The organism is Stenotrophomonas maltophilia, assembly GCF_900186865.1.
Taxonomy (GTDB): domain Bacteria; phylum Pseudomonadota; class Gammaproteobacteria; order Xanthomonadales; family Xanthomonadaceae; genus Stenotrophomonas; species Stenotrophomonas maltophilia.
This window is the reverse complement of sequence record NZ_LT906480.1, coordinates 280,519-334,709: the sequence shown is the minus strand read 5'-3', so window position 1 is coordinate 334,709 and position 54,191 is coordinate 280,519. Positions and strand designations below refer to the sequence as shown.

The window sequence follows — 54,191 nt, the reverse complement described above, 5'->3', positions numbered from 1 at the left end:
ACCGTTGGTCGGCACGCCGTCCCCGGAAATTCTGACGAAAAATTGAATTTCGGCCCCGGCCGGGTTCTGCGAGGATGTGTGGGTCGACCACCCACACGCTCCGTGAAGGCAGGACTCCGACCATGTCGCTCTTCCGCTACACCCGCGCTGGCCAGACGCCGGGCGCGCCACGCAAGCATTCCCCCCTGCTCTGGATCGCACTGATCGCACTCATTCTGGGTGCCGTCGCGCTGGCCTTCGCCTGGCTGGCCGGCTGGATTGGCGACCGCCTGACCGCGCAGCGCTTCACCGACACCATCGAAGCCACCGGCCCGGCACATCCCGGGTTCCGCCGGGCGCACAGCAAGGGCATCTGCGTGAGCGGCTGGTTCGAACCCAGTGCACAGGCCCCTACCCTGTCCAGTGCACGGGTGTTCTCGCAGCGCCGCGTGCCGGTGATGGGCCGCCTGTCGATCGGCGGCGGTGATCCCTACGGCGCCGACAACACCGCGCGCGTACGCAGCCTGGCGGTGCAGATGGTCGGCGATGACGGCCAGGAATGGCGGATGGCAATGAACAGCTTCCCGTTCTTCGCGGTGCCCGATGCCGAGGCGTTCTACGAGCAGACGCGCGCCTCCATTCCCGACCCGGCCACCGGCAAGCCCGACCCGCAGAAGATGGCCGCGGTGCTGGCGAAATACCCCAGTGCACAGGCGTTCCAGCAGTGGGCCAGGACGGCACCGTGGACCAGCAGCTGGGCCGACACCACCTTCAACAGCGTCAACAGCTTCTGGTTCACCAACGCGCAGGGCCAGAAGCGCGCGGTGCGCTGGCGCTGGCAGCCGCAGGCGCCGGTGGTGGAGATGGATGCGGAAACGCGGAAGCAGGCCGGCGTCGATTTCCTCAGCCAGGAACTGCAACAGCGCATGGCCAGCGGCCCGGTGCGCTGGAACCTGGTCGTCACCACCGCCGAGCCCGGTGATGCCATTGATGATCCGTCGGTGCCGTGGCCCGAGTCGCGTGATCAGGTGGTGGCCGGCGTACTCAGCCTGGACCGCATGCAGTCGCAGGAAAAAGGCGCGTGCGGCCAGATCAACTTCGATCCGCTGATCCTGCCCAGTGGCGTGCGCGGCAGTGATGATCCGATCCTGGCCGCACGCTCTGCGGTGTACTCGCAGTCATTCAACCGCCGTGAGCGCGAGCGCGCCAGCGGCAACGTCGAGCAACCGAAGGAGGCCGCGCGATGAGCACCCATAACGGCCACTTCAACCTGCTGGCGCGGGTGCTGCACTGGACCATGGCGCTGATGATCATCGCCATGCTGTTCATCGGCGTGACCATGGTCGCCTCGCTGCACCTGCGGCCGATGCTGATCGACCTGCACCGACCACTGGGCATCGCGATCCTGCTGCTGGTGCTGCTGCGCCTGTACAACCGCCTGCGCCACCGCCCGCCGCCACTGCCGGCCGACCTGCCGGTGTGGCAGGTGATGGCGGCCAAGGCCTCGCACTGGATGCTGTATGCACTGATGCTGGCGATGCCATTGATCGGCTGGGCGATGCTGTCGGCCGGCGGTTACCCGATCGTGCTGTGGGGTAGCCTGCACCTGCCGCCGATCGTGCCGCACACCCCGGCGCTGTATGCCGCGTTGCGTAATGCGCACAGCCTGCTGGCCTATGTGTTGTTCGCCACGGTGCTGATGCACGTGGGTGCGGCGCTGTTCCATTTGTGGGTGCGGCGGGATGGCGTGTTCCAGGCGATGGCGCGCGGGAAGGATTGATGGGGTTCGCCGGGTGTTCCCGGCGGATTGTTTTCCGCGACCGCGGGGGGGTGTCACTTTTCTTTTCGCGCGAAAAGAAAAGTAACCAAAAGAAACGCGCCGCCAGAGCGCGAGCCGGTGCTGCGCACCGGTACCCTGTGCTTCTCGGTGAATCAGGGGACGGCGCCGAACTCGCTACGCTCAAACACCGGCGCCTCTTCGCCCCTGATTCCCCTGCGATGCTCGGCTCGCTCAAGGCGGACCCAACATCAAGAGCGACAGCTGCGCCCAGTAGATCCACGCCATGCGTGGATGCTGTTGCCGTTGATCTTGACCTTCCAGTCCGCCTTGAGCGAGCCGAGCACCGCAGGTCCGGCGAGGGCGAAGAGGTGCGGGTGTCTGAGCGCAGCGAGTTCCCGCGCCGTCCCTCGACGGACCGAGGAGCGCAGGGCACCGGCGTGCGAAGCACGCCGGCTCGCGGCCGGCGGAGCGTTTCTTTGGTTACTTTCTTGATGGCGCACATCCATGTGCGCCACCCTACGGGCCGGCTACGCCGTTCCACGCTGCTCCTGCAGCGTGGTGCACGCGCAAAGAAAGTGACACCCCCTCCGCGGTCGCGGAAACAATCCGCCGGGCAGCGCCCGGCGCTACCAGTGCGTCGGCGCACGCCCCTACAACCATCCCTTCTGCCGCGCCAGCCGGTACGCCTCGATCCGGTTGGCCACGCCCAGCTTGCCGATGCACTCGGACAGGTAATTGCGCACCGTGCCATGCGACAACCCCAGCTGCTCGGCAATCTCGCTGGCGGTGCGGCCCTCGCCCGCCAGCCGCAGCACGCGGCGCTCGCGGTCGGTCAGCGGGTCGGCCTGCGACCACGCATCCAGCGCCAGCTGCGGGTCGATCGCGCGGATGCCCTGCTTCACCTTGCGCAGGGCATCGGCCAGGTTCTCGGCTGGTGCGTCCTTCAGCAGGTAGCCCAGCACGCCCGCTTCCAGCGCGCGGCGCAGGAAGCCGGCACGGGCGAAGGTGGTCACGATCACGACCTTGATCGGCAACTCGTGGCGGGCGATGCGCTGGGCCAGTTCCAGCCCGGACAGGCCAGGCATTTCGATGTCAGTGACCAGAATGTCCGGCTGCAGCTGCTGCAGCATGCGCCACGCCGCCTCGCCGTCAGCAGCGCTGCCCAGCACCTCGATGTCCGGCTCCAGGCCCAGCAGCGCCGACAATGCACCGCGCACCATCGCCTGGTCTTCGGCCAGCAGGATGCGGATCATGCGGCACCATCCTGCGCCAGTGACGCTGGCGACAGCGGCGTGGTCGCGGCCACCAGTGGCACGCGCACGGTCACTACCGTGCCTTCGCCGCGCGGCGACTGCAGTGACAACTGGCCGCCCAGCGCCATCGCCCGTTCGCGCATGCCACACAATCCGTTGCCCTCGGCCTGTACGCCACCGCGGCCGTCATCGCGTATCTGCATCACCAACTGTCGTTCCTCAAGCATGAAATCCACCTGCACCCGGGTCGCCTGCGCGTGGCGCACGATGTTGGTCGCAGCCTCGCGCAGCACCAGCGCCAGCCCACGTTCCACGTCGACCGGCATCGGCGGCGGCGGTGTGTACTGCAGGTGTACCTGCTGGCATTCCAGCAGCAGGCGCGCCGAGGCCAGCTCGCCAGCCAGGTCGCTGGCGCGGATGCCGGTCACCGCACTGCGCACCTGGGCCAGCGCCTCGCGGGCGATCGCCTCGGCTTCGCCGATCTCCTGTCGCGCGCGCGCGTCATCACGGTCGTACAGCTTGCGCGCCAGTTCCAGCTTCAGCGTGATCAGCGACAGCGTGTGGCCCAGCAGGTCATGCAGATCGCGGCCGATACGCTCGCGCTCGGCGGTGGTGGCCAGCCGCCGCACCTCGTCCTGGGACAGCTGCAGGGCAACGTCCCGTTGATGGCTCAAGGCCTCCACGTTAACCACCAGGCCGACGATGAACGACACGGCCGGCATCCACACCATGGCTTGCCACGGATAACCGACGTAGAGTGCAGCGCCGCAGAACAACAGGTTCAGGCCGGTGAGCTGCAACAGGTACACCCACCAGCCGCCACGGCTGCTCATGCGGATCATCACGCAACCGAACACGAAGTAGCTCAGTCCCGACGGATACCACGGCAGCAGCACCAGGGCCATCAGGATCATGCCCAGCGCATAGCGCCATGCGTGGTGCCGTGGCGCCAGCATCACCTTCGCATAGAGCAGCAGGAACAGCGGATAGCTGGCCACGGTCAGCAGCAGCCAGCGCACCGTGAAGCCATTGCCGAGCACCGGGGTGAGGAAGATCCAGACCGACCACAGCAGGTGGATCGCACCGCTCCAGGGCGACTTGCCACGCCGCAGCAGGTCGGCCACCGCCGAGTCCGGCGCGGGGCGCAGCAGGGACGCAAGCCAGCTCGACGACACGGAAGAATCCAGGCGGGAATGATCGCTGCCGATCATGCCAGTTCAGCCGATCCGGCGCAGGCGGCGGCGCGCCAGCAGCAGCGCCACCACCGTGACCGCCAGCAGCACCAGCAGGTGGCCAGCCATGCTGCCCACCGACGGCAGCCCGACCACCGGCAGCGCCAGCTGCGCCAGATGCCAGGTTGGCCACAGCGGTGCCATCATCGAGAACACCTTGGGCAGCGCCGACAACGGCAGCCACAGGCCCGACAGCAGGGCCAGCGGCAGGTAGACCAGGTTGACCATCGCCGGCGCCGCGCTGGCACTGACATGACTGCCGATCAGCAGGCCGATCGCCCCCAGCGGCAGCGCTGCCAGGCCCGCCACCGCCAGCAGCTGCAGCATCTGCACTGCCTGCAGCTGCACGCCACCCAGCGCGCGCGCCACCCCGATCAACAGGGCGGCTACCAGCAACGCGAACATCACGGCCATCGCCAGTCGCGCCAGCAACGGTGCCGCCGCCGGCATCGGCAGCGCTCGCTTGAGGGTCAGCAGGCCGCTTTCTCGGTCCAGCGCCAGCTGCACGCCGAAGCCGAACAGGGCCGGGGCCATCGCACCGAACACGCAGTAGGTGGCCAGCAGGTAGAGCGGTGCATGGCCGCGGCCCAACACCACGCCGAACAACAGGTAGAACAGCACCGGGAACAGCAGCGAAGGCACCGCGAAGGCGGGTGTACGCCAGGCGCGGCGCAGCTCGGCCACCAGTTCAGCGCCGTACGGGCGCAAGGCCTGACGCCACGCCGATACCGGCGCGGGTGTAGTGCCGGTACGGGTCATCGTGTTCATGCGGCCTCCCGGGTCATGTCGAGGAAAGCGTCGGCCAGTGCCGCGCCCTGTACTTCCAGCTCACGCAGCTGTGCATCGGCGGCCAGCAGGCGCGCCACCACCGGCTCGGCCGGGCTCGCCAGCAACTGCAGATGCTCGCCGTCACGCTGCACCTGCTGCACACCCGGCCATTGCTGTACGTCTTCAACAGTCAGCACGCTGCGGCAGCGGATGCGGCGCGGCCGATCGGCCAGGCGCAGCTCGCTCAACGGTGCATCGGCCAGCACCCTGCCCTGCTCCAGCACCAGCACCTGCTGCGCCAGCGCTTCGGCCTCTTCCAGATAGTGGGTGGTCAGCAGCACGCCGCAGCCTTCGGCCACCAGCTGCCGGATCGCCTGCCACATCGCCTGCCGCGCCTGGATGTCCAGACCGGTGGTGGGCTCGTCCAGGAACAGCACGCGCGGGCGGCCACACAGCGCGATGGCGAACTGCACCGCGCGCTGCTGGCCACCGGACAGCTGACCGTAGCGACGGCCTGCCAGTGCCTGCAGGCCTGCGCGCTGCAGCACCTCCTGCAGCGGCATCGGGTCCGGATAGCAGGCGCTGGCTTGCGCCACCAGTTCGTCCACCTGCAGCATCCGCGGCAGGCTGGTGCTCTGCAGCATCACGCCCAGGCCGAGGCGGCTGCTGCGCTGCTGCGGGTCGCCACCGAGCAGCTCGACCTGGCCGGCATCGGCGCGGCGCAGGCCCAACAGCACGCTGATCGCGGTACTCTTGCCGGCACCGTTGCGGCCCAGCAATGCCAGCACCTGGCCAGCGCGGACCTGCAGGTCGATGCCCTGCAGGGCGGTATGGTCGCGGTAGCGCACCTGCACCTGCTGCAGGCGGGCCAGCGACGGGGCGATCGGATCCATGGGCGGTACCGGTAGCGGGGACGTTGCCATCCTGTGCCGCCGTGGTCACATTTCGCAGTTGCCGCCGTCAGTGTCATCGGATGACAGCTGTCACTGCCGTCATCGCTGTGCCTGCCTTCATGCTGTGCCGCACGCTCCACCGCCGGAACCGCCGCCGTCCGCGCTTCCGGCCATACCCGCCCGAACGCCTGTGATGGAACGAATGAACGCTTCTGCCGAGCTGTTGAAGGAACTCCGTATCGACCGCAAGTCGCCGCCGCCCGCCTCCGGTGGTGGCAGCAATGGCGGTAGCCGTCGTTGGCTGTGGATCGCGATCATCGTGGTCGTGCTGCTGATCGCCGCTGCCGTGGCCTTCCTGTTCGGCCGCGCGCCGGCCGTGGAAGTGGAAACCGCGCCCGCAGTGGCCATCCAGCAGGGCAGCGCCAGCAGTTCGGTGCTCGATGCCAGTGGCTACGTGGTCGCCCGGCGCATGGCCACGGTCTCGGCCAAGATCACCGGCAAGGTGCGCGAGGTGATGATCGAGGAAGGCATGCGGGTCGAAGCCGGCCAGGTGATGGCCACCTTGGATCCGATCGATGCCGATGCGCAGCGCAGCCTGTATGCCTCGCAGTTGCAGGCCGCGCGCAGCCAGGTGGCCGGGCTGGAGGCACAGCAGAAGCAGGCCGCCGCCGAAGCCAGCCGCCTGCAGGCGCTGGTCGGCCAGCAACTGGTGTCACGTTCGCAGTACGACCAGGCCGTGGCCCAGCGTGACAGCCTGCGTGCGCAGCTGGAAACGGCCCAGCGCAACGTCAAGGTCGCCAACGACCAGCTGGCCATTGCCGATCTGGGCGTGGACAACAACATCGTGCGCGCGCCGTTCTCCGGCGTGGTCACCGCCAAGGCCGCGCAGCCGGGCGAAATCGTTTCGCCGCTGTCGGCGGGCGGTGGTTTCACCCGTACCGGCATCGGCACCATCGTCGACATGGACTCGCTGGAGATCGAAGTCGAGGTCGGCGAGGCCTTCATCGGCCGCGTGCAACCGAAGATGCCGGTGGAAGCCACGCTCAACGCTTATCCGGAGTGGAAGATTCCGGGCGAGGTCATCGCCATCATCCCCACTGCCGACCGCGGCAAGGCCACGGTGAAGGTGCGCGTGGCGCTGAAGGTGAAGGACCCGCGCATCGTGCCGGAGATGGGCGTGCGGGTCAGCTTCCTGGAGCAGGCGCAGCCGCAGGCGGCCGCCAAACCGCAGGGCGTGCGCGTGCCGGCTGGCGCGGTGATCCAGCGCGAGGGCGCCTCGGTGACCTTCGTACTGGGCGACCAGAGCCGCGTGCAGCAGCGCACGGTCGAGGCCGGCCAGGCGATGGGCAAGGACCGCCAGATCCTCAAGGGCGTCAGCGCGGGTGAGTCGGTGGTGGTGAACCCGCCGGACACCCTGCGCGATGGCGCCAAGGTGCAACAGAAACAAGCGCAGTAACGGCCTGGCGCCCATGGGCGCCGCCGGCAACACCGCTCGACGCACGCCTGCGGCCACCGCAGGTGCGCTTCCCCGTTTCCCGCCTTCCGTGGAGAACCACCCATGTCGACCCTGGTTTCACTGCGCAACATCACCAAGACCTACCAGCGTGGCCCCGAGAAAGTGCAGGTGCTGCACGGCATCGACCTGGACATCGCCAGCGGCGACTTCGTCGCGCTGATGGGCCCGTCCGGCTCGGGCAAGACCACCCTGCTCAACCTGATCGGCGGCCTGGACAACCCCAGCGGCGGCGAGATCAGCATCGAAGGCGAGCGCATCGACCAGATGAGCGGCGGCCAGCTGTCGACCTGGCGCAGCCACCACGTCGGCTTCGTGTTCCAGTTCTACAACCTGATGCCGATGCTGACCGCGCAGAAGAACGTGGAGCTGCCGCTGCTGCTGACCCATCTCAATGCCGCGCAGCGCCGCCGCAATGCCGAGATCGCGCTGACCCTGGTCGGCCTGGCCGACCGCCGCAGCCATCGCCCCAATGAACTGTCCGGCGGCCAGCAGCAGCGCGTGGCGATCGCGCGGGCGATCGTCTCCGACCCGACCTTCCTGATCTGCGACGAACCCACCGGCGACCTCGACCGCCAGTCCGCCGAGGAGATCCTCGGCCTGCTGCAGCAGCTCAACCGCGAACACGGCAAGACCATCATCATGGTCACCCATGACCCGAAGGCCGCCGAGTACGCCACGCACACGGTGCACCTGGACAAGGGCGAGCTGGCCGACGCGCCGCTGGCCCACTGACGGAGGCCACGGCGATGAAATACTTCTCGTTGGTGTGGGCGCAGCTGTTCCGCAGCCGCACGCGCACCCTGTTGACCCTGCTGTCGGTGGTGGCCGCGTTCCTGCTGTTCGGCATGCTCGACTCGGTGCGCGTGGCGTTCTCGTCCGGCGGCAGCGTGGAAGGCGCCAATCGCCTGGTGGTGGCCTCGCGGCTGTCGATCACCCAGTCGCTGCCGATCCGCCTGGAAACCCAGATCCGCCAGGTGGCCGGCGTGCGCGACGTGGCCTACGGCATGTGGTTCGGCGGCATCTACCAGGATCCAAAGAACTTCTTCCCGAACTTCTCGGTGTCGCCCAACTACTTCGATGTCTACCGCGAACTGCAGATCGATCCGGCACAGCTGGAGGACTGGAAGCAGACCCGCACCGGCGCCATCGTGGGCGAGACCCTGGCCAAGCAGTTCGGCTGGAAGATCGGCGACACCATCCCGTTGCAGGCCACGATCTTCCCGCGCGGCGGCAGCAACGACTGGCCGCTGGAACTGAAGGGCATCTACCGTTCCAAGGACCGAGCGCTGGCGGCCAACGAAGAACGCCAGTTGATGATGAACTGGAAGTACTTCGATGAATCCAACGACTACATCAAGAACCAGGTGAGCTGGTACACGGTGACGCTGGACAACCCGGATCATTCCTCGCGGGTAGCGCAGGCCATTGATGCAATCTCGGCCAACTCCGACCACGAGACCAAGACCCAGACCGAGTCGGCGTTCCAGCAGGCCTTCGTCAAGCAGTTCGCCGACATCGGCATGATCGTCACTTCAATCATGGGCGCGGTGTTCTTCACCCTGCTGCTGCTGACCGGCAACACCATGGCGCAGGCGGTGCGCGAACGCGTGCCGGAGCTGGCCACGCTGAAGACGCTGGGCTTCAAGGACAGCACCGTGCTGACCCTGGTGATGGTGGAGTCGGTGCTGCTGATCGGCCTGGGCGGCCTGATCGGCATGGGCCTGGCCGCACTGATCCTGCCGGCGATCGGCCCGAAGAGCATGGGCATGCTGCCGCCGCACGTACCGACGCCGACCTGGCTTATGGGGCTGGGCCTGATCGTGGTGATCGGCATCATCGTCGGGTTGTTGCCGGCGCTGCGTGCCAAGCGCCTGAAGATCGTCGACGCACTGGCCGGCCGCTGAGGAGGACACCGACATGTTCAAGAGCAAACTCAAGAAATGGCTGGGCAACGGCCTGACGGTGCTGCTGCTGGTGATCGGCCTGGTGCTGTGGATCAGCCTGCCGTGGTTCGGCGTGCTGGCCGTGGCCGTGCTGGTGGCACTGTGGCTGCTGCTGACCCGTGGCGGACGGTTGGCGCTGGCCGCCACCCGCATCGGCGTGGCCAGCCTGCCGCAGCGCTGGGGCGCGTCCTCGGTGATCGTGGTCGGCATCGCCGGCGTGGTCGGCGTGCTGGTGGCGATGCTGGCGATGGGCGAAGGCTTCCAGGCCACGCTCAACAACACCGGCGACGACACCACCGCCATCGTGCTGCGCGGCGGCTCGCAGGCCGAGACCAACTCGGTGATCACCCGCGAGCAGGTGCCGACGTTGTCCACCCTGCCCGGCATCAGCCGCGATGGCGAAGGCCGGCCGCTGCTGTCGCCGGAGCTGTCGCAGGTGGTCAACCTGGTATCGAAGTCCGACGGCACCGACGTCAACGCGCAGTTCCGCGGCGTTGGTCCGCAGGCCTGGGCCGTGCATGACAAGGTCAAGATCATCGAAGGCCGCAAGTTCGCAGCCGGCCTGCGCGAGATCGTGGTCGGCCAGGGTGCCAAGGGCCAGTTCCGCGACATGGACGTGGGCAGGATGCTGACCCTGGGCAACCAGACCTGGACCGTGGTCGGCGTGTTCGCCACCGGCGATGCGCACGATTCGGAGCTGTGGACCGACGCCGATACGCTGGCCACCACCTACCAGCGCAGCGCCTGGCAGTCGATCAGCGTGCGTACCGATGGCAAGGCCGGCTTCGAGCAGTTCAAGGCAGCGGTCGCCGCCGACCCGCGCCTGAAACTGGACGTGGAAACCACCCGTGTCTACTACAGCAAGCAGGGCGGCGGGCTGACCAAGCTGATCGACATCCTCGGCAAGGTGATCGGCACGATCATGGCGGTGGGTGCAGTGTTCGGCGCACTCAACACCATGTATGCGGCCGTGGCCACCCGTGCGCGCGAGATCGCCACCATGCGCGCGATCGGCTTCCGCGGCCTGCCGGTGGTGACGGCGGTGATGCTGGAGACCATGCTGCTGGCGTTGCTGGGTGGCCTTCTGGGGTGTGCGGTGGCGTGGCTGCTGTTCAATGGCTACAGCGTGTCCACCATAGGCAGCAACTTCAGCGCGGTGGTGTTCAAGTTCCATGTGTCGCCGGAACTGCTGTGGACCGGACTGAAATGGGCGCTGGGCATCGGCCTGGTCGGCGGCCTGTTCCCGGCGCTGCGCGCGGCCCGTTTGCCGATCACCACGGCGTTGCGAGAAACCTGAGCATCACGCAGCGGTGGACTGCGCATCACGCAGGGGACGGAGCGAAGGCTCCGTCCCTTTTATTTTGCGCGTCATCCACGCTTGGTGGTGAGCCAGGACGTCCAGTAGATCCACGCCATGCGTGGATGGATGCCGGCGCACGCGCACGGCTACAGATTGCGGGAAATACGCCGCTATCGATGCCTCTGCCCATCGAAAGCGCAACGCGCGTGACGTTGCGCACATCCCATCTGTGGATTGTTGGTTGCGATTCATTTTCGCGCACATCCGCGGCGCAGAGGCAAACAGTTACGAATGGAAACATTCTAGAATCGCCCCCCCACGTTGGTTTGCAGCACCCCACGCGTCCATAGAACGGGCGCTTGTTTTTCCTGAAACACGAGATTTCACGGATGTCCCTGAAAACCAATCCGCTGCGCAACGCGATCGTCATCGCGCTGGCCGCCAGCTGCACCACCCCCGCCTTCGCACAGAGCGCCGGCGATACCCCGACCAACCTCGATCGCATCGAAATCACCGGCTCGCGCATCCGCCAGGCCAGTGTCGAGACCGCACAGCCGGTCGTCGCGCTCAGCCGCGCCGAGATCGAGAAGAAGGGTTACATCAACGTCGCCGACATCCTGCAGGACGTCACCGCCGCCGGCGCACCGAGCCTGAGCCGCTCGTCGTCGCTGAGTTCTTCGCGCGACTTCGGCGGCACGTACGTCAGCCTGCGCAACCTCGGCCCGGAGCGCAGCCTGGTGCTGATCGACGGCCGCCGCATGGGCGTCAGCGCCGGTGGCTACTCCGACCTGGCTTCGATTCCCTCCGCGATTGTCGAGCGGGTGGAAGTGCTCACCGATGGCGCGTCCGCGCTGTACGGCTCGGACGCCATCGCCGGTGTGGTCAACATCATCACCCGCAAGAACTTCGACGGTGGCGAAGCCAGCGTCTACGTCGGCCAGTACGGTGAAGGTGACGGCCAGAAGCGCTCCTACAGCGCCACCTTCGGCAAGACCTTCGACCGCGGCTGGTTCAGCGTTGGGGCCGAGCGCACCAAGGAAGACGAGATCCTCGGCAGCGAGCGCGAGTTCAGCCGTTACCCGGGTGGCCCGCGCCATCCCGACGACGTCAAGGCACTGAACCAGACCACGCAGTGGGGCAGCGTCACTGTCGACGGCAAGTCGCTGACCGTGGGCCCGGGCGGCGACCCGAGCCAGAAGGGCAATTTCCACACGCCCAATCCGGCCGATGGTGCCAACACCAAGACCAACATGAGCCTGCTGAGCGGCCTGGAGCGCACTTCGGTGTTCGCCAACGGTGGCTTCTCGATCACCGATGACCTGCGCATCGTGGCCGACGCGCTGTACAGCAAGCGCGAGTCGACCAAGCACCTGGCCGGCTACCCCTACTCGGTGTCCACCGCACAGGCGCGCAACGGTTCCCGTGCTGCCCTGTCCAAGGACAGTGCGTTCAACCACTGGGGCCAGGACGTGCTGTTCTCGCACCGCACCGAAGAAATGCCGCGTGCGACCGAGAACAACCTGGACACCAAGCGCGCCAGCATCGGCCTGGAAGGCAGCTTCGAAACCGGTTCGCGTTACTGGGACTGGAACGTCAGCTACATGTACAACCGCAATGAAGGCGAGCGCATCGGTACCGGCAGCATGTACCAGCCGCATGTCGACCTGGCGGTCGGCCCATCCTTCATGGATGGCAGCGTGGCACGCTGCGGCAGCCCGGGTGCAGTGATCGCCGGCTGCGTGCCGTGGAACCCGGCCGCGCCGATGGGCTATGCAGGCCCGGGCTCGCTGAGCAACCAGGACGTGCAGGACTACCTGTTCACCCGCTTCGTCGACAAGATGAAGAGCACCACGAAGGTCGCCAGCGCCAACATCTCCGGTTCGGTGTTCACCCTGCCGGCCGGCGACGTGATGGCCGCGATGGGCTTCGAGCACCGCAACGAAGAAGCCAGCTACACCCCGGACCTGATGGTGCAGAAGGGCCAGATTGCCGGCACCACCGGCCAGCCGACCCGTGGCGACTACTCGCTCAACGAGGTCTACCTGGAGCTGCAGGTGCCGCTGCTGGCCGACATGCCGTTCGCGCGTGAACTGTCGCTGGACCTGGCCGGCCGCTACACCGACTACAACACCTTCGGTTCGACCACCAACAGCAAGTTCGGCCTGAAGTGGAAGCCGATCGACAGCCTGCTGGTGCGCGCGACCTATGGCACCGGCTTCCGTGCGCCGACCGTGGACGACCTGTACGGCGGTGCGGTGAAGAGCCGTGATTCGTTCACCGATCCGTGCGATACCTCGTTCGGCATCGCTGCCAGCAGCGCGACCGTGGCCGCACGTTGCCAGGCGCTGAAGGTGCCGGCGGACTTCCGCCAGCAGACCGCGTCGGAAGGCAACGTCGCCAACCGTCCGGGCCAGCAGGGCATCGCCGATTTCGACTCCGGTTCCAATGCGAACCTGAAGCCGGAAACCGCCAAGACCTGGACCGTGGGCCTGGTGTACAGCCCCGAGTTCGTGCCGGGCCTGGACGTCAGCCTGGACTGGTGGAAGATCCGCATCGACAACGCGATCGTGGGTGAGTCGGCCACCGACATCCTCAACCAGTGCTACGTGCAGGGCGTGGATTCGGCGTGCGGCCGCTTCACCCGTTCCACCAGCGCCAAGACGCTGGGTCAGGTGACGTCGCTGGACCGCTCGCTGGTCAATGCGGGCTACCGCGAAACCGCCGGCTACGACTTCAGCCTGCGTTACCGCCTGCCGGAAACCGCGTTCGGCCGCTTTGCCGCCACCTGGAACACCACCTACACCGACTACCTGGAGCAGCGCAACGACAGCGCCGCCACCACGCCGGTGGAGCAGAAGACCGGCTGGCAGGGCAACTTCCGCGTGCGTTCGACCTTCAACCTGGATTGGCAGTACGGCGACCTGGGCATCGGTTGGACCGCCCGCTACTACTCGGGCATGAAGGAAGCCTGCTCGTATGACCTGGCCGGTGGCCCGGACTGCAACATGGCCGGCTTCGTCTCGCCGTACACCGATGCGCAGCCGAGCCGCAAGGTGGGCTCCAACACCTTCCACGACCTGCAGGTGCGTTACAGCCTGCCGTGGGACGGCACCGTGTCGCTGGGCGTGAACAACGTCTTCGACCACCAGGGTCCGATCATGTACAGCCAGCCGAACAGCAGCTTCACCTACTACGGTGGCTTCGACATCGGTCGTTTCATGTACATGAAGTACCAGCAGCGCTTCTAAGCCTGCAACCGCGTTCCCGCCACCGCCATCTCTCTCTCCTGGCGGTGGATGGAAGCAGAACGGCGCCCTTCGGGGCGCCGTTCTTTTTTGGGTGGAAGCGGGTCGGATCCCTTCGCCCTGCGAAGGGCTCTGACCCCACGCGACGGATAGAACAGGGTCAGAGCCCTCCGCGTTGCGGAGGGATCCGACCCCGCAGCCCCGCCGGCGCTAGCGCTTGGCGCGCATCGTGCGGATGTTGTCACCGACGAACAGGATCAGGCCGGCCCAGATCGCGGCGAAGCCGATCGCCTTGGCAGTATCGAACGCTTCGTGGAAGAAGAACACGCCCAGCAGCAGCTGCAGGCTCGGCGCGATGTACTGCAGGATGCCGACCAGCGACAGCGGGATGCGCTTCACGCCGTAGGCGAAACCGATCAGCGGCACTGCGGTCACTGCGCCACCGAAGACCAGCAGCAGGTCATTGCGCCAGCCCCAGCCATGGAAGAACGCGCCGCCATGGCCGTTTTCCGCCCAGATCGCGAAGGCCAGCGCCGGCAGGAACAGGTACATGCTCTCCACGCCCAGGCCGGCCACCGGATCGACCGAGACCAGCTTGCGCAGCAGGCCATACAGGCCGAACGAACAGGCCAGGCCCAGCGCGATCCACGGCGGCGTACCCGCGTCGATGGTCAGCCAGGCCACGCCCACCGCCGCCATCGCCACCGCCACCCACTGCAGGCGCCGCAGCCGCTCCTTCAGCACCAGCACGCCCAGCAGCACGTTCACCAGCGGGTTGATGAAGTAGCCCAGGCTGGTCTCGATCACATGGCCGGCGTTGACCGCCCAGATGTACAGGCCCCAGTTGAAGGCGATGGTCAGGCTCGACACCAGCAGGATCGGCAGCGCGCGCGGCTGCGCGGCGATCTTCTGCCACCAGCCCAGGCGCGAGCTGATCAAGAGCCAGCCCAGCACCATCACGGTGCTCCAGATGATGCGGTGGGCGATGATCTGGAACGAGGGTACCTCGTTGAGCAGGTGCCAATAGACCGGCACCAGGCCCCAGATCACGAAGGTGGATGCGGTGACCAGCAGGCCCCGGCGTTGTTCTTTCTCTTCCATGCTCACTTCTTTCTCGTCCTTGCCATTGTCAGCACCACCACACCCAGGAGAATCACCGCCATCGCCAGCAGGTCGCGCCAGCCGAAGCGCTCGCCGTTGAGCAGCGCGCCCAGCAGCACCGCGATCACCGGATTGACGTACGCATAGCTGCCGGCCAGCGCCGGCCGCACGTTCTGCAGCAGCCAGACGTAGGCGGTGAAGGCAACGATGGAACCGAACACGCACAGGTAGGCCATCGCCAGCAGGCCACCGGTATCGGGCAGCGTGGTCGGGCGCTCGCCGACCGCCAGGCCGATCAGCACCAGCAGCACGCCACCGCAGATCATCTGCCCGGCGGCGGTCATGAACGGGCCCGGCAGGTCCAGGCCGCGCGCCCACACCGAACCGAAGGCCCAGCCGATCGGCGCGATCAGCAGCAGCACCAGCCCGGTCGGCGAGGCCGTCAGGCTGCTGCCGGCGTTGAGCCAGACTACGCCGAGGAAGCCGATGGCGATGCCCAGCCACTCACCGCGGCTGGCATGCTGCCCGCGCAGCGCCGAGAACAGCGCCATCCACAGCGGCACCGAGGCCACCGCTGTCGCGGCCAGGCCCGAGGACACCTCACGCTCGGCCAGCACCACCATGCCGTTGCCCAGCACCAGCATGGTCACGCCCATCACCACCAGGTTGCGCCACTGCCGCAGGGTCGGGTTCGGCATCTTCCAGAACAGGCGCAAGGCCAGGAACATCAGGCCACCGGCAATGATGAACCGGCTGCCGGAAACCATCGTCAGCGGCAGCGCGCCGCCGTGCAGGGCCTTGGCGATGCCCAGGTAGGTCGAGCCCCAGACCACGTAGACCAGCAGCAATGCCAGCGCGACAAGGCCACCCCGGGGGGCAGCCGCAAAGGGAACAGGGGAAGCCGACATGACGCACCAGCGGGCGGGGAAAAACGGATTCTAGATCGTTCGGCTGACGGAAATAACCCCGGTTCCGGGCACGCTGATTTGCACCTACAAAGGCGCCGGGTTTTCCCTCGACAGGGTTGAGACAAACCCCGACGTCTGTTGCGCCGCCAGGCGGGTGGCAGTGTCATCCAAGCTGACGTATCGCACCCCGCCGAACACAAGTGAGATGCCGATCAAGGAAAGGATTGCTCCGATCACTGAGAACGGACTTGCCCAGCAGGTGTTGGGCCAATGACCTGAACAGGAGAACCACCATGACCTGCATACCGCCTCCACTCGCAATGCCGGTGGGAGTTGCTGGTGCTTCATTGCTGTGCTCACCCATTGAACCGGTCCTGATTGCCGTTGCAATCGTCATTGCCGTCCTGCCCATCTGAGGAGCATCCCGTGGAACCGAAAGCACTACCCAAGCAGGCCAGATCGGTAGGGATGCACGGTTCGTGCATCTTGATTGAGACAACCGGAGCAGGCTGCGCAGCTGTCGGCATCGTTGTCGGCATTCTCATCAACCGGGGCATCCATCCGAAGTGATATCCCACTCGGGTGGGTCGGATCATCCGACCCACCCTCCGGAGACAATATGAAAGATCCAGCTCGAATGTTGGAACTCGCGGATGATCCTGCAGAACTGTCTGCACTGACGGAGATATTCGGAAGGAGATCGTCGCTCTTGGGCGTGCTCGAGGCCACTGGACGTGCGGCACGTATTCGCCAATGGGGATCGCTGATCAATGGAAGTGGGGACACCTCGACAAACCGTCAATCCATGCTTTCGATATGCCGTGAGTTCGATCAGGTAATCCTGCGCGACTTCTTCCACGATGAGTGCCGGAGCCACATGGGCAGTCCACTGTATGCGACGCCGGGGAAATTCTTCGTCAAGCCTCCACTGGCGGGAATGGTCATATACAAGGACGAGTTCGTGGACGTGCACTACATGCAGAGCTCGCCACTTCAGGCAGCTGCAGCATTCCAGGCCGGTGTCGAAACCGGAATCACCATCAACGGCACGGACTCACTGGTGTTCTTCACGGATACGCCCGGCGTCGAGTATCAGGTATACCCGGTCCACACCGGTGACGAATCCGACCCGCGGCTGGGCCCGCCTAGTCGAGGGCAGTCGGCTTCTGGTGACCATCTGTTCCTTGAGGGCGGCAGGCAGGGAATGCACCTTCTACATGGCTCCAGTCCGACGTCGATGATTGTCTGCCTCTCGTCCAGATCAAGGTCCGAGGTCACTCAGCACTTCTCCCTGCAGTCCGGAAAGCTCGTCGGCTGCACGGCGACAAGCGTAACCGACTCCCGGCTCCAGATCATCGCGACAGCATTGTCCTACCTGCGGGGGAGCGACAACACCGGAGCCTTGCTGGACATGTCGCGCCATCCGACGACATTCGTTCGCTGGAACGCGCTGAGATCGCTCTACCGCGTTGACCCGGCAGCGGCATCCGAGCGACTCAAGGAAATGAGGGAGAACGATGTGAACGAAGAGATCAGGAAGCTTGCGACCCGCTCACTGGAACAAGGATGAGCAACCATGCCAATCCGCATTGAAGACACGTCCCAGGATTCGATCGGCCTGATGGAACTCGTGGACTACCTACACGATTCGGCGTTCGATCCCCGCGACCAAGAGTCGATGATCTCAGTGGCCCCCGTGCTGAGGAAGCTGGGCAACAACCAGACATTCCTGAGCGAGATCATCTGCAAGGAACTCAAGGATTCGAAAAGCATTCAGGTCGATAACGACTACACACCCCAGGTCCTGATGCTCCATGCCCCACAGGTCTCGGGCCAGAGCTACTTCATCCGCGCATGCTTCTGGCCTGGCCATGAGGACGAGATCCTTGCTGCAAGTGGGCACAGCACGTTTTTCTATGGCATTCCGCACGACCACAACTTCAATTTCCTGACCATCGGATATCAGGGACCGGGGTACATAAGTGACTACTTCGAGTACGACTACGCGTCTGTTTGCGGAATTCCCGGAGAAAGTGTCGATCTCAGGTTCATGGAACGATCCCAGCTCAACAAGGGAAGCATGCTGCTGTACAGGGCATTCCAGGATGTCCACCAACAAATGGCACCAGAAAGCTTCTCGGTAAGCATCAACATCATGGAGCACTCACTGAGAAGTGTAACCATGGACCAGTACGAGTTCGAACCTGGAACCGGCACGATTTCGCAGATCATCAACCGCTCCAGCGCTGCGGCCATTTTCATGATCGCGGCTGCGACGGAAGATGGGGATTCGCAGCAACTGCTTCGCGATATTTTCAGGAGCCACCCGATGGACCGAGTGCGCATGGCTGCACTGGAAGCCCTGATTGCGAACTCGCCAACCCCCGAAGCCGCCCTTCAGTTGACCACCATGGTCCAGTCCAGGCACAGCCTGTTCATGCGATCCAGAGCCCGCCAATTGGCTGACGGTTTTGAAGAGAGGTCCCGCCATGCTTCTCGCTGAGCAGGTCTGCAAGCGGTTTGGCGAGAGGGTCGTGCTGCGGGACCTCGATCTTTGCGTACCTCCAGGGGAGATCGTTGGCATCATCGGTGCCAATGGCGTTGGCAAGACGACGCTCTTCCGTATCCTCTGCCATCTCATTCCTGCCGATTCCGGAACCGTAGCTTTTGGAACCGAAGCCGACACCGCCAGCGTACCGTACGTGGATATTGGCTATCTGCCCGAATCGCGCAGTCTCTTCTCCGAAGTCACCGTTGGAAGGACGCTGGAGTTCTGGGCGCGACTGAGAGGGATGTCAGGAAAGCAGGCGGTGAAGGCACGCGATGTGTGGCTTGAAGAAATAGGGCTGCTGGCGCGCGCCTCAAATCGAGTATCCAGCCTCTCCAAGGGCAACCTGCAGAAGCTGCAGCTCGCCGCCTGCATGCTTCACGACCCGGGCGTCCTGATCCTTGATGAGCCGTTCTCGGGACTGGACCCTGTAAACCAGATTGCCGTTGCCGACCTCATCAATCGTGCGGCACGCCAAGGTACAGCCGTTGTGCTTTCCGCCCACCACATTGAGTTGCTTCAGCGCCTCGCCAGAAGGATTCTCATGCTGAGGGATGGACAGCTTCATCCCGCCACGTCGCAGGACCTTCACCCTACCCGCATCGTGGCGCTCTCTCATCCTCTGCATTGCGAGTCCTCCCCGCATGACCTTCGACCGGAGAAAAGCTTATGCGAGTGAGCCCGTTCTTCATGATCAGCCTGTTCGAATTCAGACGGCACCTGGACATTCGTGGCGAAGTTGCAGGTCTTCTATTGCTCGCAGTGATCGCATTGGTGAAGTTGGGTGGAGACGCCATTCTTGCTCGGGAATCTGCAGCCGTCGTCCACTTGGATGCGCGAGGCACTCCAGTAGCGGGCCTGAGCGAGGGGCGCTTCCACTTCAGTGACGCGCTGGGAGATGGGGTCTCAGGCGATCCACCAATTCTGTCCTCGGTGGCCGGAGACTATATTCTCCACACCGAGCAGCCGCCGGGCTGGCTTGGGGAACTGCAACGCAGCCTGGACACGCTCCACCGTCAACATTCTCTATCACTGCTCGGTGTAACCCGTGACCAGCTTCGGAAGGTGGACTCACCAGTCTCGCTACGCGTCATTGACTCTCGGGGCACCGCGGTCTTCGCGGACACATCCTTGACCGCTGTTTCAATCGCAATGGTGGTACTGACGACACTCGCCATACTTGGCTGCCTTGGCATGATTTTTCAGGGCCTGCTGGGAGAGCGCTTTGGTCATGCTACAGAAATGATCCTGAGTGCAGCGCCACCTGGGCTCTGGCTCGACTGCAAAGTTGCCGCGTCCATCCTTCATGGATTGAAGACGGTGGCAGTGTATGGGGTCTACGGTGCAATCGGTTGGACGCTGATGTCCGGTTCGGCGAGTGGGGATGCAACCTTTGCCGAAGGCAGTTGGAAGGTGATGCTCGGCCTGCTCGTGTTCTGCCTTCTGGGGCTCATGCTGTGGAACTGGTTTTTCGCCGCGTGCGCTACCGCCATTCGATCACCGCATTCAGCTTTCCGCAACACGCTCCCGGCTTTCCCACTGACGATGATCATGATTGGATTTGCTGGCCTGCGGACGCCCGACGGTGCATTCATGCACGTAATGTCCCTTTTTCCTTTCACGTCAATGGCTGCAATGCCGGTTCGGCTTCTGTACGTGAATGTGCCGATCTGGGAGATCGCGCTGTCCCTGTCGCTTCTGGCCTTCACGGCAGCACTTTTGCGGAAGTGGGCCCGCAGCAACTTCAGGACTGCCATCGTTTCCCCGGTTGAACCAACGCATACATCGTCTGATTGAGGCTACCGAGAAGGGCTGCAGCGGCTCTCCTTACGACGTATTAGCTATGGTCCCTGCCCCCCTGCGCTGTCACCCTGTGCGGTCCCATGCCCTGCCCCGCCCCTCCGGCACCCGGCGTTGACGTGGGATGCAGTACCTAGGAGGCTGGCCGTCAGCGCCCCGCGCGCGGCTGGCACCGATCTTTCCCGCACGGAAGCGCCGCATCGAGGATTCCCACCCGGATGAGCACCACGTCCCAATCCGCTGTCACCCGCACCGACGGCGCCGCGCTGCGCCGGTCGATCTCCAATACCCTCAAAGGCTCCGCCGGCAACCTGGTGGAGTGGTATGACGTCTACGTGTACTCGGTGTTCGCCGTGTACTTCGAATCGCAGTTCTTCTCGCCGGACGACAAGAACTCCACGATGTACGTGTGGGCGATCTTCGCCGCCACGTTCCTGATGCGCCCGATCGGTGCCTGGTTCTTCGGCCGCTTCGCCGACCGCCACGGCCGTCGGTTGGCGCTGACTGTCTCGGTCACGCTGATGGCGCTGTGCTCGTTCCTGATCGCCATCACCCCCACCGCCGCCAGCATCGGCATCTGGGCCGCAGTCATCCTGCTGTTCGCGCGCCTGCTGCAGGGCTTCGCCACCGGCGGCGAGTACGGCGCCAGCGCCACCTACATGTCCGAGGCCGCCATTCCCGGCCGTCGCGGCTTCCTGTCCTCCTTCCACTACGTCACCCTGGTTGGCGGCCATGTCCTGGCCCAGCTGACCCTGCTGCTGATGCTGACCTTCTGGGGCAAGCCGGAGATCTCCGAGTGGGGCTGGCGCATCGCCTTCGGCATCGGAGGCATCGCCGCGGTGGTGGTGTTCTGGCTGCGCCGCGGCATGGACGAATCGCTGTCGGAGTCGTCGATCGAAGCTGCGCGCGAGGGCAAGGCGCAGAAGTCCGGCTCCATGTACGAGCTGTTCGTGCACCAGTGGCGGCCGCTGCTGCTGTGCTTCCTGATCACCGCCGGTGGCACCGTGGCCTTCTACACCTACTCGGTGAACGGCCCGAAAATGATCCAGAGCGCATTCGCGGGCAACGACCCGATGACCGGCACCCTGATCAACCTGGGCGTGCTGGCGTTCCTGATGGTGCTGCAGCCGGTCGGCGGCTGGCTGTCGGACATCATCGGCCGCAAGACCCTGCTGGTGTTCTTCGGTGTGGGCGGTGTGCTGTACAGCTGGTACCTGGTCACCCAGCTGCCGCACCAGCACGACGCCACCCTGGCCTTCCTGACCCTGGCACTGGCCTTCGTCATCCTCACCGGCTACACCTCGATCAATGCCGTGGTGAAGGCCGAGCTGTTCCCCACCCACGTGCGTGCGCTGGGCGTAGGCCTGGGTTATGCGCTGGCCAACTCGCTGTTCGGCGGCACCGCCCCGCTGCTGTACCAGGGCGCGCTGAAGACCGGCCACGTCGACTGGTTCGCCATCTACGTGACCGCAACGATCGCGGTATCGTTGGTGGTCTATGTGTTCTTCCTCACCAACAAGGGCCCGAACTGGCTCGACGGCACCCGCAAGTAAGCGCGTTGCCCTGATCGCGTCCACCGGTTCACTGCCGGTGGCCGCTGCGTCTCCCGCCACGCCACTGATGTGGATCGCGGCGACGCTGGCCGCAGCCACGGCACTGGCCTGGCTGCTGCGCCGCCCCAACGCACAGGTCGCGTGGCCGCGCATCGGCTTCGGAATGGCCCTGCTGGTGTTCTGCGCCGCGCTGGCGCTGCAGCTGGCGGTGGACCTGGGCAGCGGCCACAGCTCGCTGCAACTGCGCCTGCATCGCGGCATCAATGCAGGGTCGCCGGTTGGCCTGCGTACGATGGTGGCGTGCTATCTGGCAGCGCTCGCGGCCGCCGGCTGGGGCGCATGGACGCTGCTGCGCCGGCGCAGGTAGTGCCGGCCGCTGGCCGGCAATGGAAATCCGCAATCCGCAATCCGCAATCCGCAATCGGTAGAGTCGACTGTTGGTCGACTGCTCTCTCTGTCGGCACCGAAAAACCCGCGCTGCGCGCGATAGTCGACTGGCAGTCGACTCTACCCCCGGCGGAATGACATGACACCCCGCCGGTCCCGAGCCTCAGCGGCGGGCCGCTTCGCTCTTGTCGCGCGCGCCGCGGAACTCCGATTCCTTCTCCCACGTCGGCCAGCGGCGGCTGTTGGCCAGCTCGGCACCCAGGTCGTAGACCAGCAGAGTGTCAGCCGCGTGGCCGCTCGGATCCCAGCTCGGGGTCCAGGCATCGCAGGCCTGGTGGTAGCAGTCGGCGAAGTACTTCTCGCGCAGCGCGCGGCCGGCTTCAACGCCGCCGTCCAGCTTGTCCAGGCCCGGGCCGATGGTAATCGCCGGCACGCCCAGGCGGGCAAAGGCGAAGTGGTCGGCGCGGTAGAAGAAGCCGGCCTCCAGGTTCGGGTCCGGGCTGTAGCTGCGACCGCGGGCCTTGGCCACGCGTTCCAGGTCGCCTTCCAGCGACACCCGGCCCTTGCCCCACGAAGCGATGTCGCGGGTCGCGCCATCCGGGCTGAACATCTCGATGTTCAGCACTGCAGCGGTCTTGTCCAGCGGCGCCAGCGGATGCGCGGCGTAGTAGCTGGCGCCCAGCAGGCCCTTCTCTTCGGCGGTGAGGGCCACGAAGTACAGCGTGCGCTGCGGCTGCGGGCCGGCGGCGAACACGCGGCCCAGTTCCAGCACCGTGGCCACGCCGGTGGCGTTGTCGATCGCACCACGGCGGATGCGGTCGCCCTTGGCGTCGGCTTGGCCGATACCGAACGCATCCCAGTGCGCGGAGAAGATCACGGCCTCGTCGGCGTGTTCACCACCGGGCAGCTTGGCCACCACGTTGCGGGTCACCACCTGCTCGCGCTTGAGCGCGAAATCCACGCTCAGCTTCGCGTTGTCCAGTGCCACCGGGCGGAAGTCCGCACGCATCGCCTTGCGCTTCTCGGCATCGAAGTCCAAGCCGGCGTCAGCGAAGATCGCCTCGGCAAGTTCGCGCTGCATCCAGCCACGCAGCGGCGTGTGCTGCGCCATCGCCTCGGCCTGGCCGCGTTCGATGTCGAACAGCGGCGAGGTGCTCGAGCTCTTCACAGTGGCCCAGCCATAGGCGGCCGGCGCGGTCTCGTGCACGATCAGCACACCCTCGGCACCACGGCGCGCGGCTTCCTCGAACTTGTAGGTCCAGCGGCCGTAGTAGGTCACCGCCTTGCCATCGAACGCGCCCGGCGCATCGGCTTCGAAATCGGCGTCGTTGATCAGCACCACGGCGATCTTGCCGTGCAGGTCCACGTCCTTGTAGTCGTTCCAGTGGCGTTCCGGTGCGTCGATGCCATAGCCGACGAACACCAGTGGCGCGTCCTTGATCTGCACGCGCTTGCGCGGCTGCAGGCTCTGCAGGGTCACGTCCACGCCGTTGGCCAGCGCGCGCTTGCCCTGCTTCAGCGACAGGCTGGCCTTGGCCGGCCCGTCCAGCTGCGCGCGCACCAGCGGCACCGGCTGCACCCAGCTGCCATCCACGCCACCCGGCTGCAGGCCGTAGCTGCGGAACTGCTCGATCAGGTACTGCACCGTGCGCTCTTCGCCCTCGGTGGCCGGCGCGCGACCCTCGAATTCATCCGACGCCAGCACACGCACGTGGCGCGACAGAGCCTGCGGATCGATGCCGCCACCCGGCAGGTCGTTGGCCGCATGGGCCAGGCCACCGACAAACAGGCAGGACGACAGCAGCAACACGCGCATCGGATTCACGGCAGTACCACGGCTAGCTTGGAAGTCACCAGAGTGTAACGTGGTCGTGACATCACGGCGCAGCCTGGGCCCACGTCATCCACGCATGGCGTGGGTCTACCTGCTGATGCGGTCCAGCCAGCAGGCCAGGCCCTGCGCGTTGAGTTCGATGTCCATCGCCAGAACAGCGATCACCGCCGCATCGTCCAGCGCACAGCCATGCAGCTGTGCACGTTCCAGGTACAGCGCCTGCAGCGCGGCCAGCAGGCAGCGGTGGCGGTCCGGCCGGCCATCGCACTGGCGGCCGATGGTGGCCATCGCATCGATCTGTTCGAACAGGTCGTTGGCCAGTTTCTGCACCTGTTCCACACGTCCGTAGTGGGTCAGGTACATCGCCTGCGGGCCATAGCCCAGCATGCGCTGGATCGAGGCCTTCATCGCTTCCGGGTCGAACTGCACCGGCGACGAGGTCGGGAAGATGAAGGCCCCCTGCGCGCTGTCCAGCTCGCGGTAGGAAATGCCGAAGGTATCGCCGGTGAACCAGCTGCGGCTGCGCGCATCCCACACGCAGTAATGGTGCAGTGCGTGGCCCGGGGTGTGCAGCAGCACCAGCTCGCGGCCGGCCAGGTCGATACGGTGGCCGTCCTCGGCCACCACCACACGATGTTCGGGAATGGCCTCGATACGACCATAGCTGCGCGCGATTTCCTCGGCACCGTACACCGCCGTGGCACCGGCAATCAGCCGGGTCGGGTCGATCATGTGCGGCGCACCGCGCGGGTGCAGCACTGCCTTTGCGTTGGGCAGCTGCTGCATCAGCAGGCCGGCGCCGCCGGCGTGGTCCAGGTGCACGTGCGTGAGCAGCAGCCAGTCCACCGCGTCAACGGCCAGACCCGCGTTGGCCAGCGCCTGCAGCATGGCCGGCACCGACAGCCCCGTGCCACAGTCGACGAACGCGGCGCGGTCGTTTTCAACGATCAGATAGGCCGCGTCGAAGTCGGGACGCTGGAAGCCGGTATCGATGGTGTGGATGCTGGGGTCGGCGATCATCGGCACGCACCTGGCAGGATCGGGAACAGACGCCCATGGTAGGCGCGCGGGCGGTCCGGGTTCGATGCGGCTTTGGTCGGGTGGTGCCGGGTTGTGGCCGGGTAGAGTCGACTGTCAGTCGACTGTCGCGCGCAGCGCGGGCTTCCAGAGGAGCAGTAGACTCACAGTCGACTCTACCAAGGGCAAGCGCAGGCAAGCGCAGGCCAACCAACCGCAGGTCCATCGGGTGCGCAAGGGCCAGGTTCAGCGCAATGCGAACCGCGGCCGCAGCAGCAGGGCCAGCACCAGCACCGCCAGGAATGCGCCGTAGGCGTACAGCACCGCCAGTACCTGCGGCCAGATCGGGCCGGCGCCGGGCTGTGCCATGCCAAGTCGATACCCCCACAGCATCGAGGCGATGCTCAGGGCGAAGGCCAGCAGCAGGGTGGAGCCATCGAACAGGCGCCGCCGCGGGGTGCGCGGCTGGCGCGGGAACAGCCAGTACAGGCTGCCCAGCAGCAGGAACCAGGGCAGGAACAGCAGCAGCGACAACCAGGCCATCGCAGACTCCATGTCATCGCGCCGGAGGCGCGCGGACATCATGCCATGACCTTCGTTCGCGGGTAGTGCCGGCCGCTGGCCGGCGTTTTCCTACGCAGTGCCGTGGTAGTGCCGGCCGCTGGCCGGCATTTCCTATGCAGTTGCCGGCCAGCGGCCGGCACTACCCCTTACGCTTCGCGCAGCATGGCCAGGGCCGCCAGCACGGCGTCCACTTCGGCTTCCAGCTTGAACAGTTCGCTCTGCAGCTGGTCACCCTGCTCCGCCTGCTTGATCACGGCAATCAACTGCCCCGCATCGCGCGGCGAATCGAAGCCTTCGCTCTGGATCAGCAGCGTGCCGTCACCGGCGGTCAGCTTGAAGTAGAAGCGGCCGTCCTTCTCGCGGTACTGCTTGAACAGTGGCGGTGCCACGCGGGCCACGCCGGCGTCCTCGCTGGCGATATCGCCTGCGGTGGACAGGTCACGCAGGCCCACGGCGTGGCGCAGCTCGTCCAGCAGCGGTGCCGCCAGCTGCTCGCGCAGCTGCTGGCCACGGCGCTTGAGCAGCGCCTCGATCTTCTCCGGCTCGGCCATCAGCGCGTTGTAGCGTTCGCGCAACGGCGACAGCTCGCTGTCGATGCGCTCGAACAGCTGCTGCTTGGCGTCACCCCAGCTGATGCCGGCGGCGAACGCCCTGGCGAATTCGGCGGTCTGTTCCGGGGTGGCGAAGGCCTGGTACATCTGGAACAGCGCAGAGCCCTCGGTGTCCTTCGGCTCGCCAGGTACGCGCGAGTCGGTCAGGATCGAGAACACCAGCTTCTTCAGCTCCTCGCGCGGCACGAACAGCGGAATGGTGTTGTGGTAGCTCTTGCTCATCTTGCGGCCATCCAGGCCCGCCAGCGTCGCCACCTGCTCGTCGATCACCACGTCCGGCAGCGGGAAGTACTCCTTGCCATACACGTGGTTGAAGCGCTGGGCGAAGTCGCGCGCCATCTCGATGTGCTGGATCTGGTCACGGCCCACCGGTACCTGGTTGGCCTTGAAGATCAGAATGTCGGCGGCCATCAGCACCGGGTACATGAACAGGCCGGCGCTGACGCCTGCGTCCTCGTCCACGCCTTCCTCGCGGTTCTTGTCCACCGCCGCCTTGTAGGCGTGCGCGCGGTTGAGGATGCCCTTGCTGGCGATCGCGGTCAGGAACCACATCAGCTCGGTGGTCTCGCGGATGTCGCTCTGGCGGTAGAACCACACGTGTTCCGGGTCCAGGCCACAGGCCAGCCAGCTGGCCGCGATCTCCAGGGTCGCGCGCTGGGTGCGCTGCGGGTCCTGCGACTTGATCAGGCTGTGCAGGTCGGCCAGGAAGAAGAAGCTCTCGATCCCCGGGGCGCGGCTGGCCGCGATGGCCGGACGGATGGCGCCAACGTAGTTGCCCAGGTGGGGCGTGCCGGAGGGGGTGATGCCGGTAAGGACTCGGGTGGTCATGACTGCGTGGGGTAACCTTCGATGAACGGGGCCAGTTTACCTTGCACGCCACCAACCCCGTCAGGGCCGGCGGCGCGTTCATTCACGCAACCCCGCTGGAGACGCCCGATGAAACGCCTGCTGCCCCTGCTGTTGATCCTGCCCCTGGCCGGCTTCCGCCCCGCCCCGATGCCGCCGCCGGCCTACGAGGGCGGCCCCGTGCGCATGTCTCTGGTCGACCGCGACCGCGGCACCGAATTGCGCAGCTACCCCGCCGAGGGCCAGCGCTGGGTGGCCGGCGAGCGCGGCCACCGCTACGCCGTGCGCCTGTACAACGACAGCCCGCGCCGGGTGCTGGTGGTGCTGTCGGTAGACGGCGTCAACGCCATCTCCGGCGAGGATGCCGATCCGTCGCAGACCGGCTACGTGCTCAACCCCGGCCAGCGCGCCGACATCACCGGCTGGCGCAAGAGCCAGGATGAAGTGGCGCAGTTCGTGTTCAGCAGCCCCAGCGGCAGCTATGCCAGCCGCACCGGTCGCCCGGACAACATCGGCGTGGTCGGCGTGGCGGTGTTCGAGGAAGCGCGCCGCTGGCGTCCGGATCCGATCCTGCGCCGCAGCCTGCCGCTGCCGGCACCGGCCCCGACGGCCGAAGCGGCGGCCGATGCCAGCGCCAGCAACAGCCGCATCGAGGGCTATGCCAGCAAGTCGCAGGCCCCTGCGCTGGGCACCGGCCACGGCGCACGCGAGCAGTCGTCGGTACGCGATACCGACTTCGAACGCGCCAGCCGCAGCCCGGCGCAGGTTCTGCAGCTGCGCTACGACAGCGCCCGCAATCTGCGCGCGCGCAGCATCCTGGTCGATACACCGCCGTCGCGCCTGCCGCGCGAACCGCAGGCGTTCCCCAACCGCTATGTGCCGGACCCGCCGGCGCGTTGATCGGCCGCCCAGACAGCACAACGCCCGCAACCTCTCGGTGCGGGCGTTGTGCCGTGGGGGAAAACCGTAGCGCTTACTTGTAGTCCGGGTAGTCCTTGCTCACGGCATCCTGGAACTCACGGACTTCCTTCTCAGCGCGATCCTTGGCCCAGCCATAACGTTCCTGCAGGCGGCCGGCCAGATACTCGGCATTGCCTTCAGCCACATCGAAGTCGTCGTTGGTCAGATCGCCCCACTTGGCCTGGGCCTTGCCCTTCAGCTGCGACCACTTGCCGGAAATGATGTCTTTGTTCATTGCTGGGAGTCCTTGGTTGCAACGGCGTTCTTACCGTGGCTACAGCTTCGCGCAGCGGCTGTTGAGTGCCGGTCAACCGACCATGAAAGCACTGCTCACCTGCTTGAATGGTTCACTACGCTTCGACACGTACGCTGCAGAAGAACGCGCAAGAAAAAAGGCCGGGGAGGTCCCCCCGGCCTTTTTGCTTTCCGTTCCACTTCAGGCTCAACGGCCCTTGGCGGCATCCTCAACCTTTTCGCCAGCCTTCTGCACGTCCTTGCCGGCACCGGCAACGGTGTTGCAACCGGCCAGCAGGGCCACCGAGAACATCGACAACAGCATCAGGGCAACTACGCGCTTCATGGGCTTCTCCTTGGGTTCGCCGCTATACCGCTTCATTCGCGGATGGGGTTCGGTCGCTCGGCGGAAGGAGCCAATGCCACTGCCGCCGCGTGATGTGCAATCTGGCGGCAGGGGCGTGGAGCGGGTGTGAACGGATCATCGATCCGTTCAGGCGGAGAGCTCAGTCGCGCATCAGGGTGGACTTGCCGAACAGGCTTTCGACCAGGTCCACGGCCAGTTCGGCGGTGGCATTCTGCTTGTCCAGCAAGGGGTTGAGCTCGACGATGTCCAGCGAACCCATGCGCCCGGTGTCGGCAATCATCTCCATCACCAGCTGCGCCTCGCGGTAGTTCACCCCGCCCGGCACGGTGGTGCCGACGCCCGGTGCGATGCTCGGGTCGAGGAAATCCACATCGAAGCTGACATGCAGGTGGGTGTTCTCGTCGATGCCCGCCAGTGCTGCCTCGACCGCGCGCTTCATGCCGTTCTCGTCGATGTAGCGCATGTCGTAGACATCCACCTTGTGGGTCTTGATCAGGCGCTTCTCTTCCGGGTCCACCGAACGGATGCCGATCTGGTGCACCTGGATGGGGGTGATCGCCGGTGCGCTGCCGCCGAGGTGGGTCAGCGCCTTCGGGCCGAGGCCGCACAGGCAGGCCACCGGCATGCCGTGGATGTTGCCCGATGGAGTGACATCGCTGGTGTTGAAGTCCGAATGCGCATCCAGCCACAGCACGCGCAGAGTCTTGCCCTGCTCGCGGCACCAGCGTGCCACGGCAGTGATCGAACCGATGCCCAGGCAGTGGTCGCCGCCGAGCATGATCGGCATGCGGCCGGCCTGCAGTTCGGCATAGCTGGCTTCCATCAGCGCGTGGTTCCACGCCACCACTTCATCCAGGTGGCGGTAGCCTTCCACCGGCGCGGTCCACGGATTGCGCGGACCATCCAGGTTGCCCAGGTCGCGCACATCCACGCCGCGCGCCTCGAGCGCTTCCGGCAGCCCAGCCACGCGCAGCGCTTCCGGCCCCAGCCGTGCACCGCGATGGCCCGCACCCACATCGGTGGGAACGCCAATCAGCGATACGGAAATGGGATGGGCCATGGGTGCCTCCTGCGGGGGAAAAAGAAGCACAGTCTAGCCAGAGCTGTGTGACACCACTCGCGGCGGTGCAGCAGGGCCATTGCATGGCATGATGCCGCGCGGTCCCGACCACCTTTCATGGAAGATTGCGATGTCGCCCTTCATCAACACCGCCTGGCCACGCTTCTTCATGGGCGCGCTGCCCGTCGCCGCTTTTGCGGTTCTGTTGAGCAGCTCGATCGATGCATCGCCGTACCGCTGGCTGATGCAGGCGACGCTCCTGCTGGTGCCGCTCTCGACCCTGGTATTCCTCGGGTTGGGTTGGCAGCGTCTGCGCAAAGCACACGCCGAACACCCGATTCTGAAAAGCGAGCTGCCCCGTGTGGCGACGGCATTGATCGGCAACGTGAAGCTGGCGGCGCTATGGTTCGGCCTGACCTTCGTTGGCATGTTCACCCTGATGCTGGCGTGGGTGTTGCTGTATAAGTCCTGCGGCTGAAGCCTGCCCCAACCCGCTGCGCGCTCAGCGTCCGCGGCGGCGAACCGGCGTCAGGCTCTGCACCTGGCCGTTGTTGCGCATCATGCACAGGAAGCGGCCGTCGGGATAATCGATGATCAGTTCCTGGTAATCGCTGCCCACCGGCATCTGGGTGACCAGGGCGCCCTGCGCGCCCTTGCGCACATTGCAGGCCCCCAGTGCGGTATCGCCTGACGGCGCCGGGGTGGTCACCGAAGACACATTGCGGAACACCGCGCGGCAGCCGCCATTGACCCACACCGAGTGCCGCGACAGGCCCCAGTTCTTGCCTTCCTCGCAGCGGGTGCGGCTGAGCTGGCGCACGATCTCCACATTGCCACGGGTATTCAGATCGCACGACACCTGCTGCTGGCCGGTGGATTCGCAAGTGACTTCGCGCGGTAGCGCGGCATCCCCGGTGGCAGCGTCGCCAGGGCGGGCGCTGTTTGTGGCGGGCGCGGGCGCACCACGGCTGCTGACCTGGCAGATGCCAGTGGCGCCGCCTCGGCCGGTGTAGCTGACCTGCGGCGAGCCGTCATCGTTACGGCTGATCGACAGGGTGATGCCGCTGTTGGCATCGCGTGCTTCGAAATAGCGGTCGTTGAAACGTTTCAACGCCGTCTCGCGGCCTTGCACGTAGACCGGACCGCCTTCGTCGGCGTGCACATCGATGCCGCCCGGGCAGCTGGCGTTGAAGAACGGTACCGCGGCCATGGCTGGGACCACGAAGGCGGTGGATACCAGTGCGACGGTGAGCGACAGGGCATGGCGACGCATGTGCGGATCCCGAAGGGGCCCAGGATGGGCGTGTGGCGGCAGTATGCGGTGGAGCGCTGCGGGCTGTCCGTGAGGAATATCAATTTCCGGGTAGCGCGCGTGGGGATTCATGTCTGGTAAGGTGTTCTGGAAGCCCTGCCGGGGAAGTTAAGCCAGCTTTACTTCCTGGGCCATGAAAGGCCCTGCGACAGCAATGACGCACCAGGATTCATCGTTGGTTGCAGCCCCGCGCGAAATGTCGCTTCTGGCATTGCAATGCTCGAAACGGGCCAAACGCGATAATTCATTTTTCCTTTCAGATCACCCGATGCCATCGAAACAAACGACTGGCAGGCGGTGATTTCACGTGCGCATGATGAATCGCCACCTGCGAGGGTGGCCGGGACTTCCAAGCCCGTGTTGTCAACGATGTATACGCTTGCCAGCCGGCGTCGTCCTCCCAAGTACGGCGCCGGCTGGCAATCCGTTAGCCGATCGACGGCGGGCGGTGCGTGGGGGCCTCGTGCCCGCCGATTCGTTGACCCGGTCTTGGAAGCCACGCATCGCCCGCCACCCTCCTCGGGTGGCACCTCTGTTCCCGACGAGGATGCCCGCATGCCCAAGGCCCATCACCCGTACCTGACCGCCACCCTGGGCGAGGCTGCCCTGCGCCTGCCGCCCGAACTGGCGCAGCCGTTGGAAGCCGCTTTCGCCGCCGCCAACGAGGCCCCTGCGCCGATCAACCTGCCCGGATGCCTGCAGCGCATCCGCGCCGGTGATGCCGCCGACGGACAGCCGTGGACGGGGCCCGCCAGCACACCCGGCCAGGCCGTGGCCGCCGCACGCCGGGATCGCGCCGCAGTCGGCCTGGTATCGTTGTTGGAGCTGTATCACGCCGCAGAGCGCGTGCGCGTGGACGGGCAAGAGAAGGACGATATCGGCGATGGCACGCGCGAAGGGCTGATGCTGGCCTGTCGGGGGCTGGCGGAGTATGTGGCGTTGCAGGTGGGCGGGGCTCAATAATGCGGAACATTGGCGTCTCCAACGCACAGATTCAACACGCCGCAACCCCGACGAACGAATCAGGCAGACCCGCTGCTGGAATGAGCACACCCTACCCAAACCTGAAACCTGTCCTCGTTGAGCTGCGGCTGGACGAAGTGGATTCGCGCGGCGGCGCTGTTGCCGAGATGATCGCCTCCACCGCGCGCCCCATGGCGCTGTCCATAAGCCCTGAACTCATGTGGTACAGCTTCGTGCTGAATGACAGAGCCATCGCCCGGATCCGTCCTGGAACGCGGGCGAATTGCACAATCTCATTCATCAATTACGAAGGTGCGAAGGAGGTGTTCACTTGTGGCACGTTGGCCGCCTTCGGAGACGGATCACCAACAAAGGGTTGATCCGCATCATCCGGTTTGATTGAACCTGTTCGCGCCGAATGCCTTGATCTGGCAACGGCAGACGCGTGAGGCATCAATGCGCAGCGTGGCACACAAGCTGCTTCGAGCCAGAATGGCCAAACGACTCCTCCTTTGCCGCGTCATTGAGTTGACTCACCGGCTTGGGACGAAAAAACCGCCGAAAGGCGGTTTTTTCATGCTTTTCCGTGCGCTTTACGTCCAGCGACGTGCCAACGCATCAAGGTCCGCACGTACGCTCATGCAGCGCTGGCATGCAGGCGCACACCCAGGGCACGAGTCACCTTCAGGATGGTCGAGAAATCAGGGCTGCGCTCGCCAGACAGGGCACGATACAGACTCTCCCGCGACAGGCCCGCCGCACGTGCGACCTTGCTCATCCCTTGGGCACGCGCGATATCGCCCAGCGCCTTGGCGATGAATGCCGAATCGCCGTCGCTTTCTTCGATGCATGCATCGAGATAGGCCGCCATTTCCTTCGGTGTATGAAGGTGTTCGGCCACATCAAATGCTTCGAGTTCAACTTTCTTCTTGATAGCCATGATGGGACAGCTCCAGTACTTCGGTATTGAGTCGTTTCGCCTACAACCAGTTCGATGCTCGCAGGGCACGCGCAATCTCCTTGGCCTTCTCTATATCGCGCTGTTGCGAACCCTTGTCGCCTCCGACCAGAAGAATCACCAACTGCCTGCCCCGCTGGGTGTAGTACACGCGGTAACCGGGTCCTGCATCGATACGCAATTCAGAAACGCCATCCGCCAGATAGCGGTGATCACCAGGATGGCCTTCAGCGAGCCGACCGATACGGGCCAGGATGCGAGCGCGTGCGGTTACGTCCTTGAGAGCGTCAATCCATGTCGCGAACTGACGGGTACGCTGGATCTTCATGGAGAAATGTAGCCTACTGGCTACATACTTTCAACAATCAGGTTCAACAATCAGGATCGCGCGCAGGGAAGTGCAGAGCGACGCATCACACGCCGCGAGGGAGAACAGCGGAGAAGGAAGGAGGGGGGGCGGGATCGGCGCCCGACTGGCCAACGCGCAGCCGCTGCAAAAAGAGATTGGCAGATGCCCATTGGTGCCGCTTATCCGAATCGAACGGATGACCTACTGTTTACAAGACAGTTGCTCTACCAACTGAGCTAAAGCGGCATGGGTGGATCACCGGCGGCAGCGCCGCGGTCCGGGGATTCTAGCGCAACCTTGCGCATTCCAGCGACCGGCTCTGTGCCGCCCCGCTGCGCTGCTGGGCCTGGGCCGGTTGCGTGCCTGCCGCCAGCTGCCCTTCCAGCCACCACTGCCCGGCGTCGCCGCTGGCGACAAGGCGCGGCTGGAAGCCGGCGGCCTGCACCGCCGCCATGCGCCGCTCGGCGCCTTCGCGGTTGCGGTACTGGCCCAGCGCCACGGCGTTGGCCTCCTCGCCTTGGCTGATGATGTAGTAGTCGCTCAGGCCAGCGGCGACGATGCGTTTCACGGTGGCCTGGGCTTCTTCGCGGTTGGCGGCGGCCGGCAGCATCACCCGGTAACGGGCACTGCCGCTGGCAGCAGGCTGTTCGCGCAGGCGCACCTGGCTGAGCAGCGTGCTGGCCTTGCCCTGCGCACTGGTAGCGGCGGCGCGGTCGGCGAACGGGCCCAGCGCGACGCAGCGCGGCGGCTCGGCGGCCGCGGGCGGGGTTGCGGGCTTCTCCGGTGCCGGGGTCGGGGTCGGTGCAGGCGGTGTTGCCGGCTTGGCAGCGGCAGCAACCGGCGTAGCCTCAGCCGCCTGCGGCTTGGCAATCTCCGGCTTGGCCGGGGCGGCGGGCGCCGGCGTTACAGCCACGGCCGTCTTCTCCGCCGGTTCGCGCTCCATCAACGGCGCGGTCGGCGCGGCAGCCGTGGCTTCGGCGGCCGCAGCGGCATCCACGCCACCGGGCACCCAGCGCAGCTCGGCCACGCCGGCGGGTTGCGGCGGCGGCGCAGGCTTCTGCGGCGCATCGCGCAGCAGCCACCAGCAGGCGACGCCAAGATTGAGGATGGCCAGTACGACGATCAGGGCACGGGTCAGCATGCGCGGATACTAGCCTGCGGGCTGGTGCACCGCCCAGCGGGCGAGGCCATCCAGCACCAGCGAGGGGTGGTAATCCGCGCCGGGCAGCAACGGCATCAGCGCCGGTGCGCCGCCACCATGCACCAGCAGCGACGGTGCGACGCCCAGCAGCGTGTGCGCCTGCTGTGCGCTGCGTTCGATCAGTGCCACGGCCGCACCATCGCAGCCGGAGGCGAGCGCGTCGGCGGTGTCGTTGGCGAACTCACTGTAGTCACCACCCGTGGCCGGCAGCTGCACGGCACGGGCGTGCAACGCTTCGCGCATGGTGGTGGGCGATGCTGAAATGCGGCCACCGTGGTGCTGGCCGTCGGCGTCGAGCAGATCGATCGTCAATGCGGTACCCACGCCGACCACCAGCACCGGGCGCTGTGCCTTTGCGGCAGCCAGCAGGGCCAGGAAGCGGTCCACACCGAATTTTTCCGGCTTGGCATAGGCAATGCGCACACCGGCGCATTCGGCGCTGGTACGCACCACGTGCACGTGCTCGAAGCGACGCTGCAGCTGGTCCAGCATCGCGCTGGTCAGCGACGGTGCGGCCACGCTGGCCACGAACGCGGTGGTGCCGCTGGGCAGGCTGTGCGGCGGCTGTCCGGCCATGCCTTCGGCGCCATGCGCCCAGGCCTGCACGTCACCGGCACGGTCACCCTGCAACGGCGCGAACTTGAAGCGCGAGTTGCCGAGGTCGAACAACCAATCGCTCATGCCGCCCTCACGCTGACTTCGCCGGCGTGCAGCAGGCGCTCACGGCCATCGATGCGCACGCGCAAGGCGCCGTCATCAGCCAGGCCGAGTGCGGTGCCATGCTGCCACTGCCCTTCCAGTTCCACCCGTACTTCGCGACCGGCCAGCATGTCGAACGCGGCGTAGCGCGGCAGGAAGGGAGCGAGGCCTTCGCGATCGAATTCTTCCAGTGCCGGCAGCAGGCGCGCCAGCACGGCAGCAACCACCACGTTGCGGTCCACCGGCTTGCCGGCCAGCGTGTCCAGGTCCACCCACGGCTGGGTGATCTGCTCGGCGAAGGACGGCGGCATGTGCGTGTTGATGCCGATGCCGATCACCGCGCGCGCCGGGCCGGCGTATTCGCCACCGCCTTCTGCGAGCAGGCCGACCAGCTTGCGGCCATCGACCAGCAGGTCGTTCGGCCACTTCAGCTGCGCCTGGGTGTAGCCCAGGTCGTGCAGCGCTTCGGCCACGGCGATGCCGGCCACCAGGCTCAGCCCGGCCAGGCGACCGAGGCCACCGGAAAACAGCCGCAGCACCGAAAGGTAGATATGCGCGGCCAGCGGCGACGCCCACGTACGGCCGCGACGGCCGCGGCCGCCGGTCTGGCGCTCGGCCAGCAGGACGCTCACCCCGCGCTGGGGCGCGCTGCAACGCAGCAATTCGGCGTTGGTCGAGTCCACTGTCCAAGCGACCTGCAGGTCGTGCAGCAGGGCCTGGACGTCGGCGGGCAGGCCGGCACGGATCGCATCCGGGTCCAGCAGGTCGACCGGGCGGGTCAGGCCATAGCCCTCGCCAGCGCGGCCCTCGATGTCTACACCGGCGGCTCTAAGTCCTTGAATACGCTTCCAAATGGCCGCCCGGGTCTGGCCCAGCTCACGGGCCAGGGCGTCGCCGGAGAGGCGACCGGCAGCGAGTTTGGCCAGCAATTGGCGGTCGTCCACGGCAGCTTCCACGAAGTCAGGAAGGAATTATGCGGGAAAGCCGCCAGCGGCGCCCGCCACGCTGGGTTCCGCGGGGGCTTCCAACGGGGCGCCGGGTTCGGGCTAGAATCGGGAACTCACCTTCCCTTAACGTGGATGTCGTCAATGCGCCGTTATGCCCATTGCCTGATCCTGCTGACGATGCCCTTCGCGGCGTCTGCGACGGCAGCGCTGGACGACAGCCGCGGCGCCTGCGTGTCCTCCAACGGCGATGCCGCTTCGCAGCGTGCACCGACCGCGACCGCTTCGGCCGCCACCACCAAGCCGGCACCGGTCCGCCCGGCAGCCAACACCAGCACGGGCGGCGGTGGCAGCGATGACGACGTGCTGCAGCGCATCCGCGCACCGAAGTGGCACAGCTACCTGCCGGGAATGTTCCGCTGATCAAGTCGTTGCTGCAGTGGCTGCGGCCTGCGCCGCGGCCGATCGACGATGTACTGTGGAATGAGGCCTGCCGCCGCGCCGCCTGGCTGCACGGTCTGGACGACGAACGCCGCGCGCGATTGCGCCTGCTGGCCACGCGCTTCCTGCACGAGAAGACCATTACTCCGATCGGCGAGCTGCAGCTGGAGGCCGGCGATGGCGTGCTGCTGGCGGCACTGTGCTGCCTGCCGCTGCTGGAGTTCGGCGAGGTGGGTCTGGAAGGCTGGTCGCAGCTGATCGTCTACCCCGATGCATTCCGCGTACATCGCAGCCACATGGATGCGGCCGGCGTACTGCATGAGTGGGATGACGAACTGATTGGCGAGTCGTGGGACAGCGGTCCGTTGATCCTGTCGTGGGCCGATGTGCAGGCCGACCTGGCGACGCCGCACGAGGGCTACTGCGTGGCGGTGCACGAGATGGTGCACAAGCTGGATGCGCTGGATGGCGCGATGGACGGCACGCCGCCACTGCCGCGCGAGTGGCAGCGCGAGTGGGCAGCCACCTTCCAGCGTTCCTACGACGCCTTCTGCGCGCAGGTGGATGCCGGCGAGGAGACGTTGATCGACCCGTACGCGGCCGAGGCGCCGGAAGAGTTCTTCGCGGTGGCCAGCGAGTATCACTTCTCGGCACCGGATCTGCTGCAGCAGGCGTTGCCGGAGGTGGCCGCGCAGCTGCAGCGGTTCTACGGCGAGCCGCCAAAGTTCGAAACACGGTAGTGCCGGCCGCTGGCCGGCAACCCGGTAATGCCACCGAAGATCATGAGGGTGCCGGCCAGCGGCCGGCACTACCGGATTGCGCACGCGCTGTTGCGTCAGGCGATGCCCGGCGGACGGGAACGCGCAGCTGCAGCGGTTCTACGGCGAGCCGCCGAATATCGAAACACGGTAGTGCCGGCCGCTGGCCGGCAACCTGGCAATGCCACCGAAGATCATGAGGTTGCCGGCCAGCGGCCGGCACTACCGGACTACGCACGCGTTGTTGCGCCAGGCGATGTCCGGCGGACGGGAACGCGTGGCTGCGGCGGTTCCACGGCGAGCCGCCGACGATCGAAACACGGTAGTGCCGGCCGCTGGCCGGCACCCTGGCAATGCCACCGAAGATCATGAGGTTGCCGGCCAGCGGCCGGCACTACCGGAACACCCTGCGTTGTTGCGCCAGGCGATGCCCGGCGGACGGGCGGGAACGCGCGGCTGCGGCGGTTCCATGGCGAGCCGCCGACGATCGAAACACGGTAGTGCCCGCCGCTGGCCGGCAACCCGGTAATGCCACCGAAGATCATGAAGTTGCCGGCCAGCGGCCGGCACTACCGGAACACCACGCGCTGTTGCGTCAGGCGATGCCCGGCGGACGGGAACGCGTGGCTGCAGCGGTTCTACGGCGAGCCGCCAAAGATCGAAACACGGTAGTGCCGGCCGCTGGCCGGCAACCCGGTAATGCCACCGAAGATCATGAAGTTGCCGGCCAGCGGCCGGCACTACCGATTGCGAAGGTTTACGGCCCCGGCGGCAAACGCACTTCGAAACGGGCGCCGCCCAGTTCGCTGGAACGGCCGACGACCAGTTCGCCGCGGTAATCCTTGATCAGGTCCTGCACGATCGACAGGCCGATGCCGTGGCCCTGCACGCGCTCGTCGCCACGCACGCCACGCTGCAGCACCTTGCCGATGTCGTCCGGGGCAATGCCCGGGCCATCGTCGTCCACCGCCAGCAGCAGACCAGCGCGGCGCGCGTTCGGTGCCGACAGCGGCTGCGCGGTCAGCAGCACGCGGCGGTTGGCCCACTTGAAGGCGTTTTCCAGCAGGTTGCCAAGCAGTTCCTGCAGGTCGCCCGGCTCGCCGTGGAAGCGTGCGGCCGGATCGATATCGAACTCGCACAGCACGCCCTTGGAGGCGTAGACCTTCTCCAGGCCACGTACGATTTCCTCAGCGTTGGACTCGATCGGCAGCGGCGCGGAGAACAGCTTGTGGCCCGACGACGCAGCACGTGCCAGCTGGTACGAAACCAGGTTGTTCATGCGCTGCAGCTGCACGTCCAGCTCCTCGCGCAGCGCGCCATCGCCCGCGCCGCTGTCCATCTGCGTGCGCAGCACCGCAATGGGCGTCTTCAGGCTGTGTGCCAGGTCGGCCAGGGTGTTGCGCTGGCGCTCGAGGTTCTCGCGCTCGCTTTCAATGAAGGCGTTGATGCTGTCGGTCAGCGGTTCCAGCTCGCGCGGGTGGCGCTCGCTCATGCGCTCGGTCTCGCCGCGCTGCACCTTGGTCAGCTCGGTGATCACCCGACGCAGCGGACGCAGGCTCCACTGCAGGATGACGGTCTGCAGCAGCAGCAGGATCAGGCCGATGCCGCCCAGGTAGAACCAGACACGGCCGCGGAACACGCGCAGCTGCGCGCCCAGCGCGCGCGAGTCTTCCATCACATAGATGGTGTACGGGAATTCGGTGGCCGGGTCGGCGTCGGCGTCCCACACCAGGCCCAGGCCATAGCGGTACACCGAGCCCTGGCTGCCGTCGATCTGGATCATCGGCAGCGGGCCTTCGAACACTTCCTGGCGCGGTGCCAGCAGGCCGCCGCCGACGGTGGGCAGCATCGGGCCTTCGGCGGACATCGAATTGCCCTTGCCGTGCGGCATCACCACCTGCAGGTACAGGCCACTGCCCGGCACGTCGAAGCGCGAATCCGGCGGCTGCTCGCGGATGTACAGCGAGCGGTCGCGGGTGAAGTCGATGCCGGCCGCGTACGCGGTGGCGTAGTTCTTCAGGCGCTCACGCAGGTTCGCCTTCGCCGTATCGGCGAAGGCGGCGTCGAGTGCGTAACCGGCCAGGGCCAGGAACGCGACCAGGCCCACGGACGCGGCAAGCATCTGGCGCGCCTGCAGGGAGCGCGGCCGCCAGCGTCGGAAGAACCACAGACGGCCGGACATCATGGTCTCGCCAGGCTGAGCCGGCTCAGCCCTCGTTGCGCGGAATCGCGAAACGGTAGCCGCGGCCGCGCACGGTCTCGATCGGCTTCAGTTCGCCATCCGGGTCCAGCTTCTTGCGCAGGCGGCCGATGAAGACCTCCAGCACGTTCGAGTCGCGGTCGAAGTCCTGCTGGTAGATGTGCTCGGTGAGGTCGGCCTTGGAGACCAGTTCACCGGCGTGCATCATCAGGTACTCCAGCACCTTGTATTCGTAGCTGGTCAGGTCGACATTGCTGCCGGCCACGCTGACGGTCTGCGCAGCCAGGTCCAGAGCGACCGGGCCGCATTCCAGGGTCGGCTTGCTCCAGCCGGCGGCGCGGCGCAGCAGCGCGTTGACGCGGGCCAGCAGCTCTTCGACGTGGAACGGCTTGACCAGGTAGTCGTCGGCGCCCTGCTTCAGGCCTTCGACCTTGTCCTGCCAGCTCGAACGCGCGGTCAGGATCAGCACCGGGAACTTCTTGCCTTCGTCACGCAGGGCCTTGATCAGCTCCATGCCCGACATCTTGGGCAGGCCGAGGTCGATGATGCCGACATCGAACGGAACTTCGCGCCCCATGTAGAGGCCTTCCTCGCCGTCCTGCGCAGCATCGACGGCAAAGCCTTCGCGCTTGAGCCGGGCTGCCAGGGTCTCACGCAGCGGGGCTTCGTCTTCGACCAGAAGGATACGCATGAACTCTCCCTAGTGTCCTGGGTGTGGCCCGGAGGCCTGTGGGGTACGGGTTGATAGCGACAACTATCCCTGTTCAGGGGTTATCGCCGCGTAGTGATGACATATCCGACCGCGGCGTGCGCGGCTGTGAACGCGACGGTGCGGGGTCGTCCATGTAGCGGACCCGGCCCCGGTCGTCCATGTACTTCACCCGGTTGATGTCACGCCCATCGAACGGCACGCGCTCGGCGCCGAGGATGTGGCCGCCGGTGGTGCGCTGCACGCGGCGCACGGCATCGGACAGCGAGCGCTCGTCGCCACGGCCACCGCGCTCGCCCCGCTCCATCATCTCCGCGCGCCCCTGATCGCCACGCGGCGGCTGTTGCGCCAGCGCCGAAGACAGCGGCGCAGCCGCCAGCACCACGCAGGTGGCCAGGGCAATGCGGCGATGGAAGGGAGCGGAAGACATCGATGCGATCCTAGCCGAGCACGGCGATTCGTTCAAAAGTCGTAAATCCGGGAGCTGGGTTCGGGACCCGGCGCTTTACAAATCCTTTGCAAATTCTTGGTTTGGGGCAGTGAATCCGGTCTGAACTTTTCCGGCCCTGCGCTCGCGTCGTTCATCTAGGTGAACATTCGGGACGAATCGCCGCCCCTTGTCAAGTCAGGACTGTGACCGACGTCACGCCGCGGTGCGATCAGCTTCGCGTTCGGTGACCGCCAAGGCCTGTTCGATCAGGCTCCAGCCGGCGCCCGGGCGGTGTGCGCCCTCGCTCAGCACCTGGCGAAATGCGCGACCACCGGGCTGGCCATGGAACAGGCCGAGCAGGTGGCGGGTGATGTGCTTCAGCGCCAGGCCTTCGCCCAGCCGCGCCTCGATGTAGGGGCGCATCGCGCGCAGCAGGTCACCGCGTGCCTGTAGCGGGGCGCCGGTGTGCAGCGCCTCCAGCTGATGCAGCAGATAGGGGTCGTGATAGGCCGCCCGGCCCAGCATCACGCCATCGACGTGCGCGGCCTGCGCCTGTACCGCCTCGATGCTGGCCAGGCCACCGTTGATCACCACCGGCAGTGCCGGGCGCTCCTGCTTCAGGCGGTAGGCCCAGTCGTACTTCAGCGGCGGAACCTCGCGGTTCTCCTTCGGCGACAGGCCCTTCAGCCACGCGTTGCGCGCATGCACCACCACCATCGCCGCACCAGCGGCGACCTGGCGGTCGACGAAGCTGGCAAACACGTCGTAGTCGTTGTCCTCGTCCACGCCCAGGCGGCACTTCACCGTTACCGGGATGTCGACCGCATCGACCATGGCCGCCACGCACTCGGCCACCAGTACCGGCTCGCGCATCAGGCAGGCGCCGAAACGCCCGGCCTGCACGCGGTCGGACGGGCAGCCGCAGTTGAGGTTGACCTCGTCGTATCCCCACTCGGCAGCAATGCGCGCAGCCTGCGCCAGCAGGGCCGGATCGCTGCCGCCCAGCTGCAGCGCCAGCGGCTGTTCGCTGCGATCGAAGCCGAGCAGGCGCTCGCGGTCGCCGTGGATGACCGCGTTGGCGTGCACCATCTCCGTGTACAGGCGTGCACCCGGCGCCAGCACGCGATGGAACACGCGGCAATGGCGGTCGGTCCAGTCCATCATGGGCGCCACGGACAGCCGAACATCCTCAGTTTTCAATCTTTTCATGTAGTTAGCACCATATACGGGTACACAGAAGTACCCGATTTTTCCCAATTATTCCCGGTTATTCCCATTCATATGTACCATCCGCGTACCAAGAAAAAAGTGGTACACCGGGAGCTGGTACATCGATGGCAACGCTACAACCGCGCAACGGCCGCTGGCGCGCCATTGTGCGCCGCAAGGGTCACGCAACACAGAGCAAGACCTTCCCGACCAAGACAGCCGCCAAGACCTGGGCCGACCGGATCGAACGCGAACTGGCAGACTACGAGGCCCGTGGCGGTACACCCGGCGAGGATCTGACCATCGATCAGTTGATCGATTGGCGTATCGATGACCTGGCCGCTGTGAAGGCGGCTGGCACGACCCAGACGGGCAACCTCAGCCGCTTACGCGAAAGCCTGGGCAGCATCGTGGCCACAAGCCTCACCGCAAACGACGTGATCGACCACGCCCGCCGGCGGGTCCACGGCGACCACATGAACGCCAAGGGCCACATTATCCCCCCTTGCTCGGCCGCCACCATGAACGTCGAGCTGGGCTTCCTGTCCGAGCTGCTGAAACTGGCTGGACCAATGAAGGGAGTGAAGCTTGCCAGTGACCCAGTTGCCGACGCTCGGCCTGTACTGCGGCTGTTGAAGCTGGTAGCCAAATCCAAGAAGCGCGACCGACGCCCGACCGACGAAGAACTGCAGCGCCTGCATGCGTACTACGCAGCCGCGGCCTGGCGCTCAACAATCCCTATGAGCGATATCGTCACCTTCGCCATCCTCACGGCCAAGCGGGAAAGCGAAATCACCCGGCTGCTGTGGTCAGATCTGGACAGCGTGAAGCGGACGGCGATGCTCAGGGACGCAAAGCCCCCCCGCGCCAAGATCGGCAACCATAGGACGTTCCCTCTGCTGGGCGAAGCCTGGGACTTGGTGCAGCGACAACCGCAGATCGCCGGCGAGAACCGGATCTTCCCCTACAACTCGAAATCCGTAGGCACGTCCTTTACCCGCGCCTGCAGCGCGCTCGGGATTGAGGATCTGTGTTTCCACGACCTGCGGCACGAAGCCACGTCGCGGCTGTTCGAGCAGGGCTACGATATCCCCGAGGTCGCTGCCGTGACCCTTCACACGTCATGGAACGAGTTGAAGCGCTACACGCAGCTCCGTCCCGAATCGTTGCATCGCAATCAAATGGATCAGGCAGATGAAACTCTATCGCGGAATGAGCAGCCCTGAATTTGAATCCCGGCAGGGACTTCGCCGAAAAAGTGATCGCGCTATTGCCGAGCACTTTACTACCGATGATGGCTACACCAGCGACACACAGAGCAATGCTGGAACTGGGGCTTCTTTGGCCTCCGCCCAACTGCTGCACACCTACTGCAGCACGAAGAACAAGGGTGCATTCCTCTCATTCACTGAGTCCTTCGACGTAGCGGCGTGGTACTCACTAAGCAGTCGCTGGCGAACTGGGGTCAAAGGTATCGTGATCGAGACCAATACCACCCTCCTTCGGGATGTTGGAATCACCCTAGGCCCCAACCAAGGCGCATTTCCTTGGGAAAGAGAGGCAACTCTGATACTGGACAAGCATGTCACTCTCCCCGATGCAGCTATTGAAAATGAGCATGAGGTTGATCTAAACACGCTCCGAAAATGTGCTGCGTCGCTTAGCACACTATGGCCAGAAATCAGTTGCCCGTTCTTCTTGGAAGTGTTCGATTTGGAAATTTGATCGGCCAGAAATGCTCAACCGCGCTTCGTCTCTCCCAAGCCAGAGCAGGAAGTGATGCGCCAGGTAAGTAGCCGCCCACTTTCCGCTACGACTCTCTAAGCTTCCCAGCTGAAGGGTGGCGGGGTGTGCAGCTTGGCAAGCCTGTTCGCGCGCACCGCCTCCTGATACGCGTTGATCTTGGCCACGTCCTCGCGCAGGCGGGCCTCATGCCTGGCCACCCACATCTCGGCGCCGGCGCGGCCCTGCTCGTAGCTACTGCAGCGGCGGGATGGCCCACCGGGCCCATGCCGGTGCCGATCAAGGCTGGCGATCCAGGTGTCGTCGTCAACGCGCTGCGTCATGGACACCACCCACACCCCGTCGCAAGCGATCACGGTCAGCGGTTCGCTTGGCCAGCTGGCTGAGCGTGTCGTCCAGTAGAAGTCGGGGGGCAGCGGCATGGGCGGCAGGATACGGCTGGCCGTCGCAAAGGCTGCGACAACGCGACGTGCGTCTAGTGAGAGTGCATGTGCGGTAGCGGGGATGCCAAGGCAACCTTCCGGCCCTTTAGTTGCAAAAAATCATTCGGCCATCGGGAACTAGCAATTTCTGCAATCGACGTTCTGACCGACTATAAATTACTTATAAATCAATTATTTATCTATCTATATCAATGGCAATAATAGGGCAACCTTCGAGCAACCACATTGCCTTTTGAGGGGGCAACTTCGACACGATTTTTTCCCTTAAAAATCAATGACATTACATTTTTGATTCTTGGAAATTGCTCCGAATTAACATCTTTTGCAATCTTCCATAGCCATATCTATCAATGACTTACAGGGATAAACGATGGCCGATTGCAGATGTTGCCTCTTTCCGGACACCCCCCTCCCCCCTAAACGGACACGCCGACGGCGTTCGCCACTCAGGGCACGTAGAGAGGCCCCCTTGCGCGCAGGGAACCGCAGGGTCGGCGGTGACCCGCACACCCCGGAGAAAGCCATACAGGGCCTCGCCGGGTGGCTGCTGTAGGGGGTGCAGGAAAAACACCCTATGAAGTGCGCAGGCGTGGCGGGGAGACGAGTGCGCGCGCCGGGGTACAGACGGCATGAACCTACGCACACGGCCAATCGGGTATGGTCGGGGCCGATCCTCGCCCGTCGCGCTGAATCTGTCTTACGCTGCTGCCCCTGGCGGCCCCGCTGGGCCTCGGTCGCGCTGAATCTGTCTTGCTGGCCTTGGGCCGGGCGCCCCGGCCGGGCATCGGCCGCGCTGAATCTGTCTTGCTGCGCCCTTGGGCCGGCAGCCCCGGCCGGGCGTCGGCCGCGCTGAATCTGTCTTGCACCCCTGTGCCGGGCGCCGCAACCGGGATCGAGTCGGTTCCCTAGTTGAGATATCATCCTGGCCGCTGTCGTACCCCGCTGCTGCCGTTACGCCATTGTTCCACCCCCGTTACGGTAGCGTTCCATATTTGGAATAGGGATTGTGTGGGATTCCATGCATATCCGGATATACAATCCTGCTCACCACTCCTCCTTCGCCGTCGTCATTCAGTTGGCTAAACGGCTTGGGACGAAAAAACCGCCGAAAGGCGGTTTTTTCACATCTGCAGGAAGCAAAGATGGCCATTCCAACAGCGGTGTACGTAGACGGGTACAACTTCTACTACGGCCGAATCCGCAGCACGGAGTTCAAATGGATCGACGTCGTGCATCTGTTTGAGATCCTTCTGCGGGATCAAGATCCAGCGAACGACCTTCGGCATGTGAGCTACTTCACAGCAATGGCGTTAGGGCGCTTTGCCACGCACGGAGCCGCGTCCGTTGCCGCTCAAGAGAGCTACCTGCGTGCACTGGAACATCTGCATCCAACGCGTTTCTCAAAGACGCTGGGCAAGCACAGCATGGATAAGAAGGGAACGCTGATCCCCGCTTTCGTCCCTGACAAGCCCTACGATCGCACGCACCGCGTACGCGTGTGGAAGATCGAAGAAAAGCAAACCGATGTGAACCTTGCGCTAGCCATGTACCGGGATGCTGCGTCCGGGCGCTACGAGCAATTGGTGGTCTGCTCGAACGACAGTGATGTCGAGCCAGTACTGAAAGCCATACGGTGCGATTTCCCCAATGTGAGATTGGGTGTGGTGACCCCACGACACCCGCCTGATAAGCACAAGCCGACAGGACGCGCAGTAAGTTCTTCCCTCGATCAACATGCAGATTGGACAAGGCAGTATCTTCTTGATGAAGAACTGCAGAGAGCGCTGCTGCCCGCCCGGATACACACAGGGAAGAAGCCAATAAACAAGCCGCCGCACTGGTAGCGTTTCGCACTAACTCCCAGTAAGCCGCCCGAAGGCGGCTTGTGTTGAGCTGAGATGTGCGCGCGTTACGTAGTGTGCAGGCGCGCCCTGGCCACATCGAAGTAGTGCGCGGTCATCTCGATTCCGGTCCAGCTGTAACCCTCGGCATCCGCGGCCACCAGGGTGGTGCCAGAGCCTGCGAATGGGTCGAGGATGCGGCCACCCTGCTCGCAAATGCGCACAAGCTGGCGCATGAGATCGGTCGGCTTGCCCGTCAGGTGGTGCTTGTCCGCCCTACGCACCGCCTCGCGGAACACGCCCGGCAGCGTGGGCGCCGCCCGGCCCAGCGGCATCCCGCCCTTGCTGCCCCACACAACGTACTCGGCCTGATTGGAGAAGCGGCCACGCTGCGGCCGCACGCCGCCCGTCTTGTCCCACACCGCCACACCGCGCCAAGTGAAGCCAGCACACTGCAGCGCGTCAGTGGTCAGCGGCAGCTGCCGCCAGTCCGTGAACAGCAACACCGGCGCGCCGTCCCGCAAGACGCGGTGGCATTGCGCCAGCCACAGGTGCATCCATGCCAGATGTGATCGCTGGTCGCGCTCGTCGCTGGGGAAGTCGGCATGCAGGTGCGGACCACCGCTCTGCATGTACTTCTCGTTCGGGCTGCGCTGGCGGGCGGAGGCGTGCGTGCCGCCGCTGGCGTATGGCGGGTCAGTGATGAGCGCGTCGAAGCTGTTGGCCGGCAGGGTCGGCAGGACGGTCAGCGCATCGCCGTGGATCAGTTCGTTCTTCATGGGTAGAGCCTTCTTCGTGGTGTCGCTCGCGGCGATCCGTGGAGAGGCTCTGGGCCTTCATGTGGTTCATGTCCCCACACCGGGGGCACTTCATCTGTAGGTCGTAGTCGCCAGCTGCTTTGGCCAGCAGGCGCGCACAGGCGCCGCAGCGCAGGTTCTGTCGTGCTTGATTCATGCCGCTGCCGCTCCCAGCTCGAAGGCGTCGAAGCGGATCACCTCCTGCCCCAGCCACTCGTTGATCGCGGTCATGCGCGTCTGCAGTGGGGCAAGCTCCATAGCCGCCCACACCGCCGCCGCGTCCCGGATCGAGCCAAAGCCGCCGCTGTTCTGCGGGACGATGCCGAGCAGCTGCGGCGGCACCCGCAGCGCGGCCAGCATGTCATCACGGGTCACGCTCTTGATGCCGGTGAACTCATCCCTGGCCGCGACCTCGCTGACCGGGATCACCTGCAGGCCGTCCTTCTTCCCGTTGGGCGAGTGCACGAACAGGTTCTTGAAATTGCCAGGCCCACGCGACTGCCGCAGCGCATCGCGCAGCGCGTCCACATCCGTGCCCTCCGCCTGCGCGTCGGTCAGGTAGAGGATGTAGCCGGCGTGGGAGCCGTTGTTGTAATACTTCCGGCGGAACAGCGTGGCCGATTCGTTGAGCAGCGCGGCCTGCACGGCCGGCATCCATTCCGGCAGACCGTAGATTTCCTGATCGGCATCTGCCTCCCGCAGCTGGAACACCTCACCGGCCGGAAACTCATGCTCTACCCGTCCTGCACGCACCTGGAAGAACTCACCGGGCTGCACCCCACGGCGCACGTACTGCGCCAGCGGCACGGCCAGGCCGTGCGCGGCGCCTGACAGGGCGCGGCGACGCTCGACATACCCCATGCCGAAGGTGGTGTAGTCCAGCGCCAGCTGCGAGAACGCCTCGCGGCTCAGCAGCCGGTGCGGCCGGAACGTGCGCACCAGCATGTTGCGTTTGAACGTCAGGCCGCTGTGCAGGTAGGGGTTGGAGCGCGTGGTGCGCGACAGCCCTTGCAGATCCACCGGCGGCTCGAAGTAGCGGCCATTACGCCAGCATTCGAGGTAGTCGAGGAAGCCACGCGATTCCAGCACGGGGCTGGCCTCGCCAAAGGTGAACGCTTCGATACTCACCGGCGGCGCGGCGATGGCGCCCTGGTCGGTGTCGGTCATCAGAAAATCTCCATGGTGCCGCGCGCAGCCTGTCCGCCTTCCAGCGGTTCATTCTGCAGCGCGTGCATGAGTGCCCAGGCCAAGTCGGCATGGCCGGTAGTACGCGAGCGCCCGGCGGTGTACGTCACCTGGCGCCCGCTCGGTGTGATGGTTTTCTGGATCGCCAGCAGCGACTGCGTGAGGTCGGTCCAGCCGGCGTCGTACTCCAGCCGTTCGTCATTGATTACGTCGTAGGCTTTCAGCACCAGCCGCGTTTTCACCTCGGGCGAGTAGTTGAAGACAGTCACGCCGGGGAAGAACTGGCGCACCAGCTGTGCAACGCCGGTGCCCATACCGGTCGCGTCCACGCCGATGTAGGTCACCCAATAGCGCTTGGTGATCTGCTCAATGAACGCGGCCTGGTCTTTGAACTCCATGCCCTTGAACTGGTGGCGTTCCAGCACGCGGAACTTGCCGCCAGGCACCAGCGGTGGCGCTACCACCACGATGCCGGCGCTGTCGCCGGTCTCGGCCGGGTCGTAGCCGATCCACACGGCGCGGTCGCCGTAGGGACGGACGGCGAACGGCTTGTAGTCGTCCGCCCACTCGACCCAGCTATCCACCTGACAGGGCTGCAGCATCGTCAGCGGGAACACACTGGCGCTGTCGTCCACGAACTCGCACATCAGTAGGTTGGCGAACTCCTCGGCGCTGTAGTCGCGGCGCAGTTCCTCGATATCGAACAGGTCACAGCCACGGCCCGCAGCGTCCAGCACGGTCACGATCTGGCGCCAGATGGCGTCCTCGCAGCGCCGGCCCCCCATCAGTCGCGCATGGCTCACGTCCAACTGGATCTGCTGGGACACCGAGCGTCCCTTGTTGAAGCGCTCGCCGGTCCAGAAGTCGAACGCCTCATGCGCCATCGTGGAAGGCGTGCTGAAGTAGGTCTTACGCCACTTCTTGTGCATCGCCATGCCGCTGGCGACCTTATTCAGCTGGTTGAAACCGTAGGTCCAGAAGAACTCGTCGAAGTAGAAATTGCCGTGGTAGCCCTGTGCGGTGCGGGCGTTGGTGCCCAGGAAGAACAGCTCGGCGCCATTGGCCAGGGTGATCGGGTCGCCGGTCAGGTCACGGTCCAGCACCTCACGCACGAACCCGCGCATGTAGCCGAGGAAGATGTGCGCCTGGCTCTTGGATGCGCTCAGGAAAATCTGATTGCGGCCAGTGGTCAGCGCGTCGATCAGCGCCTCGCGGGCGAAGTAGTAGGTGGCACCGATCTGACGCGACTTCAGGATGATGCGCGTGCGTTCGTTGCCCGCCCGGTACCAATCGCGCTGGTAGTCGAAACAGCCATCTACGAACGCCGTCTGCAGGCGCTCGATCTCTTCCTCGCTGAACTCGTTCTTGCGCGCCTTCTTCTTGGGCGCTGCGTTGCGGTTGGCCACTGCCGGGTTAAGGTCGGCCTCGTTGCCGCCGCCCTGGTACCGTTGAATGCGCGCCTGCCGTTCCAGCTGGCGATGCAGCAGATCAATCTCTTTGAAGTCACCGCCGGTCTTGCCTTCCTTGTAGATCAGGATGGCCAGGCGTGCCTCCAATGCGCCGCCGATGCGCTCGACGGTGTCGGCACGGTCCCATTCGTCGCGCGCCTTCCAGCTGTGGACCGTCTTCTCCTTCTCGCAGATCAGCGAGGCGATATCGCACACGCGCCAGCCCATCCAGTACAGGAACTTGGCTTGGCGTCGTGGATCGACGTGGAGTTTTTCGGCTACGCTGGTCACGTGAACAGGTTGCCCGCCGTCACGCGCGCGCGACACGGAAAACCCACGTAGAACAGCGGCTTACAAACTGACCGCGTTGCCGCTGCAGCGCCCTCATTCGACCATGGGTCATCGCATCGAGAACCGATGCGCTCCGACACCAGCAGAGGGCGAGATGGCCAGCAAATCCAAGAAGCGTTCCGAGTTCTTCCGTGTGGCCGTCGAAGGCGCAACCACCGACGGCCGAGTAATCGAACGACAGCAGATCACCGAGATTGCCGAGACCTACGATCCGCAGGTGTACGGTGCCCGCATCTGGCTGGAACACTTCCGAAGCACGCTGCCGGATAGCCCCTTCCGCGCCTATGGCGATGTGCTGGCGGTGAAGGCCGAGGAAGTGGAAATTGCCGGCAAGAAGAAGCTGGCGCTCTTCGCCCAGGTCGAGCCGACCGATGACCTGGTCGACATGGTCAACGTGCGCAAGCAGAAGGTCTTTACCAGCATCGAGATTTCCCCGGAGTTCGCCGACAGCGGCAAGGCGTACCTGTTCGGCCTGGCCGTGACCGACTCTCCCGCCAGCTTGGGCACCAGCATGCTCGCCTTCTCGGCCCAGCACCCGGAGAACAGCCCGCTGAAGGACCGCAAGCAGGCCCCGGAGAACCTGTTCACCGAGGCCACCGAGACGGTCATCAAATTCACCGCAGAGGATGAGCCGGAAGCCCGTCCCGGCCCGGTCGCCGCGCTCCTTTCGACCCTGGGCCTGGGCAAGAAGGCCGCGCCGGTACCTGCCAAGGAAGATCCCGAGTTCAACGTGGCCGAGTTCGCCGCTCAGCTGCTCGGCGCAGTGGGTGAACAGGATGCAGTCATGGCCAAACTCGGCCAGGACAATCGCGCACTGCGCGAGCAGGTGCAGGCGCTGTCCACTCAGGTCGCTGGCCTGCGCAAGAGGCTGGACGAAACCCCGCAGGCATTCACCCAGCGTCCCGTTGTTCCGGGTGGCAAGGATGTGGACGCCGCCAACATCACCGATTGCTGATCGGACCCTCTCTCAACATTCCGGAGCTACCCCATGCGTACCGAAACCCGCCGCCTGTTCGAGGGCTACACCCAGCAGGTTGCCACGCTGAACAACGTCAGCGGCGTGGCCAACACCTTCTCTGTCGAGCCGACCGTTCAGCAGAGCCTCGAAGCCCGCATGCAGGAGAGCAGCACGTTCCTGCAAGCGATCAACATGGTCGGCGTGAACGAACTGAAGGGCCAGAAGGTTGGCGTTGGCATCACCGGCACCATTGCCGGCCGCACCGACACCAGCGGCAATGGCGAGCGCAATCCGTCCGATCCGACCTCGCTAGTGTCCAACACCTACGAGTGCCAGAAGACCGACTTTGATACCGCCCTGCCCTATGCCCGTCTGGACGCCTGGGCGCACCGCCCCGAGTTCCAGACCCTGATCCGCGACGCGATCATCCAGCGCCAGGCACTGGACCGGATCATGATCGGCTGGCACGGCACCAGCATTGCCATCAACACCAACCGCGTCGCCAATCCGATGCTGCAGGATGTGAACAAGGGCTGGCTGCAGAAGTACCGCGAGCATGCGCCCGAGCGCGTCATGACCGAAGGCGTCGATGGCAGCGGCAAGATCAAGGTGGGCGGTACCGACGCTGACTACGGCAACATCGATGCCCTGGTGATGGACCTGGTCGCCAACCTGATCGACCCGTGGCATCAGGAGGATCCGAGCCTGTTGGTGATCTGTGGTCGCCAGCTGGTGCATGACAAGTATTTCCCGATCATCAACCGTGACAACGCCCCCACCGAGAAGGTCGCGGCCGAACTGATCCTGGGCGCCAAGCGCATCGGTGGCCTGCAGCCGGTCATCGTGCCGTTCTTCCCGGCCAAGTCGCTGATGGTGACCAGCCTCAGCAACCTGTCGCTGTACTGGCAGATTGCCTCGCGCCGCCGTCACATCATCGAACAGCCGAACAAGAACCGCGTCGCCAACTTCGAGTCGTCCAATGATGACTACGTGGTGGAGGACTACGGTCTGGGCGCGTTGGCCGAGAACATCGAGTTCGGGATCTGACCATGGCCGACACCCCCGCCAGCCGCCATGTGAAGCGTGCGCTCGCCTCGAAGGAGGCGGCGCGCACCGCCGGCAGCAACCTGATGGAAGGGACCACGATCTACCAGCAGATGCAGGTGCGCTTGGCTTCCGACCGCGCCCGCTTGAAGCAGATCCAGTCCACGCAGGGCAAGGCTCAGCTCAAGACTGCGCTGCTACCGTCCTATGCTCCGTATCTGGAGGGCGTGCTGTCGGCGGACGCCGGCGGCAAGGACGATATCGTCTCCACGCTGATGCTGTGGCACTTCGATGCCGGGCTGTTCGACGCCGGCCTCGACATTGCGCGGTACGTCCTGGCCCACGGTCTGGATATGCCGGACACCCACAAGCGCACAGCGGCCTGCGTGGTGGCTGAGGAGATCGGCTTGGCCGCGCTGAACGCGCTCAAGACCAGCGCCCCGTTCGACCTGAATGTGATCGACCGGGCGGCCACGCTCACCGAGGACCAGGACATGCCCGACGAGGTGCGTGCCCGTCTGCTGCTGGCGCGTGGACGCAGCCTGCTGGCCACCGATACCGAGGCTGCGCCGCTGAGCGCCGACGCAGTCGCCCAGGCCATCGAAGACCTGCGCACCGCCATCCAGCTGCATGACAGCTGCGGCGGCAAGGAAGACCTCAAGCGCGCCGAGCGCCTGCAGAAGAAGTTCGAGGCCAGCCAGTCCAACGACTGACCTCACACCGAGCGTACCCCGCGACCCCGCCGGCTCGGGGCTGATCACCAAGACCTCTCTCCCTTGGCGTGACGCCCCGACCACCGGCGACCTACGGACACACCATGAGCGCCTTCACCGCCAACGCATCGCCCGCACCCAAGCTCGCCCCCGTCACCGCCGGTGCATTCTGGCCGGAGATCGACGTGGACGCACTGCGGGAAGCCATCCGGGTTCCGGGTGACGTGCTGCCGGCACGGCTCCGCAACACCGTGGTGCTGGCCGTGGCTTCGGTCACGCGGGAGCTGGCGTTGTGGCAGGCCCGCAAGGAAGCGGACGGCTTTGCTGCGCTGGCAGACATACCGGCGCAGCAGCTCGACGGAGAGTCGGTGCTGCTGCAGCTGTACCGGCGCGCAGTGCAGTGCTGCACCGCCGTGGAGCTGCACGAACGCTACCGTTCCTATGACGCTACCGCCCAGGGCAATCAACGCGCCGACGATCTGACTCCGACCATTGATGAACTGCGGCGCGATTACCGCAACGCCATCAGTGATCTGCAGGGGTCGCGCCGGGTCACGGTGGAGCTGATCTGATGCGCGTCATTGCCCTGCAGGGCGACACGCTCGATGCGCTCTGCCATCGCCACTTGGGCGCAACGGCCGGCATGGTCGAGAAGACCCTGGCATTGAACTACGGCATCAGCCTGCTCGGGCCGGTGCTTCCCATGGGCACCGAGGTGGACCTGCCCGACGTGCCCGCATCGCCCACCGGCGCAGCCACGCGCCCACTTGTCCAGCTATGGGATTGAAGATGACCGAACCAACCTCTACCGGCAGCATGGTGGCCCTGGCCACCGGCGTTGGCCTTGCCTCGCTGCTGCCGGGCATCGAAACCGACGCATTCATCGGCGCATTCGCCGGCGGGACGCTGTTCGTCGTCTCGGCCAAGGACCTGTCGCTGTGGAAGCGCCTGATCTATCTGGCCATCAGTGTGGTGGCTGGCTACATGGGCGGTACCGAGGTCATGCGCCGGTTCGACGTGGCTTCCAGCGGCCTGGCTGCGTTCCTGTGCGCGGCCACCATCATCACCCTGACCCTGACCCTGATCGAGCGCAGCCGCACCACGGTGCCGACTACCACCCGGTACTCACGGGAGAACGTCGATGACTGAATTCCTGACCGCCGCCACGCTCCTGTGCAGCGTGGCGATCTGCATTCGCCTGCTGACCTACCGGCCCATGCCCGGCGCCAATCATCGCCACGGCATCGCCTGGTGCGCGTGGCTGCTGACCACGGCCACCGGCGGCCAAGCCCTGCAGATCCTGCTGCAGGGACCGCGCGCCACCGTCAGCGTCTGGCAGCTGGTGGTGCTGATCGTGCTGCTGGTGGCCACCTACCGCTCGCGCGGCAACGTCGCCCATCTGTTCGGGAGCCGATGACATGCTCACCCCCACCTTGCTCGCGCAGATCATGCAGTGCCCTCAGCAGCGCGCCCAGCGCTGGGCCGAACCGCTCAATGCCGCCATGATGCGTTTCGGCATCAACACGCCGGTACGTGCAGCCTACTTCCTCGCACAGCTGGGCCACGAAAGCCTGAGCCTGGCCCGCACTGAGGAATCACTCAGCTACAGCCGCGAACGGCTGCTGGAAGTGTTCGGCAAGTACATCACCGGCCCCGAGGCGGCGGCGTTCGTTCACCAACCGGCCAAGCTCGGCAACCGCGTGTATGCCAACCGCAACGGCAACAGCAACGAGCCCAGTGGCGATGGCTACCTGTTCCGCGGCCGTGGCCCGATGCAGCACACCGGCCGTGGGAAC

At 65.4% G+C, this 54,191-nt stretch carries 58 protein-coding genes and 1 tRNA gene (1 of these 59 running past the window's edge); 30 read left to right on the top strand and 29 right to left on the bottom strand.

Annotated features, from left to right (window positions below):
* Window positions 1–122: 122 nt before the first annotated feature.
* Window positions 123–1,226, top strand: coding sequence for a catalase family peroxidase (locus CKW06_RS01615; protein ID WP_024956410.1), 1,104 nt, complete (start codon window positions 123–125; stop codon window positions 1,224–1,226).
* The gene (locus CKW06_RS01610) at window positions 1,223–1,759 is read left to right on the top strand and encodes a cytochrome b (RefSeq protein ID WP_024956409.1); all 537 of its coding nucleotides are present in this window, start codon (window positions 1,223–1,225) and stop codon (window positions 1,757–1,759) included. The genes CKW06_RS01615 and CKW06_RS01610 overlap by 4 nt, the downstream gene beginning before the upstream one ends.
* A 650-nt stretch (window positions 1,760–2,409) precedes the next feature.
* On the opposite strand, the gene CKW06_RS01605 is transcribed toward CKW06_RS01610, so the two are convergent.
* Genes CKW06_RS01605 through CKW06_RS01590 form a run of 4 tightly spaced genes read right to left on the bottom strand, consistent with a single transcriptional unit; the run spans window position 2,410 to window position 5,905 of the window.
* Window positions 2,410–3,012, bottom strand: a complete 603-nt coding sequence (locus CKW06_RS01605) for a response regulator transcription factor (RefSeq protein ID WP_005407733.1) — start codon at window positions 3,010–3,012, stop codon at window positions 2,410–2,412.
* Window positions 3,009–4,223: a sensor histidine kinase gene (locus tag CKW06_RS01600; protein ID WP_024956147.1), complete on the bottom strand. Its 1,215-nt coding sequence runs from the start codon at window positions 4,221–4,223 to the stop codon at window positions 3,009–3,011. Before CKW06_RS01600 ends, CKW06_RS01605 begins: the two co-directional genes overlap by 4 nt.
* 6 nt (window positions 4,224–4,229) lie before the next feature.
* Window positions 4,230–5,012, bottom strand: coding sequence for an ABC transporter permease (locus CKW06_RS01595; protein ID WP_024956148.1), 783 nt, complete (start codon window positions 5,010–5,012; stop codon window positions 4,230–4,232).
* A complete protein-coding gene (locus CKW06_RS01590) occupies window positions 5,009–5,905 on the bottom strand; it encodes an ABC transporter ATP-binding protein (RefSeq protein ID WP_024956149.1) in 897 nt (298 codons plus the stop codon). The genes CKW06_RS01595 and CKW06_RS01590 overlap by 4 nt, the downstream gene beginning before the upstream one ends.
* A gap of 202 nt (window positions 5,906–6,107) precedes the next feature.
* Between CKW06_RS01590 and CKW06_RS01585 the strand changes: the two genes are divergently transcribed.
* From CKW06_RS01585 to CKW06_RS01565, 5 genes are all read left to right on the top strand, one after another.
* Window positions 6,108–7,361 carry an efflux RND transporter periplasmic adaptor subunit gene (locus tag CKW06_RS01585; RefSeq protein ID WP_024956150.1) on the top strand — a complete coding sequence of 418 codons (1,254 nt, stop codon included), beginning with the start codon at window positions 6,108–6,110 and terminating at the stop codon, window positions 7,359–7,361.
* 102 nt (window positions 7,362–7,463) lie between these two features.
* On the top strand, window positions 7,464–8,153 hold the full coding sequence (locus CKW06_RS01580; protein WP_004137569.1) for an ABC transporter ATP-binding protein: 690 nt from the start codon (window positions 7,464–7,466) through the stop codon (window positions 8,151–8,153).
* Window positions 8,154–8,167: 14 nt separating this feature from the next.
* The gene (locus CKW06_RS01575) at window positions 8,168–9,325 is read left to right on the top strand and encodes an ABC transporter permease (RefSeq protein WP_019338655.1); all 1,158 of its coding nucleotides are present in this window, start codon (window positions 8,168–8,170) and stop codon (window positions 9,323–9,325) included.
* A 13-nt stretch (window positions 9,326–9,338) separates the two neighbouring features.
* Window positions 9,339–10,661: an ABC transporter permease gene (locus CKW06_RS01570; protein WP_024956151.1), complete on the top strand. Its 1,323-nt coding sequence runs from the start codon at window positions 9,339–9,341 to the stop codon at window positions 10,659–10,661.
* Window positions 10,662–11,053: 392 nt separating this feature from the next.
* Window positions 11,054–13,912 carry a TonB-dependent receptor plug domain-containing protein gene (locus CKW06_RS01565; RefSeq protein ID WP_024956152.1) on the top strand — a complete coding sequence of 953 codons (2,859 nt, stop codon included), beginning with the start codon at window positions 11,054–11,056 and terminating at the stop codon, window positions 13,910–13,912.
* Between the two features lie 207 nt (window positions 13,913–14,119).
* Here CKW06_RS01565 and rarD read toward each other — a convergent pair whose 3' ends face one another.
* Together rarD and yedA are read right to left on the bottom strand one after the other, a co-directional pair.
* Window positions 14,120–15,016 carry an EamA family transporter RarD gene (gene rarD / locus CKW06_RS01560; RefSeq protein ID WP_024956153.1) on the bottom strand — a complete coding sequence of 299 codons (897 nt, stop codon included), beginning with the start codon at window positions 15,014–15,016 and terminating at the stop codon, window positions 14,120–14,122.
* On the bottom strand, window positions 15,013–15,918 hold the full coding sequence (yedA, locus tag CKW06_RS01555) for a drug/metabolite exporter YedA (RefSeq protein WP_005407723.1): 906 nt from the start codon (window positions 15,916–15,918) through the stop codon (window positions 15,013–15,015). The genes rarD and yedA overlap by 4 nt, the downstream gene beginning before the upstream one ends.
* Window positions 15,919–16,537: 619 nt before the next feature.
* Here yedA and CKW06_RS01550 point away from each other — a divergent pair.
* The 6 genes from CKW06_RS01550 to CKW06_RS01525 all read left to right on the top strand — a co-directional run bounded on the left by CKW06_RS01550 (window position 16,538) and on the right by CKW06_RS01525 (window position 22,186).
* Window positions 16,538–17,488 carry a HEAT repeat domain-containing protein gene (locus CKW06_RS01550; RefSeq protein ID WP_225792005.1) on the top strand — a complete coding sequence of 317 codons (951 nt, stop codon included), beginning with the start codon at window positions 16,538–16,540 and terminating at the stop codon, window positions 17,486–17,488.
* Window positions 17,489–17,494: 6 nt separating this feature from the next.
* Complete coding sequence (locus tag CKW06_RS01545; protein ID WP_005407721.1) at window positions 17,495–18,421, top strand: hypothetical protein; 927 nt, start codon at window positions 17,495–17,497, stop codon at window positions 18,419–18,421.
* Window positions 18,408–19,145: an ABC transporter ATP-binding protein gene (locus CKW06_RS01540; RefSeq protein WP_024956154.1), complete on the top strand. Its 738-nt coding sequence runs from the start codon at window positions 18,408–18,410 to the stop codon at window positions 19,143–19,145. The genes CKW06_RS01545 and CKW06_RS01540 overlap by 14 nt, the downstream gene beginning before the upstream one ends.
* Window positions 19,146–19,156: 11 nt before the next feature.
* Complete coding sequence (locus tag CKW06_RS01535; RefSeq protein ID WP_225792006.1) at window positions 19,157–20,263, top strand: ABC transporter permease; 1,107 nt, start codon at window positions 19,157–19,159, stop codon at window positions 20,261–20,263.
* Window positions 20,264–20,484: 221 nt separating this feature from the next.
* Window positions 20,485–21,819: an MFS transporter gene (locus tag CKW06_RS01530; RefSeq protein ID WP_005407717.1), complete on the top strand. Its 1,335-nt coding sequence runs from the start codon at window positions 20,485–20,487 to the stop codon at window positions 21,817–21,819.
* A 67-nt stretch (window positions 21,820–21,886) separates the two neighbouring features.
* Entirely contained in the window at window positions 21,887–22,186 is a 300-nt protein-coding gene (locus CKW06_RS01525; RefSeq protein ID WP_024956156.1) for a hypothetical protein, read from the top strand.
* Between the two features lie 183 nt (window positions 22,187–22,369).
* On the opposite strand, the gene CKW06_RS01520 is transcribed toward CKW06_RS01525, so the two are convergent.
* The 4 genes from CKW06_RS01520 to CKW06_RS01505 all read right to left on the bottom strand — a co-directional run bounded on the left by CKW06_RS01520 (window position 22,370) and on the right by CKW06_RS01505 (window position 27,060).
* A complete protein-coding gene (locus tag CKW06_RS01520) occupies window positions 22,370–24,022 on the bottom strand; it encodes a M28 family metallopeptidase (RefSeq protein WP_024956157.1) in 1,653 nt (550 codons plus the stop codon).
* A gap of 105 nt (window positions 24,023–24,127) precedes the next feature.
* Window positions 24,128–25,060, bottom strand: coding sequence for an MBL fold metallo-hydrolase (locus CKW06_RS01515; protein WP_024956158.1), 933 nt, complete (start codon window positions 25,058–25,060; stop codon window positions 24,128–24,130).
* Window positions 25,061–25,303: 243 nt separating this feature from the next.
* Window positions 25,304–25,600 (bottom strand): hypothetical protein, encoded by a 297-nt coding sequence (locus CKW06_RS01510; RefSeq protein WP_024956159.1) that lies wholly within the window; start codon window positions 25,598–25,600, stop codon window positions 25,304–25,306.
* 167 nt (window positions 25,601–25,767) lie between these two features.
* A complete protein-coding gene (locus CKW06_RS01505; protein ID WP_024956160.1) occupies window positions 25,768–27,060 on the bottom strand; it encodes a tryptophan--tRNA ligase in 1,293 nt (430 codons plus the stop codon).
* A 108-nt stretch (window positions 27,061–27,168) separates the two neighbouring features.
* Here CKW06_RS01505 and CKW06_RS01500 point away from each other — a divergent pair, with 108 nt between their 5' ends.
* The gene (locus tag CKW06_RS01500) at window positions 27,169–27,978 is read left to right on the top strand and encodes a hypothetical protein (protein WP_024956161.1); all 810 of its coding nucleotides are present in this window, start codon (window positions 27,169–27,171) and stop codon (window positions 27,976–27,978) included.
* A gap of 73 nt (window positions 27,979–28,051) precedes the next feature.
* On the opposite strand, the gene CKW06_RS01495 is transcribed toward CKW06_RS01500, so the two are convergent.
* The 3 genes from CKW06_RS01495 to rocF form a co-directional block, all read right to left on the bottom strand.
* Window positions 28,052–28,273 (bottom strand): CsbD family protein, encoded by a 222-nt coding sequence (locus CKW06_RS01495; RefSeq protein WP_004153772.1) that lies wholly within the window; start codon window positions 28,271–28,273, stop codon window positions 28,052–28,054.
* Window positions 28,274–28,480: 207 nt separating this feature from the next.
* Window positions 28,481–28,618 carry an entericidin A/B family lipoprotein gene (locus tag CKW06_RS01490; RefSeq protein ID WP_005407710.1) on the bottom strand — a complete coding sequence of 46 codons (138 nt, stop codon included), beginning with the start codon at window positions 28,616–28,618 and terminating at the stop codon, window positions 28,481–28,483.
* A 160-nt stretch (window positions 28,619–28,778) separates the two neighbouring features.
* On the bottom strand, window positions 28,779–29,699 hold the full coding sequence (rocF, locus tag CKW06_RS01485; protein ID WP_005407709.1) for an arginase: 921 nt from the start codon (window positions 29,697–29,699) through the stop codon (window positions 28,779–28,781).
* Window positions 29,700–29,829: 130 nt separating this feature from the next.
* Here rocF and CKW06_RS01480 point away from each other — a divergent pair, with 130 nt between their 5' ends.
* On the top strand, window positions 29,830–30,177 hold the full coding sequence (locus tag CKW06_RS01480) for a hypothetical protein (RefSeq protein WP_024956162.1): 348 nt from the start codon (window positions 29,830–29,832) through the stop codon (window positions 30,175–30,177).
* Window positions 30,178–30,201: 24 nt separating this feature from the next.
* Here the strand turns inward: CKW06_RS01480 and CKW06_RS01475 are convergent, their stop codons facing one another.
* Window positions 30,202–30,972 carry a DUF3011 domain-containing protein gene (locus CKW06_RS01475; protein WP_005411960.1) on the bottom strand — a complete coding sequence of 257 codons (771 nt, stop codon included), beginning with the start codon at window positions 30,970–30,972 and terminating at the stop codon, window positions 30,202–30,204.
* Window positions 30,973–31,566: 594 nt separating this feature from the next.
* On the opposite strand from CKW06_RS01475, the gene CKW06_RS01470 reads away from it, so the two are divergent.
* Window positions 31,567–31,974, top strand: a complete 408-nt coding sequence (locus tag CKW06_RS01470) for a hypothetical protein (protein ID WP_024956163.1) — start codon at window positions 31,567–31,569, stop codon at window positions 31,972–31,974.
* A gap of 80 nt (window positions 31,975–32,054) precedes the next feature.
* On the top strand, window positions 32,055–32,354 hold the full coding sequence (locus tag CKW06_RS01465; protein ID WP_143568664.1) for a hypothetical protein: 300 nt from the start codon (window positions 32,055–32,057) through the stop codon (window positions 32,352–32,354).
* A 257-nt stretch (window positions 32,355–32,611) separates the two neighbouring features.
* Here the strand turns inward: CKW06_RS01465 and CKW06_RS01460 are convergent, their stop codons facing one another.
* The 6 genes from CKW06_RS01460 to birA form a co-directional block, all read right to left on the bottom strand.
* Window positions 32,612–32,914: an addiction module antidote protein gene (locus CKW06_RS01460; protein ID WP_005407703.1), complete on the bottom strand. Its 303-nt coding sequence runs from the start codon at window positions 32,912–32,914 to the stop codon at window positions 32,612–32,614.
* 40 nt (window positions 32,915–32,954) lie between these two features.
* Window positions 32,955–33,260, bottom strand: a complete 306-nt coding sequence (locus CKW06_RS01455) for a type II toxin-antitoxin system RelE/ParE family toxin (RefSeq protein WP_005407702.1) — start codon at window positions 33,258–33,260, stop codon at window positions 32,955–32,957.
* Window positions 33,261–33,451: 191 nt separating this feature from the next.
* Window positions 33,452–33,527, bottom strand: a tRNA-Thr gene (locus CKW06_RS01450).
* A 40-nt stretch (window positions 33,528–33,567) separates the two neighbouring features.
* The gene (locus tag CKW06_RS01445; RefSeq protein WP_005411958.1) at window positions 33,568–34,422 is read right to left on the bottom strand and encodes an SPOR domain-containing protein; all 855 of its coding nucleotides are present in this window, start codon (window positions 34,420–34,422) and stop codon (window positions 33,568–33,570) included.
* Between the two features lie 9 nt (window positions 34,423–34,431).
* Entirely contained in the window at window positions 34,432–35,163 is a 732-nt protein-coding gene (locus CKW06_RS01440; RefSeq protein ID WP_005407698.1) for a type III pantothenate kinase, read from the bottom strand.
* Entirely contained in the window at window positions 35,160–36,125 is a 966-nt protein-coding gene (gene birA / locus CKW06_RS01435) for a bifunctional biotin--[acetyl-CoA-carboxylase] ligase/biotin operon repressor BirA (protein ID WP_024956165.1), read from the bottom strand. The genes CKW06_RS01440 and birA overlap by 4 nt, the downstream gene beginning before the upstream one ends.
* A 144-nt stretch (window positions 36,126–36,269) precedes the next feature.
* On the opposite strand from birA, the gene CKW06_RS01430 reads away from it, so the two are divergent.
* Window positions 36,270–36,548 (top strand): hypothetical protein, encoded by a 279-nt coding sequence (locus tag CKW06_RS01430; RefSeq protein WP_005411956.1) that lies wholly within the window; start codon window positions 36,270–36,272, stop codon window positions 36,546–36,548.
* Window positions 36,515–37,306 carry a M90 family metallopeptidase gene (locus tag CKW06_RS01425; protein ID WP_169922258.1) on the top strand — a complete coding sequence of 264 codons (792 nt, stop codon included), beginning with the start codon at window positions 36,515–36,517 and terminating at the stop codon, window positions 37,304–37,306. Before CKW06_RS01430 ends, CKW06_RS01425 begins: the two co-directional genes overlap by 34 nt.
* A 775-nt stretch (window positions 37,307–38,081) precedes the next feature.
* Here CKW06_RS01425 and CKW06_RS01420 read toward each other — a convergent pair.
* The 4 genes from CKW06_RS01420 to dusA form a co-directional block, all read right to left on the bottom strand.
* Complete coding sequence (locus CKW06_RS01420) at window positions 38,082–39,506, bottom strand: ATP-binding protein (protein WP_032963125.1); 1,425 nt, start codon at window positions 39,504–39,506, stop codon at window positions 38,082–38,084.
* 25 nt (window positions 39,507–39,531) lie between these two features.
* Window positions 39,532–40,215, bottom strand: a complete 684-nt coding sequence (locus tag CKW06_RS01415) for a response regulator transcription factor (protein WP_004136763.1) — start codon at window positions 40,213–40,215, stop codon at window positions 39,532–39,534.
* A gap of 73 nt (window positions 40,216–40,288) precedes the next feature.
* A complete protein-coding gene (locus tag CKW06_RS01410; RefSeq protein WP_005407693.1) occupies window positions 40,289–40,663 on the bottom strand; it encodes a hypothetical protein in 375 nt (124 codons plus the stop codon).
* 213 nt (window positions 40,664–40,876) lie between these two features.
* Window positions 40,877–41,872, bottom strand: coding sequence for a tRNA dihydrouridine(20/20a) synthase DusA (dusA, locus tag CKW06_RS01405; RefSeq protein WP_032963106.1), 996 nt, complete (start codon window positions 41,870–41,872; stop codon window positions 40,877–40,879).
* A 125-nt stretch (window positions 41,873–41,997) separates the two neighbouring features.
* Here dusA and CKW06_RS01400 point away from each other — a divergent pair, with 125 nt between their 5' ends.
* Window positions 41,998–43,098: a site-specific integrase gene (locus tag CKW06_RS01400; protein WP_024956169.1), complete on the top strand. Its 1,101-nt coding sequence runs from the start codon at window positions 41,998–42,000 to the stop codon at window positions 43,096–43,098.
* Window positions 43,067–43,597 carry a hypothetical protein gene (locus tag CKW06_RS23435; protein WP_139338717.1) on the top strand — a complete coding sequence of 177 codons (531 nt, stop codon included), beginning with the start codon at window positions 43,067–43,069 and terminating at the stop codon, window positions 43,595–43,597. Before CKW06_RS01400 ends, CKW06_RS23435 begins: the two co-directional genes overlap by 32 nt.
* A gap of 95 nt (window positions 43,598–43,692) precedes the next feature.
* On the opposite strand, the gene CKW06_RS01395 is transcribed toward CKW06_RS23435, so the two are convergent.
* On the bottom strand, window positions 43,693–44,037 hold the full coding sequence (locus CKW06_RS01395; RefSeq protein ID WP_024956170.1) for a hypothetical protein: 345 nt from the start codon (window positions 44,035–44,037) through the stop codon (window positions 43,693–43,695).
* 1,163 nt (window positions 44,038–45,200) lie between these two features.
* Here CKW06_RS01395 and CKW06_RS01390 point away from each other — a divergent pair.
* Window positions 45,201–45,902 carry an NYN domain-containing protein gene (locus CKW06_RS01390; RefSeq protein WP_024956171.1) on the top strand — a complete coding sequence of 234 codons (702 nt, stop codon included), beginning with the start codon at window positions 45,201–45,203 and terminating at the stop codon, window positions 45,900–45,902.
* Window positions 45,903–45,967: 65 nt separating this feature from the next.
* Here the strand turns inward: CKW06_RS01390 and CKW06_RS01385 are convergent, their stop codons facing one another.
* Genes CKW06_RS01385 through CKW06_RS01370 form a run of 4 tightly spaced genes read right to left on the bottom strand, consistent with a single transcriptional unit; the run spans window position 45,968 to window position 49,620 of the window.
* Window positions 45,968–46,678 carry a DNA-methyltransferase gene (locus tag CKW06_RS01385; RefSeq protein WP_024956172.1) on the bottom strand — a complete coding sequence of 237 codons (711 nt, stop codon included), beginning with the start codon at window positions 46,676–46,678 and terminating at the stop codon, window positions 45,968–45,970.
* The gene (locus tag CKW06_RS01380; RefSeq protein ID WP_076738492.1) at window positions 46,596–46,853 is read right to left on the bottom strand and encodes a Com family DNA-binding transcriptional regulator; all 258 of its coding nucleotides are present in this window, start codon (window positions 46,851–46,853) and stop codon (window positions 46,596–46,598) included. Before CKW06_RS01380 ends, CKW06_RS01385 begins: the two co-directional genes overlap by 83 nt.
* Entirely contained in the window at window positions 46,850–47,863 is a 1,014-nt protein-coding gene (locus tag CKW06_RS01375; protein ID WP_024956173.1) for a phage portal protein, read from the bottom strand. Before CKW06_RS01375 ends, CKW06_RS01380 begins: the two co-directional genes overlap by 4 nt.
* Window positions 47,863–49,620, bottom strand: a complete 1,758-nt coding sequence (locus CKW06_RS01370; RefSeq protein WP_024956174.1) for a terminase ATPase subunit family protein — start codon at window positions 49,618–49,620, stop codon at window positions 47,863–47,865. The genes CKW06_RS01375 and CKW06_RS01370 overlap by 1 nt, the downstream gene beginning before the upstream one ends.
* A 154-nt stretch (window positions 49,621–49,774) precedes the next feature.
* Between CKW06_RS01370 and CKW06_RS01365 the strand changes: the two genes are divergently transcribed.
* From CKW06_RS01365 to CKW06_RS01330, 8 genes are all read left to right on the top strand, one after another.
* Entirely contained in the window at window positions 49,775–50,635 is an 861-nt protein-coding gene (locus CKW06_RS01365) for a GPO family capsid scaffolding protein (protein ID WP_024956175.1), read from the top strand.
* A gap of 33 nt (window positions 50,636–50,668) precedes the next feature.
* Entirely contained in the window at window positions 50,669–51,685 is a 1,017-nt protein-coding gene (locus CKW06_RS01360) for a phage major capsid protein, P2 family (protein ID WP_024956176.1), read from the top strand.
* Between the two features lie 2 nt (window positions 51,686–51,687).
* Entirely contained in the window at window positions 51,688–52,395 is a 708-nt protein-coding gene (gpM, locus tag CKW06_RS01355) for a phage terminase small subunit (RefSeq protein ID WP_024956177.1), read from the top strand.
* Window positions 52,396–52,499: 104 nt separating this feature from the next.
* The gene (locus CKW06_RS01350) at window positions 52,500–52,967 is read left to right on the top strand and encodes a head completion/stabilization protein (protein ID WP_024956178.1); all 468 of its coding nucleotides are present in this window, start codon (window positions 52,500–52,502) and stop codon (window positions 52,965–52,967) included.
* Entirely contained in the window at window positions 52,967–53,182 is a 216-nt protein-coding gene (locus CKW06_RS01345) for a tail protein X (RefSeq protein ID WP_024956179.1), read from the top strand. The genes CKW06_RS01350 and CKW06_RS01345 overlap by 1 nt, the downstream gene beginning before the upstream one ends.
* Window positions 53,183–53,184: 2 nt before the next feature.
* Complete coding sequence (locus CKW06_RS01340) at window positions 53,185–53,544, top strand: putative holin (RefSeq protein ID WP_024956180.1); 360 nt, start codon at window positions 53,185–53,187, stop codon at window positions 53,542–53,544.
* Window positions 53,537–53,812 carry a phage holin family protein gene (locus CKW06_RS01335; RefSeq protein ID WP_024956181.1) on the top strand — a complete coding sequence of 92 codons (276 nt, stop codon included), beginning with the start codon at window positions 53,537–53,539 and terminating at the stop codon, window positions 53,810–53,812. The genes CKW06_RS01340 and CKW06_RS01335 overlap by 8 nt, the downstream gene beginning before the upstream one ends.
* Before the next feature lies 1 nt (window position 53,813).
* Window positions 53,814–54,191 carry the 5' portion of a glycoside hydrolase family 19 protein gene (locus tag CKW06_RS01330; RefSeq protein ID WP_024956182.1) on the top strand. The gene runs 258 nt beyond the window's last position, so the window shows 378 of its 636 coding nt (coding positions 1–378); its start codon is at window positions 53,814–53,816; the stop codon falls past the right edge of the window.

Bases quoted from the DNA above. Each gene is read 5' to 3' on its own strand.
- CKW06_RS01575 (WP_019338655.1), top strand. From the start codon at position 8,168: ATGAAATACTTCTCGTTGGTGTGGGCGCAGCTGTTCCGCAGCCGCACG.
- CKW06_RS01400 (WP_024956169.1), top strand. From the start codon at position 41,998: ATGGCAACGCTACAACCGCGCAACGGCCGCTGGCGCGCCATTGTGCGC.
- CKW06_RS01590 (WP_024956149.1), bottom strand. From the start codon at position 5,905: ATGGATCCGATCGCCCCGTCGCTGGCCCGCCTGCAGCAGGTGCAGGTG.
- CKW06_RS23435 (WP_139338717.1), top strand. From the start codon at position 43,067: ATGAAACTCTATCGCGGAATGAGCAGCCCTGAATTTGAATCCCGGCAG.
- CKW06_RS01455 (WP_005407702.1), bottom strand. From the start codon at position 33,260: ATGAAGATCCAGCGTACCCGTCAGTTCGCGACATGGATTGACGCTCTC.
- CKW06_RS01480 (WP_024956162.1), top strand. From the start codon at position 29,830: ATGTCGCCCTTCATCAACACCGCCTGGCCACGCTTCTTCATGGGCGCG.
- CKW06_RS01470 (WP_024956163.1), top strand. From the start codon at position 31,567: ATGCCCAAGGCCCATCACCCGTACCTGACCGCCACCCTGGGCGAGGCT.
- CKW06_RS01500 (WP_024956161.1), top strand. From the start codon at position 27,169: ATGAAACGCCTGCTGCCCCTGCTGTTGATCCTGCCCCTGGCCGGCTTC.
- CKW06_RS01550 (WP_225792005.1), top strand. From the start codon at position 16,538: ATGAAAGATCCAGCTCGAATGTTGGAACTCGCGGATGATCCTGCAGAA.
- CKW06_RS01505 (WP_024956160.1), bottom strand. From the start codon at position 27,060: ATGACCACCCGAGTCCTTACCGGCATCACCCCCTCCGGCACGCCCCAC.
- CKW06_RS01605 (WP_005407733.1), bottom strand. From the start codon at position 3,012: ATGATCCGCATCCTGCTGGCCGAAGACCAGGCGATGGTGCGCGGTGCA.
- CKW06_RS01415 (WP_004136763.1), bottom strand. From the start codon at position 40,215: ATGCGTATCCTTCTGGTCGAAGACGAAGCCCCGCTGCGTGAGACCCTG.
- CKW06_RS01345 (WP_024956179.1), top strand. From the start codon at position 52,967: ATGCGCGTCATTGCCCTGCAGGGCGACACGCTCGATGCGCTCTGCCAT.
- yedA (WP_005407723.1), bottom strand. From the start codon at position 15,918: ATGTCGGCTTCCCCTGTTCCCTTTGCGGCTGCCCCCCGGGGTGGCCTT.
- CKW06_RS01360 (WP_024956176.1), top strand. From the start codon at position 50,669: ATGCGTACCGAAACCCGCCGCCTGTTCGAGGGCTACACCCAGCAGGTT.
- CKW06_RS01335 (WP_024956181.1), top strand. From the start codon at position 53,537: ATGACTGAATTCCTGACCGCCGCCACGCTCCTGTGCAGCGTGGCGATC.
- CKW06_RS01390 (WP_024956171.1), top strand. From the start codon at position 45,201: ATGGCCATTCCAACAGCGGTGTACGTAGACGGGTACAACTTCTACTAC.
- CKW06_RS01445 (WP_005411958.1), bottom strand. From the start codon at position 34,422: ATGCTGACCCGTGCCCTGATCGTCGTACTGGCCATCCTCAATCTTGGC.
- CKW06_RS01615 (WP_024956410.1), top strand. From the start codon at position 123: ATGTCGCTCTTCCGCTACACCCGCGCTGGCCAGACGCCGGGCGCGCCA.
- CKW06_RS01460 (WP_005407703.1), bottom strand. From the start codon at position 32,914: ATGGCTATCAAGAAGAAAGTTGAACTCGAAGCATTTGATGTGGCCGAA.
- CKW06_RS01420 (WP_032963125.1), bottom strand. From the start codon at position 39,506: ATGTCCGGCCGTCTGTGGTTCTTCCGACGCTGGCGGCCGCGCTCCCTG.
- CKW06_RS01530 (WP_005407717.1), top strand. From the start codon at position 20,485: ATGAGCACCACGTCCCAATCCGCTGTCACCCGCACCGACGGCGCCGCG.
- CKW06_RS01585 (WP_024956150.1), top strand. From the start codon at position 6,108: ATGAACGCTTCTGCCGAGCTGTTGAAGGAACTCCGTATCGACCGCAAG.
- CKW06_RS01515 (WP_024956158.1), bottom strand. From the start codon at position 25,060: ATGATCGCCGACCCCAGCATCCACACCATCGATACCGGCTTCCAGCGT.
- CKW06_RS01340 (WP_024956180.1), top strand. From the start codon at position 53,185: ATGACCGAACCAACCTCTACCGGCAGCATGGTGGCCCTGGCCACCGGC.
- CKW06_RS01570 (WP_024956151.1), top strand. From the start codon at position 9,339: ATGTTCAAGAGCAAACTCAAGAAATGGCTGGGCAACGGCCTGACGGTG.
- CKW06_RS01395 (WP_024956170.1), bottom strand. From the start codon at position 44,037: ATGCCGCTGCCCCCCGACTTCTACTGGACGACACGCTCAGCCAGCTGG.
- CKW06_RS01610 (WP_024956409.1), top strand. From the start codon at position 1,223: ATGAGCACCCATAACGGCCACTTCAACCTGCTGGCGCGGGTGCTGCAC.
- gpM (WP_024956177.1), top strand. From the start codon at position 51,688: ATGGCCGACACCCCCGCCAGCCGCCATGTGAAGCGTGCGCTCGCCTCG.
- CKW06_RS01495 (WP_004153772.1), bottom strand. From the start codon at position 28,273: ATGAACAAAGACATCATTTCCGGCAAGTGGTCGCAGCTGAAGGGCAAG.
- CKW06_RS01525 (WP_024956156.1), top strand. From the start codon at position 21,887: ATGTGGATCGCGGCGACGCTGGCCGCAGCCACGGCACTGGCCTGGCTG.
- CKW06_RS01465 (WP_143568664.1), top strand. From the start codon at position 32,055: ATGAGCACACCCTACCCAAACCTGAAACCTGTCCTCGTTGAGCTGCGG.
- CKW06_RS01375 (WP_024956173.1), bottom strand. From the start codon at position 47,863: ATGACCGACACCGACCAGGGCGCCATCGCCGCGCCGCCGGTGAGTATC.
- CKW06_RS01580 (WP_004137569.1), top strand. From the start codon at position 7,464: ATGTCGACCCTGGTTTCACTGCGCAACATCACCAAGACCTACCAGCGT.
- CKW06_RS01565 (WP_024956152.1), top strand. From the start codon at position 11,054: ATGTCCCTGAAAACCAATCCGCTGCGCAACGCGATCGTCATCGCGCTG.
- CKW06_RS01350 (WP_024956178.1), top strand. From the start codon at position 52,500: ATGAGCGCCTTCACCGCCAACGCATCGCCCGCACCCAAGCTCGCCCCC.
- CKW06_RS01440 (WP_005407698.1), bottom strand. From the start codon at position 35,163: ATGAGCGATTGGTTGTTCGACCTCGGCAACTCGCGCTTCAAGTTCGCG.
- CKW06_RS01365 (WP_024956175.1), top strand. From the start codon at position 49,775: ATGGCCAGCAAATCCAAGAAGCGTTCCGAGTTCTTCCGTGTGGCCGTC.
- CKW06_RS01520 (WP_024956157.1), bottom strand. From the start codon at position 24,022: ATGCGCGTGTTGCTGCTGTCGTCCTGCCTGTTTGTCGGTGGCCTGGCC.
- CKW06_RS01540 (WP_024956154.1), top strand. From the start codon at position 18,408: ATGCTTCTCGCTGAGCAGGTCTGCAAGCGGTTTGGCGAGAGGGTCGTG.
- CKW06_RS01510 (WP_024956159.1), bottom strand. From the start codon at position 25,600: ATGGCCTGGTTGTCGCTGCTGCTGTTCCTGCCCTGGTTCCTGCTGCTG.
- CKW06_RS01410 (WP_005407693.1), bottom strand. From the start codon at position 40,663: ATGTCTTCCGCTCCCTTCCATCGCCGCATTGCCCTGGCCACCTGCGTG.
- CKW06_RS01490 (WP_005407710.1), bottom strand. From the start codon at position 28,618: ATGAAGCGCGTAGTTGCCCTGATGCTGTTGTCGATGTTCTCGGTGGCC.
- CKW06_RS01430 (WP_005411956.1), top strand. From the start codon at position 36,270: ATGCGCCGTTATGCCCATTGCCTGATCCTGCTGACGATGCCCTTCGCG.
- CKW06_RS01380 (WP_076738492.1), bottom strand. From the start codon at position 46,853: ATGAATCAAGCACGACAGAACCTGCGCTGCGGCGCCTGTGCGCGCCTG.
- CKW06_RS01385 (WP_024956172.1), bottom strand. From the start codon at position 46,678: ATGAAGAACGAACTGATCCACGGCGATGCGCTGACCGTCCTGCCGACC.
- CKW06_RS01600 (WP_024956147.1), bottom strand. From the start codon at position 4,223: ATGATCGGCAGCGATCATTCCCGCCTGGATTCTTCCGTGTCGTCGAGC.
- CKW06_RS01545 (WP_005407721.1), top strand. From the start codon at position 17,495: ATGCCAATCCGCATTGAAGACACGTCCCAGGATTCGATCGGCCTGATG.
- dusA (WP_032963106.1), bottom strand. From the start codon at position 41,872: ATGAAAAGATTGAAAACTGAGGATGTTCGGCTGTCCGTGGCGCCCATG.
- CKW06_RS01595 (WP_024956148.1), bottom strand. From the start codon at position 5,012: ATGAACACGATGACCCGTACCGGCACTACACCCGCGCCGGTATCGGCG.
- rocF (WP_005407709.1), bottom strand. From the start codon at position 29,699: ATGGCCCATCCCATTTCCGTATCGCTGATTGGCGTTCCCACCGATGTG.
- CKW06_RS01475 (WP_005411960.1), bottom strand. From the start codon at position 30,972: ATGCGTCGCCATGCCCTGTCGCTCACCGTCGCACTGGTATCCACCGCC.
- CKW06_RS01535 (WP_225792006.1), top strand. From the start codon at position 19,157: ATGATCAGCCTGTTCGAATTCAGACGGCACCTGGACATTCGTGGCGAA.